This window comes from Exiguobacterium sp. E4787 (assembly GCF_018618375.1).
GTDB lineage: Bacteria > Bacillota > Bacilli > Exiguobacteriales > Exiguobacteriaceae > Exiguobacterium > Exiguobacterium chiriqhucha.
In genome coordinates this window covers 1-56,510 of sequence record NZ_JACSLY010000013.1, presented here as the reverse complement: position 1 = coordinate 56,510, position 56,510 = coordinate 1, and the positions used below count along the sequence as shown (strand labels likewise).

Sequence of the window (56,510 nt, the reverse complement as noted above, 5' to 3'; positions counted from 1 at the left end):
TCGTGTTGATTGTCGGCGGGGTGCTGTTGTTCCAGTTGAGTGGGAAAAAAGAGACGGTCCACCAAAAAGCAAAGCAAGTCGTCTAAAACCATTTCCGACAAGTTGAACAAGTTTGCCCGTGTTCCTGCCGTTTGACGACGGTTTGGCAATGCGGGCATTTTGTTGTGAGCGAGGCGCGTGGTTGGACGGATGAACGGTCTCCGAACGATGACGGATAGATGGTATAGGAACGAGTCACAATGAAGCCGACGATGCCGAGCAGGATGGCTAAAATGAGAATATCCATCGAAATACCTCCTAATTATTGGTATGCTACTTGTATATACGGTAAATGGTCCGAATTGGTTTCAAGGAGGAACAAATGATGATGACGCGAGAAGAACGAATCGAGCAGTTACAGATACGACCGAAAAAAGGGGTCTTTAAATTATTATGGGCTGCCGCGGCTGGACTAGGGCTAGGGTGGTGGATTTACGCCAATGCGTCGTTGCCACTACTAGCCATACTCTCCTTTTTGATGATGACGGCTGTCCCGCTCAGTCATGTAGCTTGGAAGAAGACACGCGTATCTGTGACGTTCAATGAAAGTCGATCCTACAAACGGTTGATTCGGGCGAAAGGCGTCATCGCGATTGCGATGTTATGGGTCATGCTCGGTCTGATGGGCGGGTATGTATCAGGATACTTCGGATTGCCGGTATTCAGTGGACTGTCGGCGGTGTTGATTGCAGGCATGTTAGTGGTTGAGACGTGGCTCGATACCCGCTTGCTTCGGATCGATCACGAGCATGTCGTGGATAGCTTGCTTGGCTTTACGAAACGGGAGCGGTTGAAGCGGAGTTGGGATAAGAAATATAGCGATTGAAGAAAGCAGGGGACTAATGATCATTTGGAATGATATACCGGACGACCCGAATAGGTTGCCCACATTAACGGAAGAAGTGTTGAAGGAAGTGGAGACGCGACTCGGGGTGAAGCTGCCGGACGATTATCTTGAGTCAATCCGGATACAAAACGGGGGATACGTCGAACAGCGCGACTTGCCTATAAAATGGAATGGTCAAGATGACATCGCTCTCGTCGACTCGATTTCGGGGGTCGGGTTACATAATGGGTTAATTGAATCGAAGGCCTTGTTAACCGAATGGGGTGTCGAGGACGAGCGCTTGATTGCCTTCGCCGGTGACGGACACTTTTTCCTCGCGTTTGATTACCGGGAAGGAACGACGCCAAAGATTGCCTATATCGATACGGATACGGAAGAGATTGATGTCTTGTTCGATTCGTTCAGTCAATTTAGTGAAGCGATCACGACCGTTGACATGGGAATGTTTGCAGAAATGATTCCAGAATCGATCACTGAAATGAACCAGGGTAAAACACTCTTGGACGATGCACGACGCCTGCTCTATAGCAATCATCCGGAAGAAAAAATCGATGGCGCGATTATTTGGTTCAACGGGTTGGATTCACTCGAAGCGGACGAACTCGTTCGAGAACTGTTTACTTGGGTGAATGATAAGGTGCTACGAGATACCGCAATCAGCGTTATCCAAGAAGTCATCATTCGCCGGAAGCCGCTTCATCGAGAATTGTACGAAGCGTTTTTCGAGATGCTACGCCAACAAGACGATCGTGACAGTAAACAACGCTACGAAGAGACAATGTACATTCTCGATAACGATATTCGAGTCGAGTGAAACGTTTTGCCGTTTCCTTTCGTAAAAGAAGGTAATGAGGTTTGATGAGGGGGATTGGATGGTTGATCATAACACAAGACTTGAGCGCATGATGGAGAACGATCGAAAGCGACAAAAACAAATGTTGTACCCGACGATAGGAATCATCGCACTGTTCATGATCTATTTTTGGGTGACAGACGTCCTCTTGCTGTTGCCGATCATCTTGGTTGGACAGCTGCCCGTACTGTATAAAGGGTGGCATCGGATGAAGTTGCTTCTCACTTTCAACGACGATGCTCGCTACCAACAGAAAGTACGGTCCGAGTTCGGGTTGGCCGTCGGGAACCTCGTGTTTCTCTTGCTGTTGATCGCGAGCTCGATGCTCGGATGGATCACGCTACTCACGCTCGTCATCGTCGTTATCGTGGGTCTGATCACGTTCCTAGCGCTTGGGATTCGCATCGACCGTGAGTTGAAAACGATTGACCCGGAGCACGTGACCGCGACAGAGCTTGGCAAAGCGCAACTCGAGCGCGAAAAACGAAAGACATCATGATGGGAGTACTAACTATGATTGAAAAGAACGAACGATTAAAACAAATGGTCGAGAATGAGCGGAAAGTGAACCGGACAGCACTTCTGCTCACATTCGCGATTTTAGGAATCGCCTTTTACTTCATCTTCACGCAAGAAATCTCGTTATTGACGTTTGCCGTCATCATTATGGCGACCCAATTGCCGAGCCTCTATCGGGCGTGGCACCGGATGAAGTTGCTGCTCACGTTCAATGACGAGGCACGCTATCAGAAGTTCGTGCGTCTCGAGTTCGGTATCGTGCTCGCGAACGTCATTTTGCTTGGTATCTTCATCGCCATCGCCTGGGCGATTGAAGGCTCGCTCGTCATCTTCGCGGTCATGCTGCTCGCTTTGTTCATCCCGTTCATCTTCTTGTCGGTATGGGTGAACCGAAAAATCGAGTTGATTGATCCGGAACACGTGACGAACCATGAGCTGCGGACAGCGCATCGGGATGCGTCTAAAAATCAGTTTAAGTAAACCAAAGGGACGTGCAGATGGATGAGACGAAGACTAGTCTTCTTTCTAATTGTGGGATTACTATTTTTGAACGCATGTAATGAGAATGGTCGTGAACTCGTCGTCGGGACGTATACAGATGAGAGCAACATCGTCTATTCTGGCGATACGCTCACGGACGAAGCGGAAATTGGACGATTTCTTGAGTTGATTGAGACGAGTCCTTTGTCCGCGGCGGAGGTCGAGGGTATGCCCGACTACGTCATTACAGTGAACAATCCATCTGAGTTCACGATGGAGGCGACGGTGAACGTCTGGGTTTTAGAAGATGACAAGATGCTCTTCACTCGTGGGATGGAAGGGACCGATGTATTTGAAGTCGACTCGATGTACATTGAAGATGTGAACGAGATCTTGAGTCTAAATAACTTTTGAATGGAGTGCGTAGATTAAAATGGATATGCGAGTGGTTGACATGCTCTTTTTGCTTGGTACCTATGCTATCGTGTTAGGCGGAATCATTTTCGTGCTAAAGCTAATGATTGGAACAGCGAACAAGCAGAACTGAATAGAACCAAAAAGCCATAAAATTCGAGAGCCTTGACTTTTATGGCTTTTTAAATTGATTGGCGTTTCACTGCTTCTCCACTACCTGTATTTTAAACACACCTGTGCCCGAACGGTTCGTCAACAAGGTGATTAAAATCAAATCACCTTTGGATAAATCTGATAGAGAGAGCGTCTCCTCTTGTTTATAAATGGATACTTGTTCCTCAAAAACTTCATATTCCATAAGTGTTTGATTCGTTTCATCGTTAAATGAATTACCTTTAACCGTTATCTGATTGTCTTCGATTCCTTGAATTTCAGCATAAAATGTCTGAATATCAGACGGAGCGAGAACCCAGATATCTTCCTCATATGCTTTGTACGCATTGGTGTATCCCGCAAAATAACTAATCAACACACTGATTACTAAGAGAACAATTGACAGGATGACAGTGATTTTATAAGGCGGCATCATCGGGGAACGTGTTTTTAAGTTGCCAATTAGCGCTTGATTGATGTGTCGCTTGTAGGCCTGAAAATAAAGCGTGATAGTCACAATAAAGGTGAATAGAACGATGCATGTCGCGATGATGTAAATAGGGATGCTCATAAAGTTGTCTCCTTCAGATATGAAAATGATCTTTAAAGATATAGTAATAGCTCCTTGTCACATCAACGCGTTTTCCGTTCGTTAGAGTAAGGATAAATTTTGTGGAAAGAGTGGGTTTGATTTGTTTGATTTGATTTGTTGCAATGACAACAGAGTTACTGATTCGTAAAAAAGACGTCGGATCGAGCAAACTGACGAGCCGGTATAATCGATCAGTAGCGACATAAACGGATGCTTGCGTTTCAATTTCCACTGTATGGCCAAAGGATTCGATACAAATAATATCCGCTACTGGTAACACGATCCGTTCATTCGTGTCCTTCTCTTTAACAGTCAAATGCTGAACAAAAGGAGTAGATGTACTCAGTACCAGGTCGGCCGTATCATCTATTTCAATTCCTTTTTCCTCGAGCATAGACTTAATCTTGTCATAGCGCTCGTTACTAATATCGAGCTTGATTTTCATGCACGAACCGCCTTCCTCTGTACCAATCCATATATTTGAAATCAGTGTAGCAACTACCTCCTTGTTCATCAATACAAGATGAACACTTTACAGAAATATCCACATAAGTTGCATCATAGAGATTGAGTCTAATAAACAAAATGGATCATCGTATCTCGTCACGATAAAAACCCTATGGATGAATACAGATTGGTGAGTCCATCTGCTTCTCCATAGGGTGTTTTAAATTAAGATATAATTTGGCTTCGTTAGGCGAACATGCCCACCAAAATCCCGCAGATGACCATGCCAATCGTATAGAACTTGAAGCGGTGTCGTTCCCAAAACGAGTCGGTCATTGATTTGTGACTCCGTCACGCTTCGCAATCTTATCGCTCACTTGCTGGCCGCTCAATGTCACCATCGGCATGCCGCCGCCGGGATTGACCGTACCTCCGACGAAGTAGAGGTTGTCGTACAGCTCGCTCTGTTTCTTATGCTTGAAGCCGCCGTTCCGTTTTTTATCGGCGACGGTCCCATAAATCGCGCCCCGGTCCGAACCGTACGTGCGCTCGATGTCATGCGGCGTCCAGACGTCGCGTGTCACCGTATGTTCGCGCAATCCGTCCAAGCCCATCCCCTCGAGCTTATCGAGGACACGCTCTTCGAATGCGGCGTAGTCCTCTGGCGTGAACGGGTTGTCTTGAATGTACGGGATATGCGGCAAGATTTTAATGTTCTCATGCCCGGGCGGTGCCTGTGTCGGGTCGGTCTTATTGACGTTCACCAAATAAATGGTCGGGTCGTCCGGCAGTTCGTGCTGCTCGAAAATCTTGTCCATTTGCTCATGCAAGTTCTCCGAGAAGAAGAAGTTGTGGTGGCCGAGCGCCGGATACTCTTTGTTCACACCGAGATGAAGCACGAAGCCGGAACTGGCCGGTTCATACTTCTCGACGAGCTTGTCGACGAACTGTTCGTCGGCCTCGACCATCTTCTGATAGAACGGAATGACTTCCATATTGGAGACGAAATAGTCAGCAGAGCGTAGCCGTCCATCCTCGAGTTCAATGGCCGTCAGTTGGCCGTTCAGCGTGTGCGCGCGGACGACGCCTTGACCGGTATGGAGCTGAACGCCAATCTCTTCCGCGAGTTTCGTCAGCCCTTCCGCCAGTTTATGTGTCCCGCCTTCGACGTACCAGCAGCCTTGGGCGTGCTGCATGTAAATCATCATGTTCAGAACGGCCGGTGCGCTGTACGGGGACGACCCGACATACTTCACGTAATACGACAACATCGTCCGTAAATGCGGGTTGCTGATCCGCTTGGCGATGCCGTCGTACATCGTCGACGTCAAATCGAAGCCGAACAACGTCGAAAACAGACCGTTCTTCGCGACCGCTTCGCGCGGTGATTCAAAGCCTTCTTTCAAGTACGCTTTCTCCGTCGTGTTGTAAATCCGCTCGGCATATTTCAACAGCTCGCGGTACTCGTACATGTCTTTGCGGGACAACGTCGGGTTGGCGCGCTCCATCACGTCCAAATCATGGTAGAGATCGAGCACGGTGCCGTCCGGGAAGAACGAGCGCCACTCGAGGTCGAGCCGTTTGATTGGCACGTAGTCTTCCATCCGCTTGCTGCTACCTTCGAACAGCTTCTCGAAAATTTGTGGCATCGTTAAAATCGACGGGCCGAGGTCAAAGCCGAAGCCGTCTTGTTCGAGCCGGTTCACTTTCCCGCCGATATGGTCGTTCTTTTCGTATAAGGAGACGTCGTATCCTTTTTGTGCGAGTGAGATCGCCGCGGAAATCCCGCCGAGTCCGCCACCGATCACAATCACCGATTTGTTCACGTTTTGCATATGTGTTTCGCCCTTCTTCCACCATGTATTTTTTATTGTTAAGTAGGAACGCGTGATGTCTACTCTAACAGTTTGCCATCACGTCTCTTATTCCCTGCTTCGCGTAGAATGAACATGCATATCGGGCTCGAATGTACAAAATGATCAAAGTGGATGTTGGGAAAAAACTTACGGCTTCAGACCGCCGGCTGTCACCGGTCCTTCGAACGTGATTGTATAGATGATGCGGGCGATGTCCTCTGCGGTTTCGGGACGGTCGTTATACAGCCATTCGTAGATGACCCCCATATGGGCCGCGGAAATATAAGACACGAGATAGTCGGCCGGCACAAGTGCTTTCGTCGCATCGAACAACACCGTCGGGGAGCGTTGGAAGAGCGCCGCGTGCATGTACGACCGGAGCCGGGCTTGAAACTGGGGGTCACCGTTCGGGCCTAGGAGCGGTTTCATCAAGATTTTATCGTCTTCGATGAAGCGGATGAACGGGACGAGCAGTTCATGAGCGCCCGGTCCGCGCTGGTCACCAAAGACACGCGGAATCTGTTTGACCAGTTTCCGTTCGGCCTCGTGAAAAATGACTTCAATCAGCTTCTCCATCAAGTCGAACTTATCCGCATAATGACTGTAAAACGTCCCGCGATTGATGCCGGCCCGTTCGGTGACAGCTTTCACCGTGACCGCCTCGAACCCGTGCTCGTCAATCAAGTCTAAAAAGGCATTCTTAATCAATTGTTTCGTTCGCGTGATGCGTAAATCTTCATGTCCCATCTGTTTTTTCTCCTTTATCCAACACTTGGGTGTGAACTGTCTGATAACCGACACGATGGCCGATATTGCCGATTGTTGGGCTGTCGGACGAGGTCTATACTGAACGTATAAACCAACACGGTGTCTATTAATCAAGTGTACATGAATCGGGCATCGAAAAGGAGAATCGCTATGGACATCCAACTGAACGGCGTCAGTAAATCGTTCGGTGACCAATTGGCCATCGACCACGTCGACTTTACCATCAACTCAGGGGATATCTGTTGCCTGCTCGGCCCATCCGGTTCAGGGAAGACGACGCTCATCCGACTGATGATCGGTGCCTTGGCCACAGACAACGGTTCGATTCAAATAGGGGAGACGGTCATGCCAAACATGCATATGCTGCACAACATCGGCTTCATGCCTCAGAACGATGGATTGTATGACGACTTGTCGACCGAGGCGAACCTTGAGTTTTTTGGCTCCATCTATAAGCTCAGCAAGACGACACTGCAGCAACGCATCACGGAAGTGCTCACGCTCGTCGATTTGACGGCCGACCGCAAGAAACTCGTCCGAAACTTCTCGGGCGGGATGAAAAAACGGCTGTCACTCGCGATCGCTATCCTGCATCAACCGGACGTCTTGTTTTTAGACGAGCCGACGGTCGGAATCGATCCAATCTTACGCCGTCAGATTTGGGATCAGTTTCAAGCGATTCGGGCGAACGGGACGACGATCATCGTCTCGACGCACGTCATGGACGAGGTGCTCAAGTGTGACCGGGCCGCGCTCATCTATAACGGCCGTTTGATCGCTTACGACACCGTGCCGCATCTGTTAGATCAGACGGAGAACGGTCGCGTCGAGGAACTGTTCCTCATCGCCGGTCGGGAAGGTGGGACGGATCATGCGTAACTTGGCGAAACGCGTCATCTTTCAGACGCTCAACGATAAGCGGAGTGTCGCCTTGATTTTGATTGCACCGCTCCTTATCTTGACGCTCGTCTACTTCCTGCTCGGGGACTCGGATTATGTGCCGGTCGTCGTGCTCGATGAGAACGCACAAACGCAACTCGTCGAAGCGTTCGAAGCCGAGACGCTCGAAGTCCGGTTGGACACGGTCGACAATCCGTCCGGGTATTTAGAGGACAATAAAGACGTCGATGCGATTTTTAAAGCGACGCCGGAAGGAACGACGATCACGCTCCGAGAACCGTCGACAAAGTCTTCGAAGGCGGTACGAGAGATTCAAGCGGCACTGTCGGAGTTGAATCCGGCGGCCGATATCGAGATGAACTACGTATATGGAGAGGAAGGCCAATCGACGTTCGATTCGTTCGGCTACGTGTTCTTGTCGCTGTTCTCCTTCTTCTTCGTCTTCATCCTGTCGGCGATGGCGCTCGTCAAAGAGCGGAGCGGTGGCACGCTCGAACGGCTCTTGATGACACCCATCAAACGAGGTCAGGTCATCTTAGGGTATACGCTAGGCTATGGCGTGTTCGCGGTCGTCCAGTCCGTCTTCATCGTCCTCTATACGATTTACGTGCTTGGGCTGACGTCACTTGGGAATATCGGCTGGGTCATGTTGGTCATGTTGCTCATGGCCGGGACGGCCGTCTTGTTCGGTGCAACGATTTCGGTGTTCGCTCGTTCGGAGCTTCAAGTCGTCCAAATGATTCCGTTCACGATTATTCCGCAAGTGTTCTTCTCCGGATTGATTCCGCTCGACTTGATTCCGTACGGGCTCGGCAATTTGAGCTACATCATGCCGATTTTTTACGGGGCGACCGCGATTAAAGAAGTCATGGTGTACGGCAGCGGGTTCTCTGGCATCTGGGTCTACGTGCTCGGTTTGATCGTCTATGCTGGGGTACTTTACTTGCTCAACATGCGAGCGCTCGGGAAATATCGAGGGCATTAATCTCAAATGACAAAACCGACTCGTCTAACGACGAGTCGGTTTAACTTGTTTACGAGGTACTTACTTTTTGGCCGATATATTGCAAGACAGCCGATTCACCGTTGTGGAGTGAGCCTTCGTGTCGCTCCACGGTCCCGTCGAAAAAGTGGATCGTTTTGAATGAATCCATGAGTGTTGCGAAATCAGAGCGCGTGTAGAGCAACTCTTTTTGCTTCGGACCGCCCGTTCCGTAAGTGAGTTGCGCCTCGCTGTAGACTTCCGTCACGAAATAACCGCCGGGCTTTAGGGCACGCCCGACTCCTGCAATGACGGATTTTTTTACGTGATCTGGAAAATGTCCGTAAATACAGACGATAGCGTCATAGACATTTTCCGGCCGATCGGCCTCGGCCAAATCGACGAGACGGGTGTGAAGGGTGACCCCGCGACGTTCTGCTAACCGGTTTGCTTTGTCAAGACCGACTCGCGAGTAGTCCCACATGTCCACGGCGACTCCTTGTTCCGCGAGCCAAACCGCATTTCGTCCTTCCCCTTCTGCGATTGCGAGCACACGCATCCCCTGTTTGAACAGGTGTGCCTGTTGGTTCGCAAAGGCGTTCGGGTTTTCCCCGTACACATACTCATCCGTATTGAACCGTTTATCCCAAGTCGACATGCTTTATTCCTCCCTAACGGGCGTAGCGCGTACACGTCCTCAAGTTTGTTCTTTCAGTTTACATGAAAAAAGCATCCGGGCAGGTGCCCGAATGCCTGTTAACGTTTGAGTAGTAAAGCGACGCCGGTCACGAGAAGTGCGAGTCCGCTAAACAATCGTACTTGGTTGCAAGTCACTATCTTTCACCCCTGTAAGTCATTGTAGGTCATTCATTTTTTGGCGACGCGAAGTTTTGTCCGTTCTATCTCTTTGTAGATTGCAAGGACGTCGTTGCCATAGTTGCCTCTCGGTTGCATCGCCCACTTGCCTTGGAGGGCGGGCCATGTTGGTGCGGATGCTCGTTTCACGTAACGGAAGCGAGGGTCCACGAGCTTCATGTTCAGTTTGTCTTTCGAAGCGTATGCTTTCAGGTGCTGAATATGGGCCGTGACGCCTTGGAAAGGCGAGCGGAACGTATGGCCTTTTACCCCGTTACCGACCGTTCCGATGCCCGCATAATTATGTTGCCTCGGGAGCACGTCACCTTTGTAACTGAAGTAACCGGTCTCCTTCAATGCTTGCGCGAACGCGACATCGCCACGGACACCTTCTTTTGCACCGATGACGATGAACAGTTTGGCGAGCTCTTCGACGGTCACAGCTTGAAGCCGGACGTTTTTTGGATTTTTCTTTTTGACAAAGTCCGCCATCTGTTGAGGTGTTAATGCTGATGTTCCCATAATAGCACGATTTTCTTTTTTTGACGCAGCTGAAACGGACGGTGTCGAACTAATCAATGAAAATAGTATTAAAGTAACTCCTACCCAATAAACGACTACACGCTTCATCCTTATTCCTCCCATAATCAACGAATAAACTATGAAAATAATACCATATATTAGGTTTATTAATTATTTCATTTCGATTAAACGGGAGGAATCATCCAAATTTATGAAGGTGAATCATGAAGCATTTCTTTTAACGAAACTAAAACCAGTTTGCTCACGTAACTAAAGACGAGGTGATGGGAATGAAGAAACAAGCACGCATGCGTTCGATTCAATCGTATCAAAAACGATGGATGCCATTGCACGTATCAGTCGTCATCGCGGTCGGGATGTCATTTGTGTTATTAGTTATAAACGAGTTTCAAACGGGTAATGGAATCGTCTTCTTAGCGGCGCTCGTCGTGTTGATTTACCTGGAATGGCGCGAGAGCCGATTCATGCAACGGTTGACAGCCGAACCGTCCGTCCAGAAGTTCATTCGTCGCACGTATCTTGGGCGCAACGCTGTCTCGCTGTTCGGAGCCATCGGGTTCTGCCTGTTATTTAAACATGGATTCCAGTCAAATCTGTTCTTATGGATGATGATTTTCTTCGGGGCGGTTGCGGGCCAAGCGGCGACGACGATGTATTACGAACGCAAGATTCGCCAGTTCGACCCGGAACATCCGAGTCGGCATGACTTGAGTTTTACAAAGAGATAAACAGAAAACAAGCCGTCCTAATCGAACAGGACGGCTTGTTTTGTTAATTCGCTTTTTTGAGTTCTTCTGCGTCTTCTTTGAAATTGAGTTTTTTAACATCGACTCGTTTCACGAAGAAGGCGAGGACGAGCGCCAAAATGTTCATGCCGAGCGCGACATAGAACGAATACTGAATCCCTGAAAGTAACGCTTGCTGCGTCAACGCACCCATCGAACTCTCGGTGAGTGTCGCTGGGTCGACGCCGGTCATAAGTGACTCGGCTTCTGTTTTCGTCACCGAGTTCATGATGGTGACGAGGACTGCCGTCCCGATCGCACCGGATACTTGTTGGGCCGTGTTGTTAATGGCCGTTCCGTGCGGGTTGAGGCTCGTCGGTAGCTGGTTGAGACCATTGGTCATGATCGGCATCATCACCATCGACATCCCGAACATGCGGAGCGTGTACGTCGTGACGATATACGTGTACGTCGAATCGAGTTGGACGTGGGCGAGCATATACGTCGAGATGGCCGTAATCGTGAGACCCGTGATAGAGAGCAACTTCGGTCCGAATTTATCAAACAGCTTGCCGGTGATCGGTGACATGATTCCCATGATGATGGCACCTGGCAACAGCATGAGCCCCGAGTCGAGCGGTGAGATGCCGCGGACGCTCTGGACGTAAGCCGGTGTCAAAATCATCCCCGAGAACATGGCGACGGCGTTGACGACCGCGATGATTGAGGCGAGCGCGAACATTGGATATTTATATGCCCGTAGGTCGAGCAGTGGTTTCTCCATGTTGAGCTGACGGATGACGAAGGCGATCAGTGCGACGAATCCGACAATCATCGTCGTCAAGACGATTGGGTTATCCCAACCATCCGAACTCGCTGAGCTGACACCATACAAGACGCCACCGAAACCGATCGTCGATAGGACGAGCGATAGATAGTCGAGCGATTGCTCTTTATTTTGCACCATGACGTTCTCGGCTTTCCAAATGGCAAGCCCGAGCCCGATGATGGCGAGCGGGAGAATCATCTCGAACAAGACGCGCCAGTCGTAGTATTCGACGATGTAGCCCGAGAGTGTCGGACCGATGGCTGGTGCTGAAATCATGACGAGACCGAAAATCCCCATCGCCGTTCCACGTTTTTCACGCGGGAAACTGACGAGCATGACGTTCATCAAGAGCGGTCCCATCGTCGACGCCCCGACCGCTTGAATCATCCGACCGGCTAGTAAGACACCGAAGTTCGGAGAGAAAGCGGCGATGGCCGTCCCGAGAGCGAAAATCGCCATCGACGTGATGAAGAGGCTCCGGTTTGAGAACCGGGTGATCAAGTAGGCCGATGCCGGGACGAGTACGCCCGTCACGAGCATAAAGCCGGTCGCGAGCCATTGGACCGTCGAGTAGTCGGCGATTTCTAAGTCGACCATGATCGATGGGAGCGCGACGTTCAATAATGAGTTGTTCAGGAAGGCGATGAACGCCCCTGCAAAGAGAACCGCGAGCATGAGGTACGGCGGTTTCTTTTGGAATTCTGGTTTCATACGAGTTGCTCCTTTATGTTCTGAATAGTTATATACTAGTAAGTGTCGATGTGATGATTTTATACCCGTTGTACAAATAAATCAACCATTTTGTACTGCCAGTTCAAAATGATATACTTAAGGTACAAAACAAGCAGAACGGAGCCATGATTCTATGAAAGATAAGAAACGAAAAGTCGCTGATGTCGCCATGAACCTGTTCATCGAGAACGGGGTGCAGCAGACGTCGGTTCAAGAAATTATCGAGCGGGCCAATATCTCGAAAGGGACGTTCTACAACTATTTCGCCTCGAAGACGGACTGTGTCGCCAACATTCTCGAAAACTTGCGCTATGACGCCGGCCAACGCCGAATCGAGATGCAGATGGGACGGGACAAACGGGACAAGGACGTCTTCATTGAACAGATCTCGATTTTGATTCAATTGAATGAAGAGCGGAACTTGCACGCCTTGTTCGAGTCGATCATGTCGGCGAACGAGCCCGAGTTGAAGAAGCTAGTCTTGCAACATCGCGTCTATGAGATTGAGTGGCTCGCGATGCGTTTGACTGAGATTATTGGCGAACCGATTCGTCCGTATTCGGTCGAATTGACTGTACTTTTCAATGGGATGTTACAGCATGTCATGTTCACGCTCCGCATCACGAATACGGCGTACTCGATTCAAAAGTTGGTGCGAAACTTATACGCTTACGTGGAACTGATGGCAAACCGTATGATCGAGACAGGGGAGCACATTCTAAACCCGGTCACAGTTGATCAAATGCGTGGGACGACCGATAAAAATCTCGTCACGAAAGACGAATTGATTGAGATGGCGGAACGGATTCACGCGCATGTCAAGATGACTGAAGAACAAGAGGATTTGTTTGAGGCGATTACGTATGAGTTGCACCAAGACCGGCTCCGGAAAATCGTCATCGAGCAATTGCTCAAACCGTTCCAACGTCTGTTTAAAGGCGTGACCGGGGAGACGGAAGTGCAGAAATTTACGAATCTCGTTTGGTTGTATACACGAACACACTGACGACAAAAAGCAAGTCGATGCAGTAATATTGAAGAAACACGGCACGAAAATAAATCTCAAAATATTCCACGAAAAAGAATTGATTCCTACAAATTCGTGCGCTACAATCAAATTACCGAAAGCGCTTTCGGGAAGAGGAGACTGACATGGGTACGATTTATGATTTAGCAAAAAAAACGGGCTTTTCGATTACGACCGTCTCTAAAGCGTTGAATAACTATAAAGACGTCAGCGAAAAGACGAGAGCCAAAATATTAAAAGCCGCGGCTGAGATGGACTATCTGCCGAACGCGCACGCGCAGTCGTTATCGACGAAAAAGTCGTGGGCGATCGGGGTCATGTTCTCAGAAGCGAACGAAGTCGGAATGAAGCATCCGTTCTTCAATGGCATCATTGAAAGTTTCCGTCACGCCACCGAGGAACACGGATATGATTTAATCTTCGCCTCGCGTAACCTCCGCAACCGCGACATGAGTTACCTCGAGCACTTCAAACACCGAGCGGTCGACGGCATTGTCGTCATTTGCTCGGACCGGATGGATGAACAAGTACAAGAACTCATGCAAAGCGACATCCCGATTGTCGTGGTCGATATGGACAGCGCCAACTGTAGCGTCGTCTATTCGGACAACGCGGAAGGGGCCCGCATGGCTGTGAACTACTTGTATGAGTTAGGCCATCGCGCCATCGCACATATCGCCGGCGATTCGTCGATTGACGCTGGGGCGGCCCGGGTCAAAGGGTATGAGCTTGCCATGCACGCGCTCGATTTACCGATTCAACCAGGATACTTGGTGAACGCCGGGTTCTTCTCGGTCGAGGAAGGCAAACAAGCGATGGAGCAGCTATTGCAACTCCCATCTCCGCCGACTGCCGTCTTCGTCGCAGGTGACCAAATGGCCATCGGCGCGATTGAAGCCGTTCATGAACATGGCCTCCGGGTGCCAGAAGACATCTCTATCATCGGTTACGATGATATCGAGATGATCAAGTACATCACTCCAAAGCTGACAACGATTCGTCAAGATACGGACGAAATCGGGGAAGCGGCGGCCGAGCTGTTGATTGAACAGATGACGGCCAAAGAACGACGCACGGAACGACGCGTCATCCCAGTCCGCTTGATTGAACGGGCGTCATGCGCACCGATTAAAAAGTAAAGAAGTCACGATGATGTTTCGAAGTCGCTCTGTTCGCTTCAGCGGATTGGAGAGAAGAGAGCGATTTCGAAAATCATTTACCTCGAATCGAAACCGCTTTCGATATTTTATTTAGTTATTTTCGAAAGCGCTTTCGATAAATTATTACCTCTCCTTGAAAACGCTTTCTAAAAACTACTTATAAAGGATGGTTCACTCATGCGTAAAAAATTAGTTAGCTTACTCTCTATCGGAGCACTATCAGTCGGCGTCTTAGGCGCGTGCTCAAACGACGAAGGATCTTCAGAAGCGACAGGCGGCAAAGACGACGTACTTAAAGTTTGGTCGTTCACGGACGAGCTTAAAGAGCCAATCAAAACATACGAAGAGAAGAACGGCGTCAAGGTCGAATTGACAATCGTTCCAATCGCGGACTATCCGACAAAACTTAAGCCGGCACTTGAAAGCGGCGTTGGGGCACCGGACGTCTTCACAGGCGAAATCGCGTTCCTCAAACAATGGGTTGACGCAGGCTACTGGGAAAACCTTTCAGATGAGCCTTACAACGTCAATGAAATCTCAGACGACTACATTCCTTACGTCTTCGACCTCGGGAAAGACAAAGATGGCAACGTGCGCGCTCTCTCATGGCAAACGACACCAGGTGGCGTCTACTACAAACGTAGCTTAGCAAAAGAAGTGCTCGGTACGGATGACCCGACTGAAATCGGCAACATGATGAGTTCGATGGACGGCGTCTTCGAAGTTGCTGAGAAAATGAAGCAAAAAGGCTACAAAATGTTCCCAGACGAAGGCGCGATCCGTTGGTTCTCACAAGGCGCGAACCCAGAAGCATGGGTAAACGACAAGAACGAACTCGTGTTGACAGAAGACAAAATCAACTACATGGACTACGCGAAAGAACTTCGTGAGAAACAATACACGGCACTTGCTCCAGAATGGTCACCATCTTGGTTCGAAGGTATGTCGAAGCCAATCAAAGTTAAAGAAGGCGGCAAAGAGACAGAGACACAAGTCTTCTCTTACGTCCTCCCGACATGGGGTCTTCACAGCGTCTTGAAAGACAGTGCGAAAGACACAGCTGGTGACTGGGCAGTCACGAACGGTCCAAGCCCGTACTTCTGGGGTGGCACATGGCTCGGTGTATATGAAGGATCGAAAAATAAAGAAGCTGCATACGATTTCGTTAAGCTCATGACACAAGACGAAGAGTTCTTGACTGGCTGGGCTGAAGAGACAGGCGACGTCCTCGCTTACAAACCAGTTACCGACAAAATCAAAGATGACTTCAGCGACGAGTTCCTCGGCGGACAGAACAACTATGACTTCTTCCTCGAGCAAGCGGATGAAATCACACCAGGGATTGTCACGAAATACGACCAACAACTCGACACGCTCTACGGCGCTTCAGTCCTTCAGTACGTAGAAGGTAAGAAGTCGAAAGAAGAAGCAATCGAAGAGTTCAAAAAACAAGCGAAGAACGCTTACCCAGACATTACAGTTGACTGAAGCAAGCTAACCCGTGGGGGATTTCCCCCCTGAAGGGTTGCTATGGAAGGAGTAACACGACGTGAAAAAACTAGACCGTTACGGCTATGCGTTTATTGCCCCATTTTGGGTCGTCTTTTTGACATTCAGTATCTACCCGGTCTTCTTGACCCTGTACTACAGTTTCACCAACTATACCGGCAGCCAAGGAGAAGAGGTCGTCGGCTTTGCGAACTACGCGCGCCTGTTGACAGACACATACTTCATCGAGGCGTTCGTCAATACGATCAAGATTTGGGGAATAAACTTTGTCTTGCAAATCGGTCTCGCGCTGGCACTCGCGCTCTTGTTCTCAGATTTACGTTTGAAGTTGAAGGGCCTCGCGTTCTTCCGTTCATTCTTCTATCTTCCTAACTTGATCACAATCAGTTCGGTCGCGCTCTTGTTCGGAATCTTGCTCGACTGGCAGCATGGATCACTCAACATGATGCTCTTAAAACTTGGTATCATCTCTGACCCGATCAATTGGTTATCGCAACCGGTGACGGCACAACTGTCCGTCTCACTCATTTTGACATGGATGTGGTTCGGTCACTCGTTCATCATCGTCATGGCCGGTGTATCGGGGATTTCACAAGACTTCTTCGAAGCCGCCCATATCGATGGCGCGAACCGTTGGCAGATGTTCACGAACGTCACGGTCCCATTACTCAAACCGATTCTTTTGTACATCATGATCACGTCGCTCATCGGTGGTCTCCAACTGTTCGATCTTCCACTCTTATTGACGGATGGAATCGGTGCACCAGACGGCTCACTGAACACGATGGTTCTCTACTTGTACAACCAAGCATTCAAGTATAACAACTATGGCTATGCGGCAGCGGTCGCTTACGGCTTGTTCTTGATTACACTCGTCTTCTCGGCGATCGTCTTCAAAGGTATGTTCCGTAAAGAACGCGCTGCGCAGAAGGGAGCATAAGCAATGGAACAAAATGCAGAATCACGGCGTATGCTCGCCGACAGCGAAGTTCAGCCGCCGCGCGAGGAGAAACCGCTCCGTGTGCTACCGCCCAGTAAGAAACCGAAAAAGAAATGGTTTAGCCGTGGCTTGATTTACACGGGCTTGATTATCTTGACGATTGTCTGTTTCATCCCGTTCTTGATGATGCTCGTCAACGCGACTAGGACGAACGGTGAAATCATGTCTGGTTTCTCGCTCATCCCGGGATCGGCGCTCGTCGAAAACTATGCGATTTTGAGTGACTATATCAACATCTGGACCGGCTTTAAAAACAGTTTGATCGTCGCGGTGCTCGTGACGTTGCTCTCTGGTTACTTCTCAGCGATGACCGCGTTTGGATTCGCGTTCTATAACTTCAAAGGCAAAAACGTGATGTTCATCTTCATGCTCGTCATGATGATGGTCCCAGGGCAACTTGGACTCATCGGGTTCTACGAGATTTCGAAGACGCTCGGGATTCTCGATTCGTTCATCCCGCTCATCATCCCGTCAATCGCCAGTCCGTTCGTCGTCTTCTTCATCCGCCAGTACACACAAGCGACGCTGCACGTCAGTATGATTGAAGCGGCGCGCATCGATGGAGCGAGCGAACTGCGCATCTTCCATACGATTGCGCTCCCGATGATGATGCCGGCCGTCGCGACGATGTCAATCTTTACGTTCATCGGCTCATGGAACAACTACTTGATGCCGCTCGTGCTCTTGTTCTCACCTGAGAAGTACACGTTGCCGGTCCTCATGGGCTTCTTGAAAGGTTCGCAAGTCGCCGAGAACCTCGGTGCCCTTTACCTCGGTATCGCCATTTCGGTCGTGCCGATCATGATCGCCTTCTTGTTCTTGTCGAAATACATCGTCAGCAGTATCTCGGCTGGTGCGGTCAAAGAATAACTAGAGAGAAAAGAGGAATTGACTATGCAGTTTAACAAAGACTTCGTCTTCGGGACCGCGACTTCGTCGTATCAGATTGAAGGCGCGCATAACGAGGACGGGCGCACTCCGTCGATTTGGGACATGTTCTGCGACATCGACGGACGTGTGTTCGAGAAGCATAACGGTGACGTCGCGTGTGACCACTACCATCGCTTCGAAGAAGACATCCAGCATATCAAACAGCTCGGTGTCGACACGTATCGCTTCTCGATCGCATGGCCTCGTATTTTCCCGGCGAAAGGTGAGTTCAACCCGGCTGGGATGGCGTTCTACAAGACGCTTGCGACACGCCTCCGTGAGGAAGGCATCAAGCCGGCCGTCACGCTCTACCACTGGGATCTCCCGATGTGGGCCCACAATGAAGGTGGCTGGGTGAACCGCGACTCGGTCGACTGGTTCCTTGACTACGCCAAAGTGTGTTTCGATGAACTCGACGGCATCGTCGACTCGTGGATCACGCACAACGAGCCATGGTGTGCTGGATTCCTCGGCTATCACGTCGGTGTCCACGCACCGGGACATCGCGACATGAACGAAGCGGTCCGCGCTGTGCACCATATGCTGCTCTCGCACGGAAAAGCGGTCGAACTGTTGAAGAACGAGTTGAAGTCGACGACGCCAATCGGCATCACGCTCAACTTGTCACCGGTCTATGCGAAGACGGACTCGGTCAACGACCGTCTCGCCCAAAACAACTCAGACGGTTACTCGAATCGCTGGTTCCTCGATCCAGTATTCAAAGGTCAATATCCGGTAGACATGATGAACTTGTTTGCGAAATACGTTCACACGTACGATTTCATCAAACCAGGTGACATGGAGACGATCTCGACAGAGTGCGACTTCTTCGGTATCAACTTCTACAGCCGCGGACTCGTTGAGTTCAGCGCTGCGAACGACTTCATGACGGTGGCTGCGTACTCCGATTACGACAAGACGGGCATGGGCTGGGATATCGCCCCGAACGAATTCAAAGACCTGATCCGTCGCTTACGTAACGAGTACACAGACCTTCCAATCATCATCACAGAGAACGGCGCGGCTTACGACGACGTGCTTGAGAACGGTGAAGTCCATGACGTGAAACGCATCGACTACGTTAAAAAGCACCTCACAGCCGTATCCGACTTGAACGATGAAGGCATGAACATCGCTGGCTACTATCTTTGGTCCTTGATGGACAACTTCGAATGGAGCTTCGGTTATGAGAAGCGTTTCGGCATTCTCTACATCGACTTCGACACGCAAGAGCGCGTCTGGAAAGACAGCGCAAAATGGTACGCCGATGTCATCGCGGACCATAAAGCCAAACACGCGGATAGCGTCGAGGCGTAAGATAGATCCATCCCTGCCGCTACAGGGATGGATTTTTTGTGTGGAACGTATTCGGTCAGGGAACGTATAGAAGAGGACAACAAATGAAAGGGGCCGTTCAAATGAAACGCGAGTATGCGACGTACGAAGTGACAGGGTATGACGACAAAGGGAAAATCAAGTTCATCCATTTGAAGGAAGGCGAGTTTATCCTGCCGGTCGAGATTAAAGGGGACGACTTGACGAAAATCAAGAAGATGATGGAGCTCAACCCAGGAGTGACGGTCATCGTCCATGCGGCCGTCGATCAGAAACGGATGCGTCTGCAGGAGATTGACGGTTATTCGCTCAGGAAGGACGGATAACGATGCCAATCGCCAAACTGATGTCACGAGACGAGTCGTGTGATGTGACAATCGAGAGCTATGCGTACGCCTATCCTGACGCCGACAACATCCATGACGCGGCCTGGCATCGTAATTGGGTCGGGCTCCATACGCCGGACCATCGCATCACGTTCGATGACGTCATGCTCGACAGTCTGCTCGTGGCTCACTACATACCAATGTTCGAGTCATTCGTAGCGGGCGACGTATCCGAAGTCGATTTTGAGCCGACCGAACCATTCGTCAGCTTGACGGTGACGAGAAGAGACGGAGATGGGGATGAGGTCACGGTAAAGGGGTATCTCGAGCATCCGCTTGAAGGTGAGTCTGAGGAGCTTGCGTTCACGTTTGAGACGTCTGTGAGCAATGTGACGCGTTTTTTGGAAGGGTTACAGGCAATCGCCGACGCATATCCGATTCGAGATCTGTAATCGAAAGCAGCCAGCACTACGAATAGGCTGGCTGCTTGTTAATGAATGATTTCTTTTCTAGCTTGAAAGCCAGCTGCGAACAGAAAGATGACTCCAAGAACGAACGGGATGACAGACTCTAGGGCGATGCCGGCAAGGAACGAGGCGCTCATTAATAAGCAGAACGCGACCGTATAATTTCGTTTCATCTATATACCAACTCTCATACTCATTTTCCTAAATACAACAGCCCTTCTCATCGCTGAGAAGGGCTGTCTTGGGCTTAGGCTGACGCTTTGTCTGCGTCTTCTTGTGCTTTCAACTCTTCACCGTACGAGACGCGGTCTTGCATGCGGACGAACGGGAGGTAGACGGCTACGGCCATAGCAATCGTTGCAATCTGCAAGAGCGCTGCACGCCATCCGCCGATTAAGAAACCGGAGATTACTGGTGGTGTCGTCCAAGGCACTTGAAGCGCGTTGAACGGATCGACCCAGCCCCAAAGGATTGAGAAGTACACCATGAACGATGCAATCGCAGGCACGATAACGAACGGTACGAACATGATCGGGTTGAATACGATCGGCATCCCGAAGATGACTGGCTCGTTTATGTTGAAGAGACTTGGTGCAAGCGAGAGCTTGCCGAGTTGCTTCAAGTGAGCCGAGCGGGCGACGATGAGTGTTGCGATAATGAACCCGATTGTGATTCCTGATCCACCGAGCTTCGTGAAGACGTCGAGGAACTGGATGGTAACGATTTTCGCGTTCTCACCGGCAACGAGTGTTTCACCCGCATCGAGAAGTGCTTGGTTTTGAAGCGCGTTTGCTGTAAGAAGTGGTCCCATAATCCCCATGAGGATGGCAGCACCGTGAATTCCACACCACCACATGACTGACATGAGCACCATGATGATAACGGCTCCGGCAAGTGTGTCTGTCAAGTTTTGAAGTGGTGCTTGAAGCACGTCATAGACGACTTCTGTGAACGTACGATCGGCAACCGCTTGGAAAATCGCAAATGTCGCGACCGCAAGTGTGATAATCGCAAGACCAGGAACGAGTGCTGAGAATGAGTTCGATACGCCTGGTGGAACACCGTCAGGCATTTTGATGCTGATGCCGCGTTTGATGAACTGCGAATAAATGAATCCAACGACCAATCCGACGACGATGGCAGCGAGGACACCTTGTCCGCCTGTCCATACTTTCGGGATGACTCCGCCGACTGTTTCTCCACCTTCAGAGAGGACAGACGCTTGCGTGATGATCAAGAACGAGATGATTCCGAGGATACCAGCTGGTACACCTTCGATTTTTTCGTTTTTAACATACGAGTAAGCGATTCCGAATACACCGATTAAAGCGAGAATGTCGAACGTCGCACCGACGACTTGCGTGAGTGGGAGCGTCCAATCGGCTCCGAACAATCCTGACATGAAGTCAGCCCAACCTGGAATTGGGAGCGCAAGGATGAGCAAGAACAATGATCCGATGATCGTCATCGGCATCGTCAGGATGAACCCGTCCTTAATAGCAAGGACGGGCTTGGCGTTCGCGAAACGAACGAACCCTGGCGTGAATTTTTCAAATACGGTTTCTAAGCGGCTCATGGGGAACCTCCTTATAGGTTTTCAGCGCGAGTAGCGATAATGTCTTTGTACCAGTAGAACGATTTTTTCTTCTTACGAGCAAGCCCGTTGGCGTGGTCAACATAGATGAAGCCATATTGCTTCTTATATCCGTTGAGCCAGCTGAGAAGATCGATGGCCGACCAAGCGTAGTAACCTGCGACGTTGACACCTTGTTCGACAGCGTGTTTCACGGCGCGGATATGACCTTCGATGTATTCGATGCGAGCGTCGTCGACGATTTCTCCGTCCACGATCGGGTCGACATCACCGAGACCGTTCTCTGTGATGTAGATTTTCACATCGCCGTAACGATCTTTGAGCATGTGCATGCCGTCAAGGAACGCTTCCGGTGAGATTTCCCAAGCCCATTTCGTGTAGACCTTGTCATCCATCATGACCGTCTTATAGACGCCATCGAATGATGGGTTACCCGGGCGGCCTGTCGAGTTCTCACGGCCACCGGCCATGACGAGCGCCGAGTCATTTTTCATAACGCGTTGCGGGCTGTAGTAGTTGAGGCCGATAAAGTCGTTCATCGAAGCCGTGCGCTTCAAGAGGTCGAGCTCTTCGTCTGTCATTTCAGGGAGAAGGCCTTGCTCTTCGAGTCCTTTCACGACGTATGCTGGGTATTCACCTTTCAAGATTGGGTCATAGAACCAATGCGTCGAGTAAGCGTTCGCGTGCATTTCGGCGAACTTGTTCTCTTCGGCGTCATCGATGCTGAACGCTGGGTTGAACACGTGTGTGATTCCGATTTCGCCTTCATAACCGTTTTGTTTGAACAACTCGACGGCACGAGCGTGAGCGACGAAGACGTGGTGTGTCGTTTGGAAGTAACTTTTGACGTCGCCTTCGATGCCGGGCGGGTGTGCCCCAGTCAAGTAGCCGAGCGAGCAGAAGATGACCGCTTCGTTGAACGTGATCCAGTGACGGACACGGTCGCCGAACGATTGGAAGCAAGTATCGGCGAAACGGACGAATGCGTCAACCGTCTCTGGATTTTTCCAGCCGCCTTTTTCTTCAAGCGCTTGCGGGAGGTCCCAGTGGTAGAGTGTCACGAATGGGACGATGTTGTGCTTCAAGCACTCGTCAATCAAGTTGTTGTAAAACTCGAGTCCTTTTTCGTTCACCTCACCTGTGCCGTTCGGGAAGACGCGCGGCCATGAGATCGAGAAACGGTATGATTCGAGTCCCATCTCCGCCATGAGTGCGATGTCTTCTTTATAACGGTGGTAATGGTCGACTGCGACGTCGCCGTTCGTATCTTCAAATGTTTTTCCAGGAATTTTCGAGAAGACGTCCCAGTTTGAGAGTCCTTTCCCGTCCTCGTTCCATGCACCTTCGACTTGGTAAGAAGCCGATGCGGCGCCGAACAAGAAATTGTTTGGCATTTTCAAAGTGGTCACCTCAGTTTATTTATTTGCGAGTTTTAACGCGTGGTCTAATACTTTCGTTCCGTTCATCATGCCATAGTCGACAGTGTTGATGACGTCGATTGGAACACCTTTAGGCTCACAGATTTGTTTGCCTTTCGCGAGCAAGTATTTGACTTGTGGTCCGAGAAGCGCGACGTCGAGGTTGTCCACGTACGTTTCCATTTCTGACTCTGGGTAAGCTGCGATTTCAGCATCGATTCCTCGCTCAGCGGCAACCGCTTTCATTTTTTCTACTAACATACTTGTTGACATACCTGCTGCACAGAAAAGTCCGATTTTCATCATTTTTGATCCATTCCTTTCAATTGGTTGATTTCGTTTTGCATGTTCATCATATAGCCGAGCATCTCTTTGACGAGGATTGTGTTCATTAAGTGGTCTTGCGCGTGCACCATGAGGACGCCGACTGTAGCCGTTTTCCCTTGTGCTTCGAGTGTGACGAATTTCGTCTGGATGGCGTGTGCTTCTTTCAATGTCGCGTCACCAGCTTTGACCGCTTCAGCCGCTTCCTCTGCTTTGCCTTCTTGCATCAAGAGCATCGCGTGATGGTAGCTCGCTTTGGCGTCGCCTGAAAGAGCGATTAAACCGAAAATATCTTCGGGTGTAATTTCGATTGTTTCAGAAACCATAGTATCTCTCCTTTTTGTATGGATAACCAAAATTCATAGGTACAAATTATACAAATTGATAGTAGCACGAGACCGCTTACATGTAAACCCTTTCTTTTCGTCCGGAATGTGAACATAAAAAAACGCACACGAGAACAATCTCTCGAATGCGTTTAGGACTTGATGTTAGAGACTTTGAGCATCTTCACATGGCGGAAATGATGTGTCGAGCGCGATACGTCGAAGATTTGACCGTTCGTCAAATAGACGGTGTTGTCGACGAGGAGGGCCGGGTCGTTCTCTTTCAGTCCGAGCAGTGTCGCGTCTTCTGCGTTCAAAAAATCGGCGTAAATGACACGGTCGGCAAAACCGATGGCGAGTTTTTGGTCGTTGCGGAAGTAGTTGTAGATCGACTTCTCGGTGATGTTCCGGTCGAGATAGACGACGAGATCTTTCCGGAAATACGAATCCTCGACCGAGAACGGATGGTCATCGACGAGCCGGAGACGTTTGACGTAGTAGACGGGTGTCCCGACGTTGCACTTCATCCGTTCGGCGACTTCGTCGTTCGCTGTCGTCAATTCGAAATCAAGGACTTGCGTTTCGACTTTCCGTCCACTGAAGTCGCTCGTAAGACCTTGCAACTTCTCGAGGTTCACGTAATCGCTCATATAATGGTCACGGACGAAGACGCCGCTCCCTTGCACTTGATAGACGTAGCCTTTGTTGACGAGAATCTCGATTGCTTTTCGGACCGTGTTGCGGCTGACGCCGTACTTGGTGGCGTATTCGTCCTCGGTGAGGAGCTTGTTCGTATGTTGATAGACGTGATTCATAATATCCGTCTCAATCTGTTCGGCGACTTGTTTATACTTTGGGGACATCAGGGTCTGCACCTTTCACATGAAAATTTGTAGGTATGAATACGCTATCAGTATATCAGAAATTATATATGGGTGGAGGACAATCCTTCGGCAATTGTTGAAAAACGTCGAACGATTGTAAAGAGAATCCTAAAAATAGGCGAAACAAATTGGAAAGGTATTTCGTATAGAAAAGGAGAAGAGTGAGGGGGAGAGGGAATGGCACAATCAGTTCGAATGGAACGGGAACGAGAATGGAAGCAACGACACACACGCATCGGCTACGCTTTATTGGCGGTAGTCATTCTAGCGTTCGCTTTCATGTTCTTTGGACAGGCGACGTGGATTGCCGTACCGCTCGGGCTTGTTGGCATCGCGCTGTTCGTTTCAGACGTGGCGAAATATCGGATGAGGCGTTCGTTTTTGGTCGAGTCAGCCGCCCAAAAGCTACTCCGTTGGCAGTTGGTGTACGACATCGTCAATACGAGTGTGCTTGTCATCATGGTCGGTGGTCTATTGATTTTTAGTCGCGACAACATCTATTGGGCGTTCGCGGTCGTCATCTGGGGAATCATGAGCGAGGTCGTATCGCGCCGCTTGAACCGGGCTTTAAAAGCGCATGACCCGATGTTACGCGCCCTCGAGCTGGAGGAAGCACGATGAAGGAACGGATCGAACAGGAACGGGCGTGGTTTCGTTCATTCCAACAACTCATCTTTGGGATCATCGGTGTCTTGTTGACTGTCGTCTTTCCAGTTATATCATGGACGGGTCATCTGTTTTGGGGAATTGTCTATATCGGACTAGCGCTCGTCCCCGTCAATGTTATGTACATGCGAAGGTCCCGGATGCGGCAAGCATTGAATCCACCATTGGCGCATCGCTATCGCCAGCAACTATGGAGTGACTGTTTCAATACGATCGCCTTCTTTATCGCTTTGAATGGTCGTGAGTTGTTTGAGTCGAACGAATGGTACATCGTTGGGGTTGTTGTCATTGGAGTGGCTGGATGGATGACGATACGAATCGAAAAGCGGATGAAAGAAGAGGATGTGTGGCTTCCTACATATGAACAGCTTAAGGGGTGAGCGGATGAAGTATTCTATTCAAAAAGAAGTCCAATCGATTAAACGAATTCAACGCTTTGGGGGCGCGGTCCTGGGCACCTACATTCTATTGATGATTATTGCGCTTCTATTCGAAAAGATGTTATTGATTCCTCTAATGTGGACCGTCGCTGTGTTCCTTACTTTCATGGGGCATAAACAATACCGTCTCCTTCGCCATGTCTCGACGCACCCAAAAAGCTTACAGTGGCTAAAGGTCGAATATGCGGATACGTGGATTAGCGCGCTGTTGATGGGCACGTTTATGACGGCGTTATTAACAATGGAGTCGCTTGGAATTGTGATTGGATTTCTATTTGGGATTTGGGGGTTAACTGCAAATCATCGGAAACGATTCATTGAACGTCAGTTGAAAAGGCATGATCCTCATGCACCGACGTATGAAGAATTGATCGAAAGGATGAGTTGAATGGAACTATCACCACAATCAAAGCAACAGATTGATACGATTCTTCGATTTGAGAAGTGGACGAGTTGGGGCTTCGGCATCCTGGTCGTTTCTGCGGTCGTTGGGATGTTAATTTACGCATCGTACTGGGACATGCCCGAGTCATTTATCCTTGTGCTCTTAGTGTCGGTTTTCGCTCTGATGATTAGCATCGAAACGACTCGATTTCTCATGTGGCGTCGGTTCGTGAAAAATGGGCAGGCACGGAAACTGCTTACGCTCCGGTATACGATTTATTTGATTGGGGTTAGCGCAATCGGATACTACGGGATTGTCGTATTCTATGAGACGCCACAACCGCAATCATTTCAGGCGTTCTTGTTGTCGCAAGCCTTTTTCTGGGGAGCTGCCTTTTTCGGGAAGTGGCTCGATCGCATCATCCAAAAGCATGACGGCCATTATTTGACGGGGGAGGATTTAAAACTGATTCGGGAAGCGCGCGACATCGAGAAGGAGCAAGGTCATGGATAAACGAAGCCAAATGCGTGAATTGACGGCGTTCGACCAGAGAAAGCATTCCACACAAGTGTTTTTGTCAGCGGTGTTGGCCGCACTTCTATTTTTCTCATTAGAGTATAATTGGCTCTCACCAATGACAGTCATATTTCTCAGCATCGCAGCGGGTCTTCCCGATTTTCGCAAGATGTGGCAACGCGAGAATATTAAAAAACAATTTTTGAAGTCGGATGCAGCAAAGCGGCTCATCCATCTTAACTCCATCTTCGGGCTCGTGACACTACCATTCTTCCTATTATGGGTTTATGCATTGCTCACGGATTTGATTACACTCCAAACGTTCGCTTTGATTGGGCTAGGAGCATACGTGCTCGCCATTCTTGAGCATCGTCTTTATGAGCGTCATATGACTCAACTCGACGAGCACTACGTCACGGAAGCCGAATTGCGAGAAGAACAAAAGTGGGGGAGCGCTTAGGCGCTTCCTCTTATATGTTAAGGAGGATAATGATGAATCGGAAAGTATGGATCATTTCAGGTCCGGCTGGTGTCGGGAAGTCGACGACGGCGAGATGGCTCGCTCAAAGCATGGAGAAGAGTGCATACGTGTCGGGGGATGACATCAGTCATATGGCAGTCTCTAGTCGTGAAAGGCCATGGGAATCGGAGCGGGCAAACGATTTGGTTTGGAAGAGTATCGTCGCGTTGACCGAAAATTTTCTTGAGGCAGGGTATGACGTCGTCGTGGACTGGGTCGCCTTTTGGCAAGACGTGAAGCGTTACACGGCTCACTGGATTGAACAAGGTGTCGAAGTGCGCTACGTCATCTTATGGGCGGAGCAAGACGTTCACGTCCAACGTGATCAACACCGGCCGAGCGATGCGCAGATGGGGGAGCGGGTCATCATATTGCGGAACGAGTTTCTAAGCTCGGGTGCACCGGACCGTTACTATTTAGACAACACGGTCGGTGAGTTGAGAGAGATGATTCAACAGCTTCAAGAAAGCGAACAATTCGTGCTGACAGATTTGCAACAAAGTGGAGCCAGTACATGAGGATTGCGACGTTCAACCTCTGGAACAATCCGACATTATGGTCGAAGCGAATCGAGTCCATCTGTACCACAGTGAAGATGATTGGCGCCGATGTGCTGGCGCTTCAAGAAGTCAAAACGCATGTGGAAGGGGAGCAAGGCATCAGTGTAGCCGAGCAGATCGCCAACGAAACGGGCTATCCGTTTTGCGTGTTTCTCGCCTATCCGGATTCACCCGATGAAGGGCTCGCTGTCTTAAGTCATATTCCGCTCGAGACGAATGATGCTATTTGGCACCACGAGGTAGAAGAAGCGAACTACTGTGCGATGCGGGTGACGTTTCAAGCAGGAGGTCACGCGTTCGGATTGACGAACGTCCATCTGAATTGGCGGTCGCCGGTCATTCGGGAAGCGCAAGTGCGAGCGATTCGCGAGTGGATCGGTGGGGGAGAACGTTACGAGTTGCTATGTGGTGACTTCAATGACAATCCGCAGTCGGAAATCTATCGTGATTTGACCGCACATCGTTGGATCGATGTCGCCACATGTCATCGTGGTGGGGATGAGCCGACGCTGGATTATGGACACAATCCGTATTTGAAGCAGGATTCTTTGCAGAAACAACCAGCACGCTACGATTGGATGTTATTGCGTCACGACGAAGGGAACGTCCCGCTCATCTCGAGCGTGGACGTGTTTGGGAAGACGTCTGATTCAATCACCGACATGCTGCCGAGTGATCACTATGGAGTCTTACTCGATCTCGACATCTCTTAAAAAAGGGGGAACGCTTAGTCGCTTCCCCCTTTTTCATTTGAACGTGCGGATGACGAAGTAGAGACAAATGAGGAACGGGATCAAGAACGTACTTCCGATCCACTCGCCTTGACCGAATAGGAGCCAGGCGAAGAGCTGGAATGACAAGACGCCGCCGGCAGCAAGTCCAGCAAAACGATACGCTTTCGGGCGAAGCGACGGGTCATCCCACCATTCTTTAAAGAACGGGAAGCTGAACAAGAGTGCGAGCGCCAAGAAAAAGGCGGCTGGAAACACGAGAAAATCGCCAAGTTCACTCTGTCCTTCAATTTGCAGCCATTTGGATGCGGTTGATAAGATGATGCCGATGACGAGAAAGACGATATTCATGGCCATTCCTCCACTTCATCTAATAGATACCTTTATCATGCCCGAACGAGGTCGATGGGACAAGCCTGTAAAAGAAGTGGCTTTTTAGTGAAAGTGGTGACTTTTGCATGAACAGTAAAAAAGTATTGAAGCGCGTTGTGACAAAATCGCTATTCGTTTACATCTAGAACCGCTAGCATGAAAGGGTATCTGGAGAAACGGCCAGCTATGAAGGAAAAGCGCCAGAACTCTGCGGAGTTGACGAGGTGGGGGTAATCGATTTTTCGGCGGATGCCTCCTAGTCGCCTGTCACGACTACAAGTGTTCTTTTAAAACGTTCGGGTGACCGGACGGACAACGATGAACACGTTGACAGCACTCTAAAAAGTCCGTTTCCTTTTTCGAGAAATCGAAGATAAAGGGAGATTTTTGTATGTGTGGAATTGTAGGGATGATTGGTCAAGTCGGAACGAAAGAGATTTTATTGAAAGGGTTGGAGAAGCTCGAGTATCGAGGCTATGACTCAGCTGGAATCGCGCTCGTCGGTGATGATGTCCATGTGTTCAAAGAAGTCGGTCGCATCGCCGCACTTCGTGACATCGTACCGGTCGAAGCGGAAGGCGCCATCGGCATCGGTCACACACGATGGGCAACACACGGCGTGCCGAGCGTCCCGAACGCCCACCCGCACCAGAGCACAACGGGCCGCTTCACGCTCGTCCACAACGGTGTCATCGAGAACGACGAACAGATCAAGGCGACACTCGACGTGCCGTTCCTCTCGGAGACGGACACGGAAGTCATCGTCCAGCTCATGGATAAGAACTTCGTCGTGCTAAATGACGTCGAGGCGGCGTTCCGCAAGACGTTGTCTGAGCTCCACGGCTCGTACGCGATCGCGATGATCGACTCGGAAGATAAAGAACGCCTCTATATCGGCAAGAACAAGTCGCCACTTCTCGTCGGACTCGGCGACGGCACGTTCAACGTCGTGGCGTCTGACGCGATGGCGATGCTCCAAGTGACGGACCAGTACCTCGAGCTCCACGACGGCGAGATCGTCATCTTGACGCGCGAATCGGCGACGATCAAGACACTCGACGGCGACGTCCTCGAACGTGCCCCGTACACGGCCGAGATCGATGCGTCAGACATCGAGAAAGGCACGTACGCGCACTACATGTTGAAAGAGATGGACGAGCAACCGGCCGTCATCCGCAACATCATCCAGCACTACCAGAACGACGCCGGTGACATCGAGCTCACGGAAGGCGTGCGCTCGCTCGTCTCGGAAGCGGACCGCATCTATATCGTCGCCTGTGGCACGAGTTATAACGCTGGGCTCGTCGGAAAAGACATCCTTGAGCGAATTGCCGGCATCCCGACCGAGGTCCACGTCTCGTCAGAGTTTGGCTACAATATGCCGCTCTTAAGTTCACGTCCGCTCTTCGTCTTCTTGTCACAGTCTGGAGAGACGGCCGACAGCCGGGCCGTCCTCGTCGAAGTGAAGAAGCGCGGCTACAAGGCACTCACGATGACGAACGTGCCAGGATCGACGCTCTCGCGTGAAGCGAACGAAACGATGCTCCTCCACGCCGGCCCGGAAATTGCGGTCGCGTCGACGAAAGCGTACACGGCCCAAATCGCCGTGCTCGCGATTCTCGCCTACGACATCGCTCGCGCGAACGGGAAAGAGTTGCCGTTCGAGTTGATGCCGGAACTCGCGCGTGTCGCGACGATCATGGACTCGATCATGTCGCAAAAAGAACTGTTTGAAGATTTGTCGGACCGTTACTTGAAGACGACGCCGAACACGTTCTTCATCGGGCGCGGACTCGATGCATCGGTCTGTCTCGAAGGCGCGCTCAAAGTAAAAGAGATCTCGTATATCCAAGCGGAAGGGTATCCGGGTGGCGAACTCAAGCACGGTTCGATCGCCTTGATTGAAGATGGCACACCGGTCATCGCACTCATCTCGCAACCGAAGACGAACTTGAACATCCGCGGCAACGTCAAAGAAGTCGTCGCCCGTGGTGCGAACGCGTGTATCATCTCGATGCAAGGCGTCGAGCACGAGAACGATGAGTTCATCTTGCCGCACGTCGAACCAATCCTCGCCCCGCTCATCACGGTGTTACCGGTTCAACTCATGGCGTATTACGCCGCGCTCGCACGTGGCTGTGACGTCGATAAGCCGCGCAACTTGGCGAAATCGGTGACGGTAGAATAACACTGCGATTGTCAAAGCACTTCTCTAAAGAGAGAGGTGCTTTTTACTGCTTGCCGATATCTTTGCCAACAAGCAAAATAGTAGGTGGAGTAAGCGGTTGCATCGTATGGTTAGATAAAGATAAGCGATGAAAGAAGGTCTGACATGAACGTATATATTGCCTGTCCATGCGGGTTCGTCACGAGCGCGATGGCGGCGAAGCTGTTTGCCGAAGCGTGTTCGGGAAAATTATCGTGTGTGATTCAACACGGCACGTATCGGGACATCCCCAAAGACGTGGATTGGATTATCTATCAAGCCGGGACGGAGACGGTCGATCATCCGACCGCGCACGTTCGCTCGGTCAGACACATGTTATCGCTCACGGAATATCGACAACTCGTCGAGGAATGGGTGAATGGATATGAAACATGAGTGGAGCGCCCGGGAGCGCTCGATTTTACTACATCTATTGGCAACGGAGACATCGACACCGCTCGCGGAGATCGCGCAAGCGGTCAATTTGTCTGAGCGGACGATTCAACGGGAGCGTCAACTGCTCGAAGGCATCTTGCGCGAGTTCGAATTGGAGCTCGCTTGGCAGCGCGGGCACGGCCTCAGTCTCATCGGTCGTTCCGATGCGAAGCAACAGTTGCGCGAAGACTTGATTTTGTCGGCCGAGGCGATTCCAACGGCGGAGGACCGCATCTTCGAACTCGCCTGGCGACTTCTGTTTGAAAAAGACACGCTCAAGCTGCAGGCGGTCGCGAAACAGATGCACGTCTCACCGAGCACGCTCACACAAGACTTGGAGAAACTCGATCGTTGGTTCGACGAGTATCACCTCGAAGTCGAACGGAAGAAAGGGGTCGGGGCCAGAGTGCTCGGCCTCGAAGCCGAGAAGCGGAAGCTGATGATCAATGCGCTGCTCGCTCATTGGGACACGCTCGCGTTCTATCGCTTCGTCCGCGGGGAAGATGACTACATCCCGACCTTTTTGAAGACCGTCCCATGTGACGTCATGCTCGAGGCGCTTCGTGACGGTTATGACTATCTAAAGGAACATCCGTATGAGCGGATGGACGACCGGACCATCATGCGGGTGACGTTCGCCTATGGCGTACAACAAGCCCGTCTGGATGCCGGCTTCTTCCTAGAGATGTATACGAAAGGACGCTCCGACGACTATTTGAAAGTCGCGTCTGATATGGAGACGGCCCTCGGGACGCCGTTCTCGATGGCGGAGCGGGTCTGGTTCGCTGAAGAAGCGAACCGGCTCCGGTCATTGAAGGAACAGATGAAAGAAGATGAGGAAGAGCGTTGGGTCATGCAGATCCGTGTCCATAAGCTCATCCATCACGTTTCACTGATCCACGGATTCGCCTTCACGGACGACGCCGCGCTCGAGAAGGGGCTACTCGCCCATATCTTATCGAGTATGAACACCCACGCCCTTCCGGATACGGATACGGTCCGTCCGCACATCGACCGTGACTATCCACATTTACGGTCGGCGATTCAACAGGCGGCCGATATCGTCTTCGGGACGAACACGTTCACGGAAGAAGAGACGGTGTTTTGGGCGATGCATTTCGCTGCCGCGCTCGTTAAACCGGTTCGGCGTCGGGAATATCGAGCCCTTGTCGTCTGTTCGGCGGGTCTCGGCTCTTCGAAGATGCTCGTCAACCGGGTCAAACAAGAGTTTCCAGAGATGCAGGACGTCGTCAACTCGTCGTTGTTCGGGCTCGAACAGCATCGACTCGACGACTATGACGTTATCTTGTCGACCGTGCCGTTGCCGCCGTTATCAGTGCCGACGCTCATCGTCAACCCGCTGTTGACGAACGAAGAAGTGCAACGCGTCCGCCACTTGCTGTTATCGCTCCCACAGTCGTTCCAAACGAAAGAGAAGAGCCATTCGACGATGCTCGACTTCAATGAACTCGGTGCCCTCGTCGAGACGTTCGAACGGATGGACCGACAGTTCGATCTCGTCACGCTCGATAATAGCGACCGACTGGAAGACATTTTGCTCGATATCGGGACGCATCTAGAAGAACGTGGACTCGTCCAAAGCGGTATCCAGTTATCGGCCCAACTGCTCCGGCGTCACGAAGTGGCCGGGCTCGGGATTCCGGGCACGAAACTGGCCTTGTTCCATGGACGTCACGCCTCGATCGAACGGGCGAGCGTGTTCGCCTTCGATTTGAACCATTCGATCCCGCTCCTCATGATGGACCAATCGACCGAGTCGGTGTCACGTCTGCTCGTCCTGCTCGCGCCAGAAGAGGCAGAGGACGTCGAACTCCAGTTTTTGAGCGCCGTCAGCGGTTCGCTCATCGAGAGCGAGCAACATATGAACTTATACAGTAACGGTTCAAAGAAAGAACTGCGTCTCTTGCTTCATGAATGTATGAAGAAAATGATTCAAGACACGCTGCACGAGAAATGACCCGCCGTGGTCATTTTTTTATTTGGCACAGAATGTTGCCAAAGTATGAACTGGATTGAATTGAGAAAGCGCTTACGCTGAGACTACAATACGAGTGTAGAGCACAAACCGGTTAGCTACACTACAACAATCTACCTTTCACAATAATCGACTGGAGGTTTTATACATGGCGAATGCGCAAGCTGGCTCGGGCGGGGTTCGAGTCAAAGTACAACGGTTCGGGAGTTTCCTGAGCGGGATGGTCATGCCAAACATCGGCGCCTTCATCGCCTGGGGGATTATCACCGCCCTCTTCATTCCAACGGGCTGGTGGCCGAATGAAAAATTAGCAGAACTCGTCGGTCCGACGATCACGTATCTGTTACCGCTCTTAATCGGGTTCACCGGCGGTAAGTTGATTCATGATGTACGAGGCGGAGTCGTCGGGGTACTCGCCACGATGGGGGTCATCGTCGGGACGGACATTCCGATGTTCCTCGGTGCGATGATCATGGGTCCACTCGGTGGATATGTCATTAAACAATTTGACCGCCTCATCGAAGGCAAAGTCAAAGCTGGATTTGAAATGCTCGTCAACAACTTCTCGGTCGGTATCATCGGTGGTCTTCTCATGATCGGTGGCTTCGAGGTGTTCGGTCCAATCATGAGCGGCCTTGATAAAGTCATGGCAGCCGGTGTCGACTGGATCGTCGGTGCGAAACTGTTACCAATCGCCAGTCTATTCATCGAGCCAGCGAAAATCTTGTTCTTGAACAATGCCATCAACCACGGGATTTTGAGCCCGCTCGGTGTCGATCAAGTGGCGGACGCCGGGAAATCGGTCTTGTTCTTACTTGAAGCAAACCCGGGACCAGGTCTTGGTTTACTGCTCGCTTACATGGTGTTCGCTAAAGGTGCGGCCAAACGCACGGCACCAGGGGCGGCAATCATTCACTTCCTCGGTGGGATTCACGAAATTTACTTCCCATACGTCTTGATGAAACCAATCTTGATCCTTGCGATGATCGCAGGGGGGGCAACTGGGGTCTTCACATTCGTCTTGTTCGATGTCGGTCTCGTCGCACCAGCGTCACCAGGTAGTATCTTCGCCATTCTCGCGATGGCGTCACGCGGTTCGTACCTCGGGCTCGTGACAGGGATTCTCTTGTCGGCGGCGGTCACGTTCGCCGTGGCAAGTGTCATCTTGAAATCAAGTGCGGCCGAAGAAGTGTCACTTGAAGAAGCGACACAAAACGTCAGCGCGATGAAAGGCAAACAGTCGTATGCGTCAGCACTCGTACACGACCGTCTCGATAAAGTCGATCACATCATCTTTGCTTGTGACGCCGGTATGGGTTCGAGCGCGATGGGCGCGTCGGTGCTTCGCAATAAAGTGAATAAAGCGAACTTGCCGATTCGAGTCACGAACACATCGATCAGCCAATTGCCGAAAGACGCCCAATTCATCATCACCCATGAGGATTTGACGGACCGGGCCGAGGCACAAGTGCCAGATGCGATTCACCGTTCGGTCACGAACTTCTTGAACGCCGACTATTACGATCAATTGATCGAAGAAATTAAAGCAGAACGCAGCAAAATCTCATAACACAAGTAGACAGAGACAAGGTTTAAGGTATAGGAGGAACTAAAATGCCATTCATTCAGACAGAGATGATTCGACTTAACCAATCGTTCAACACGTCGGCCGAAGCAATCGACGCAGCAGGTGAAGTGTTAGAAGCAGCCGGATGCGTGTCTCCGGCTTACGTCCAAGCGATGCATGCACGTCAAGCGCTATCAAGCGTTTATATCGGGAACCAAGTCGCGATTCCGCACGGGACTGAGGAAGCGAAATCCGCCGTTCAAAAGACGGGGATTTCCATCCTTCAAGTGCCGGCCGGCGTCGATTTCGGTGGCCAGACGGCGAAACTTGTCATCGGGATTGCCGGTGTGGATGATGAACATTTGGAACTCCTGTCCCAAATCGCAGTCATCTGTTCAGATGAGGATAATGTCGAGCGTCTTGTACAGGCGAAGACGAAGGAAGAGATTTTGTCGTTATTCATGGAAGAGGTGGCGTAATGAAAGCCGTACATTTCGGAGCAGGGAATATCGGACGTGGGTTTATCGGATTGTTGCTTAATCAGAGCGGCTACGAGGTCACGTTCGTCGATATCAATGATACCGTCATCCAGGCGTTAGAAGACAAACGGTTCTATGAAGTCGGATTTGCCGAAGAAGGTGTCGACAACGTCGTCGTCGATCGGGTCCGCGGCGTCAACAGTTTGACCGACCCGGAACGCGTCATCGCCCTCATCGCCGAGGCCGATCTCGTCACGACCGCGGTCGGACCGACGCTGCTACCGAGAGTCGCGCCCCTCATCAGCGAAGGGCTCCGTGAACGAGAGACATCGGCACCCGTTTATGTGATTGCTTGCGAGAACATGATCGGTGGTAGCGCGTCACTTCATCAAGCGATCGAAGCGTCAGGTGGTATCGGGACGGCCAATGCCTCGTTCCCGAATGCGGCCGTCGACCGGATCGTTCCGCTGCAGCAACACGCGGACCCGCTATTCGTCGAGGTCGAGACGTTTTACGAGTGGGTCATCGAGACGAAAGGATTGGCCGAGCGGCCCCCGCTTCAAGGTGTGACGTGGGTCGACGAGATTGGGCCATACATCGAGCGGAAGCTGTTCACGGTCAACACCGGCCACGCCATCGCATCGTACATCGGTTCCTTGTTCGGGAAAGCGACGATCGACGAGGCGCTGAAAGACCGCCGTGTCCGCCAAGTCGTGCAAGGTGCCTTGTATGAGACTGGTTGGCTCCTTCTCGAGAAGTACGGGTTCGAGGCGAAAGAACACAGTCAATACATTCAAAAGATTATCAAACGATTCGAGAATCCGAAGTTGAAAGATGAAGTCTCACGTGTCGCCCGCTCACCGATCCGCAAGCTCGGACCGAGTGACCGGCTCGTCAAACCGGCCCGCGAACTGATCGACAACGGCATCGAACCGAATGAACTGGCCTACGGGATCGCGGCTGCCTTGACCTATTACAACCCTGAGGATTCAGAATCTTCTGAACTTTATGTGTCCATCGAAGAAGATGGCATCGTCTCGACGGTGGAAAAATATCTTCAATTGCATGAGGACGATACGCTGACGAAGTTGATCCTCGAACAATATCACTTGATTCGCGAACAAGAAAAAGCGCAAGTCTCGTAAATCGAATCTCCTGTGCCCGAGTGGCATGGGAGATTTTTGGCATACAAAAAGACTGCAGCGCAGGGGCTGCAGTCTTCTCAAGCTCGGGTCTTTCCAAACTCGATGTACGTCGTGACCGATTTGACGTGCTTCACGACGTCCTTCTCACGAAGGGGACGACTGAAGTAATAGCCTTGAACGTAATCACACTGTTCGTTCAGCAACCATTCGAGTTGATCCGACGTCTCGACGCCTTCCATGAGCACTTTCATATTAAGGTTATGGCCGAGCTGGATCATCGAACGGACGATGGCTTCCTGGTTCCGGTCCGTGAACAAGTTGACGATGAACGACCGGTCGATTTTCAACACTTGGACCGGGAGCTCCCGCAATTGACGGAACGATGAGTAGCCGGTCCCGAAATCGTCGAGCGAGATCAAGATGCCGAACTGATGGAGCTGGGCAAGTTTCTCCCGTGTCGACGCCTCGTATGACAGCATCGACGACTCCGTCACCTCGAGCTCGAGGAACATTGGGTCCATCCCGGTCTCATCCAAGATGGCCTGGAGCGACTCGACAAAATCCTCACGCGCGAACTGGAGCGGGGAGACATTGACCGAAAGGGTGAATGGTTTCACACCAGACTTCTTCCAGCGCACCCAGGCTCGGCATGATTCACGCATGACCCAACTGCCGATTGAGTGAATCAGGCCGGTGTTCTCCGCGATTGGAATGAAGTCTGTCGGTGACACGTGACCGAGCTCGCGGTTGTTCCAACGCAGGAGCGCCTCAACGCCTTCGAGTCGATTTTGCGTAAGTGACACTTTCGGCTGGTACACGAGTGAAAACTCATTTCGGTCGAGCGCCTGCGCGAGCGCCTTTTCGATTTCGACGGTACGAAGGATTTGATGCTTCGACTCGTCTTCGAATTCTTTAATTTGATTCTTACCGGTCCGTTTCGACTCGTGGACGGCGAGGCGTGCGTATTGCACGAGCTCCTCGGCCGACTTCGTATCTTTCGGATAATGACTGATGCCGGCGCTCATCGTCAGTTCGACGGTCGTCCCGTCGATATCGAACGGTTGCGAGATCGCCTTGATACACTTCTCGGCTTTCTGTTTGGCGAGCGTGCTCCGCTTATCAAACAGCAAGATGATGAATTCGGATGAACCGACGCGAGTCAAAATGTCATCCGGGTGAATGGTCACTTGCAGACGCTCAGCGATTTGCATCGTCAGTTCGTCCGAGCCGTGATGCCCGAGCATGTCACTCAAGAAACGCCACCGGTCGATGTCGATGTAGAGACAAGCGACCGGGTCCTCGATTTGAATATGTTCGGCGAGAATACGTTCGAGCTTGTGCCGGTTCGGCAAATCCGTGAGCGTGTCGTGGTACGCCATATGTTCGACGAGACGCTGTGAGGCGATCGTTTCTGAGACGTCACGGAGGAACCAAAGCATCTGGTCCATCGTTTCGCCTTTGAGTGGGTAACTCGTCACTTCGATCGTTCGGTCATCGATGTCAATGCGCCGTGGTTCATAAAACGGTTGATTGATCGTGAGCGACGGATGATAGTCTTGGAAAAAAGCATCTTCTTCGATTTCGTCAAACAAGCGATAGAACGCCATGTTCGCATATTGGATCATTCCATCTTTCGTCGTCGTGACGACGGCATCCGTCGTCGACTCAAGAATCGTCGCTTGAATGAACTCTCGTTTACGAAGGTGACGATCGAGCGTGAGCGACAGGAAGAAAATCGCGAACAAGAGAATCGTGATCGCCGTGACGAGCCATGCGAGTAACGATGGCTCGATCGCATTGGCGAACGGACGATCCGTCTCGATGAACGTGAACGAAGCGGCTAGCATCCCGACGAAGTGCATGCCGAAGATGGCGATGCCCATCAGCAACGAGAAGAATACTTTCAATTCGAGATCAATCTTTTGCTTGGCGTACTTCGAGAAGAAACCAATCCAGAGGGCGACGAGCGAGGCGCCAATCGCAATCAGAATCGATAACGCCGCAAGCCATGGATTATACGAAGTCACTACACCTTGCAGGGCGGCCATGCCGACATAATGCATGCTCGCGATACTGCCGCCCATCACAACCCCGGCACCGATCAAAGCGGGGCGGGTCGTGCGACGCGAGACGATCAAGAAGCCGAAAATACAGCCGGCCATGGCGATGATAACTGAAAATAGGACGAGCGGGATCGAATACGTGACCGGTCGCAACGCCTCATGCGCGAGCATGGCGATAAAATGCATCGACCATATCCCGAGACCGAGCGTCGCACCTCCAGCTAAGATCCACACGTTCTGGACGGAACGGTTCGCTGAATTGACACGCCGTGCCAGCTCGATGGCGGCGTATGCAGAAACGGCGGCGATAATATAAGACAGAATCACAAGAAAAACATTATGACTCATCGAGTGTTCGACTACTGGTTCCATGTGTACCTCGCTAAGGAATGTATTTTTTATAGTAATTCTAATTATACCCCGCAAAACAAAAGCCCACCTATCATTTTGCTTCACTTGTTGAAAATATTTTTTGCGTGAAATAGGGAAGCCAGGCAGAAAGCGGGTAAACTACGTGTAGAAGGAGGGGGACGCGTTGATTCCGACCAAAAAAGAAATCATTCTGTTTCTCCTCATCGCGTTCGGGTTCTCATGGCTGGCGTGGTGGGGGCTGTATATGTGGACCGGATTACCGATCCAGGTGATTGTCGTGATTGGGGCATTCGGTCCAAGTCTTGCCGGGAGTTACATGGCGTTCCGGGAGAACGGTTGGGAAGGTGTCACGACGTTATGGAAGCGGGGATTCGAGTGGCGGATGGCAGGCAGATACTATGCGTTCGGCCTGTTGTTCCTTCCCTCCGTTTTCCTCATTGCCTATTGGTGGTCCGATGCGGAAGGGGCGTTGCTGTTTGAGCGTCTGTGGCTCGTCGTGCCGACGTTCTTCTACATGCTGTTCCTTGGCGGCACGATGCAAGAAGAGTACGGCTGGCGCGGTTATTTGCTCAACGCGTGTCAATTGAAGACGACCCCGATCAAAGCGAGTTTGTTCGTAGGGGGCATTTGGACCGTCTGGCATACACCACTCTTTTTGATGGAGGGGACCGGGCAATCGCTCATCCCGTTTTGGGCATACGCCATGGCGATTCTCGCGTTCACGTTCATCATATCGTGGCTCTACAACGTCACGACGATGAATTTATGGTCCGTTTTCTTGCTTCATACGATGTTCAACGTCTCATTTGCATTTATTCCGTTAATGGAGCCAGGCGTGTTCCCAATCGGCTTTCTCCATTTGACGTTATTACTTGTCACGACTGCAATCGTCCTCATCTGGCTAACGCATGGACATCTCGGTTACGATCATCTCGAGCAGCTCGAGGCGGTGGAAGGGTCGCATCAACCGAACGTTACGCCAGAAGCAGACGCGGGTAAAGACTAGCACGTATCATTCAGGAACAGAGGGAAGTGGACAGATTGAACTTTCGCCAGCTCGAACGTGAAGATGTAAAGCCGCTCCAACGGCTGTTTATGGAGAGTCTGAGTGATTTGATTCGCCGAGAACAGTTTGAGGATGCCGACTTGCTGGATGAAGAAGTCGAACGGTTGAATACGACCGTTCAAGACAGTTTCGAGGACGAGACCGTTCAAATTTTTGTGGTGCTCCAAGGCGACGTCATCGTAGGGACGGCCGCGATTTTGCCTCCGAATGACATCATTACCGCACACGTCGACATCGAGCCAAACGTTCCTGAAATCGGATGCATGTACGTCGCACCTGGTGCCCAACTCCAAGGTGTCGGTCGTTTCTTGATTCACAACATGAGACGTCAACTCGTGGCGAATCAACAAACGGCATTTTATTTGGATGCCGGTTTTCCAACGTCACAAGCCTATTGGGAGGAACGGCTCGGCCCGCCGCTCGTGACGATTGAGCACTATTGGGGTCCGGGGGCGCATCATAAAATTTGGCGTTGCCCCGCCGATGAAAAAGAGACCTGATCGCATCGCGATCAGGTCTCTTGCTTATTTATAAGTGCTCATGAATTGATGAATCCCAGAAGCGGTGGCATCTGCCATCCGTTGCCGGTATGTGGTGCTCGTCAAGTGCGAGCGGTCGTTCGAGTTGCTGATGAAACCATATTCGACAAGGGTCGATGGGACGCTGTTCTTGCCGACGACATAAACGTTTTGATATTTCACACCACGGTTACGAATTGTTGGGATTCGGACACCGAGTTCACGGTTGATGGCTGCCCCTAAACTGCGGCTAGCCGAGATGTATGGGTTCGTCGTATAACTTTCACCGGTCGGGACGAGGACTTCGTGACCGTGGTAAGACGTATTCGTTGACGAGTTGTTATGAATGCTGACGAAGGCGCTACCTTTATACGATTTTGTCAATTCGACGCGTTGTGCGAGCGACAAGTACACGTCGTTCGAGCGCGTCATCCGTGCGTTATAGCCATATGTATTCGAGAGCGTACTCGCGAGACGTGCGGCGATATCGAAAGCGATGACTTTTTCGTACACTGATCCGTACACAGCCCCTGGGTCATTCCCGCCGTGTCCAGCATCGATCACGATTGTCCGACCTGAACCGGTTGATGTCGTTGGTGTCGTCGTTGTTGAAACCTTAACATATTGGGAAGAAACATATCCTGTCTTGCCACCGTAGCTGACCTTGAACCACGAACCATACGTGCCAAGATAAGTTACAGCCTTACCGCTTGGGATTGTGACCAGGACATTAGCGGTAGTAGAAGCGCTTTGCCGTAAGTTCAAATTGACCGTGGTCGTATAAGTTTTTGTAGAAGTTGTTGTAGTATTTGATGTCGAGACTTTAACATATTGGGAAGAAACATATCCTGTCTTGCCACCATAGCTGACCTTGAACCACGAACCATACGTGCCAAGATAAGTGACCCTTTTGCCGCTTGGAATTGTTAAGAGGACCGTGGCTGACGTAGAAGCGCTTTGCCGTAAGTTCAAATTGACCGTGGTCGTATAGGTTTTTGTAGAAGTTGTTGTAGTACTTGATGTCGAGACTTTAACATATTGGGAAGAAACATATCCTGTCTTACCACCGTAGCTGACCTTGAACCACGAACCATACGTGCCAAGGTAAGTGACTGTTTTGCCACTTGGAATTGTTAAAAGCACTGTAGCCGATGTAGACGCACTTTGTCGAAGGTTCAAGTTAGCCGTTGTAGTGTATGTAGATGCGGCTTCGACTCGACTTGATTCGAAACCGGTCGGCGTCATGTCAAATGGGATGACAGCCGTACCCCCGAGAACGAGAGAAGAAGTTAGCAACAGTTTAAGACTCCAAGAGGGTTTTGTTGTGTTCAATTTAGTTTCTCTCCTTTGATTGGAAAAGCTGGGTTGAAAAATCATGTCCCCGTTATTATATAAGGAAACAAGAAAAAAATGGAGGTTAATATGTAAATTGTTTTACTTTTTTTAAATAAGTTCATTTTTATAGTTTCGGAAATGAAAAAAGAGATGCGCGAGGGCATCTCTTTTAACGGATTATGCAAGTGGTGAAGCATCTTTAGAAGCAACTTGGTTGGTTGGGAAGCTCCAGAGGCGTGGGAAATCCTCAGCTGCTACCTGGTTGGTTGGGAAGCTCCAGAGGCGTGGGAAATCCTCAGCTGCTACCTGGTTGGTTGGGAAGCTCCAGAGGCGTGGGAAATCCTCAGCTGCTACCTGGTTGGTTGGGAAGCTCCAGAGGCGTGGGAAATCCTCAGCTGCTACCTCGTTGACCGGTAAGCTCCAGAGACGTGGAAAGTCTTCAGCTGCTAATTCTTCTGAAGGGAACGTATTTTCTGAAATAAGCGGCTTGGAAATTCCGAAAAAAAGAAGTAAAGCTAATGAAACAATTAGGGCATTTTTGAATTTTTTCATAAATAGCACCTCTTTTCTAGGTTTTATGCTGTGTATTTTCCGTATATAAACAATATATGACGTAAAGGTACTATGTGGCAATCATTCCAGATGCGATTGATTCAATTTTAGGGCTGTTAAAACTTGGCGAGACTGAAGGATAGCTGATTCAAATATAGAACCTTTGTAATCACTTGAGTACACGGGATTGTGAATTTCAATCATTTCGTCAATTTCAGAATTTGAAATTGGTAATACTGGGCATTTAGACTTTTGACTTAAGATTGCACTGCATAAAGGTTGTTCTTCTTGAGTGCTGTAGTCTTCTTCGACTCCGGGTTTCCAGCCAAATGAAACCTCTGGTAAAACGTATAACAAATCGCCATCGTCCAATTTTTCTACACATGTTTCAATCAAGTCGTTTTCGCATTGATCTACATTCAAATATCCAACAGACGATTTAAATGGATAAATATTCTTCATACTTCGTTTTAAAATAGTTAGTGAAAGTTCTGGTCCGATAACCCAAATTTTTTTTGAAGAATAGGTCTCGTTTAATACACGTGCGATCAAAGTAGGTAAGGTTTGATAATAATCGATATGAAACGCATTAATAATAACACCTTTAGAATCTTGTAAAAGAGTTGTAAGGTTTTCAAGGCCTCTAAACTGATTTCGATCTGAGGTAGTAAATAATGCATCAATAGTAGGTGAGTTTTTTGTTGTAAAATAAATATGTGGCTTAACATAGTCTCTAGCCAGAAGATTGCTAAGTTTACTCATTTAGATGACCTCCTTTAGTTTATGCCCTATATCTTGCTTTTTATCATGAATGGAATAAACTTTAGATGAGACAGTCTGTTAAAACAAACAGATTTCTCTTTTTGGGATTAGTTCAATTCTATCATGGATAAAAGGACTAGTGATTTCGTACCGTTTGGGAAAATAGACGCGTAAAACCTTCAAAAATCGGGGGTATTCAAGTTAGATTTTCCTAATTGTGATAAAAAACGACGATAAGAGGGTCTAAAGTATTAAAAATAGAATCCAGGAGATGCTACTGCATGCAAAATAATTATGGGAATTTAATTAAAGTAGAGCGTCTGCGTCGAAATATGAAACAGTCTGTTTTAGCCCGTGGAATATGCTCCGTCTCATATTTAAGTAAAATTGAAAATAACCAGACTATCCCTAGTGAAGAAGTACTAGATCTTCTTTTTAGGAAATTAGACTTAGATATTCCTCTTTACGTAACAGTGACTGATAATGAAATTGAAAAAATTAAAGTAGAGATTTTAAGACTAATAAAAGAAGCTGTTTTATCAAGGAACTTAAATGAAACAGCAGAAAATTTGAAAAAAATAGAACGATATAAAAAGGACCATAGGATTTATAAACATAAACCTTTATATATATTGATGCTATTAGTGTTAGCAAGGTTTGATTTCATGCCTGGTGGAAAACAAGGTTACTTAACTGAATTAGAATGGTTACAAGATCAATTTACATCAGAGGATCGTATAAGATTCAACATTCTCAAAGCTTTAAAATCTTTTTCATTAAATGATAAAGATACAGCATTAGATTTAATGCAACAAGTGAGGGAGGAGTTAGATACAACGTACTTGGAAGAATGGGAAATAGCCGACATCAATTATATTATTGGTGGTATGTATTATAAATATACGGATTATTTACAAGCGATTGAACATGTGAATAGAGCGCTATCGTATTTTAAAGATAATTTTTATGTAGAACGAATAATAGAATGCCATTTAATTATCGGATTAGCTTTTAAACGAAGAAAACGATTTAACGAAGCATTAGCTAATTACAAAAAGGCAATTAAAGCTGCCGGGGCAACGGACTTAAAAGGATATTATGGCATGCTTTACAACAACACGGGTGAAATATATTCTCTACAAGGTAATAGAGAGCTTGCATTAGAATATTTCTTAAAAGGGCTAGAATATAAAGTTGAAAGCAAAAGTAAACTACTAAGTATTCTTTCATTAATTGAAGAATATTCTATTAGAGGAAGTTCCCAAGAAGTATTAGACTGGGTAGAGAAGGGGGAAGAAATTATTCAAGAAGAGGACAATGATAACCTATCCGAATTTATATATCATTTTGGAGTTTTTCGAAATAAGTATACTAATGGGAACAGTAAAGAATTGATTGAGAGCTTAAAAAAGGCAGTGCAGTATTTTGAATCTTCCGATGACTATCATTACACAAACAAATATGCCCTTTGGTTAGCACGTGAGCTACGAGAAAATGGGAAGTACAAACTATCTACTGAATACTATGAAAAATCCATTGCGATTATGTCTCGATGGGATTAACGCCTCCTCAGGCGTTCTTTTTTTGCACAAAAAAAGAGACGCCCGAATCGTCTCTTGTCGTTTATGGAGTGGTGAAATAATGAATCGTCCAAATCGGTTCGTTCATCAATGCTTCATCTCCCACATGGCCCGTTTGAACTTGTTGGAGTAGGTGAATGATATGTTTTTGTAAATTGGCGTCGTGTGAGCCGCTTCGCAAAATTCCATCTTCACTCGCGATGATATAAAACCCACCCAACCGCAAAGGAATATGATGTCTAACAATCGATACGGCAGCTTGCAGTTCGGCTTGCCCGCCTTGAAGTGGCACGTTTATATCAAAACGTCCCCATTGTTTAAAGTCGCCTAGTTCTGAAAACGGTGGGTCGCGGTGATCCAACTTCATGACCTCCAATCTTGTCTGTCTCTTCCTTACTAGTATAGCTCTTTTTCTAGAATAAGCCTGCGAGAAAAATGGGAAGGGTAAATCGATGTTGCCTTCGTTTCTCGATGTTACTCTTTTTCTAGATTATCCCAAAACATTCCTGCTAAAAATAGAAGCTACGGCGTAAAAAACACGACCGGAACGACTCCGGTCGTGTTCATTGATGAATCGCTTCTTTTGACGTCGGCAATTCACAAATAAATGTACTGCCTTCCCCGTAAATCGATTCAACGTGTAAATGTCCGTCGTGCGCTTTCGCAATTTCTTTACAGATGGCGAGACCGAGTCCTGTCCCTCCGATTTTACGACGGTCTGAGTTATCGACCCGGTAAAACTTGCCGAACAAGTTCGGTAATGCAGATGAAGGAATCCCCATCCCGTTGTCTCGAACTTTCATGACGACTTGACCTTCTAGTCGTTCTAATGAAACGAGGACGTTCCCACCTTCTGGCGAATATTTGATGGCGTTACTGAGCAAGTTACCGAGCAACTGCCGCATGCCTTCCAAGTCGGCCTCGATTTTAAAGTCCTGTCCGACATCGGCATCTAAGTGTAGATGATGCAAGTCGGTCGTCTCTTGATAAAAGCTGATACTGTCGCGAGCGAGCTCGAGCAAATCAACTGTCTCCCACTCGAACGTCTGTTTTCCGGCCTCCATTTTTTGAAGGTCGAGGAAGTCGTTGACCAAGTAAGAGAGACGTTTTGCTTCATCATGAATCGTCTTCAAGTACAATTCACGGCGGCTTTCTTTCAAATCACGCTCGAGCATCAACTCTGTAAATCCATAAATGGATGACAGCGGCGTTCTTAATTCGTGAGAGACCGTCGAAACAAGCTCTGATTTCATTCGGTCAATTTCAGTTTCGGCCGTCACATCGCGCAAGACGAGCATCGTGCCGTGAATCTTCCCATCTCGATAAATGCTTTCCGCATAGACCTGTAGGAAGTAATCTCCTTGATCCAATGAAATCGATAAGCCGTCTTCCGGCGGCTCTTGGTCGAAGACACGTTCGATATAACTGATGAAAAGGTCTTGTTGATCGACACGTTCGGCAAACTGTTCGATATCAATCGATAACGTTGTCAGTTCCTCATAACCGGCGTATTCGAATTGAAGTTCATCGAACATGCGGATAAAGGCGCGGTTGCCGACGATCGTGTCTTCCTCATAGTTGAAATACAGTATGGCTTCACGGACCGAGTTGATTAATTGTGCCGTCTCTTTACGATCCTGTTGCATCTGGCGATAAAGCCGCGTCCGTAAGAGCGAAATGGCCAACTGGTTCGCAAACGCGTTCAACTCTGATGTTTCACTCGCATCGAATGGCTCATCATAACAGGCCAAATATAAGCAACCGATCATCGTTCCGTCTGATGGATCCTTTACCGGGATGACCGTCTCATGGATATAGTACGGGTAGCCGTGAAGCTGGTCGGCCACTTTTTTTGAACTCGCTTCTAGCGATTTAGAAATCATGACACGCTTTAACAGAAGGGACTTTACCTTCAAGTCCTCCTGTTGCTCTTTTGTCATCCCTTTCGGTACGACGGACGTGATTTCATTGTCTTTGACGAGCAACACGGCCCCGAACTCCGCCTCGGTCAACCAGACGATTTTTTCGATGACAGCCGAATAGTCGAGTAACGATTCCTTCGAAGCGAGTACTTCAATCAATTCGTTACGATACTGCAGTTTAGTCTCATTTTGTTTCGACGCCTCGAGCACGGACTGCATCTCTTTTTGTTTTGCGCGCATTTTTTCGTTTTGTCCGACCATGCGTGTGATTAGAGGACGTCCAATTAATAAAATAGCAGTGATAAACATGACTAGCCCGGTCATCCAGATCCAACGCAACGTCAGAAGTTCGGTCGGTGAGACGGTATCGTCCCGAACGAACCAAGCACCGATTGCTGTTAAAACGAGGCTGGTGATACAAACACCATAAAGGATGCCGAGAATTTGACGACTGTTCAATTGTTCAATCCACTTGCCCATAATACACTCTACTTCCTTCCTTAACTAAAAACCAACTCCAATTCCATCGTCGTATGACGGAAATATACAAAAAGAAAAATTAGATGAACACCGAATTGCTCAAACAATGTGCCATCAAACATTCTCTGTTTAAATATCATATCTAGACGGATATACCCCGGATTTCAGCATCTTACACATTCGAATGTGCTTCCGATTGACACATACGAAGGGAACAGGATAGCTTGAAAGAGAAGAAATGACTATGGAAGAGGTGCTCTTATGCTATCGATTGAACCTTCAGCGTTAACCGAGCGAGACACGTACAAATTTTTAATCGGGAGTATCGTTCCGCGGCCGATCGCTTTCGTGACGACTCGAAACGGCGACACAATCAATGCTGCGCCGTTTAGTTACTTTAACATCGTGGCGTCCGAGCCGCCGCTACTATCGGTATCGGTTCAACGGAAGAACGGTGTCATGAAAGATACGGCCCGCAATGCGGTCGCGACAGAAGAACTCGTCATCCACATCGTCGATGAGACGAACGTGGCTCTCGTCAACGAGACCGCGGCCAATTTAGGGCCAGCGGAGAGTGAGCTCGATCGGACGACGTTCACGACCGCACCGAGTGATGTCATCGAGACGCCAGGCGTGAAAGAAGCCAAAATCCGGATGGAATGTAAACTGCACCATCACGTTCCGATTGAGCATGACGGGAAAGTGACGGCTGACTTATTGATCGCGCGAGTCGTGCGGTTCCATATTGACCCGGCGCTTTATGAAGCCGGACGTATCGACGCCGAACGATTGGCACCGGTCAGTCGACTCGCAGGAAACTTCTATGCCACGCTCGGCGAAACGTTCGAAATCGAACGACCGAAATAAATGCCATGGCGCTTGCTCGAATCGGAGACAAGGCGCTTTTTTTTGGGTAAAGAATGGAGAGCCCATTGGCATGATGGTTTTCTTTCACACGAGCGCTCGAATGTGTCACAATAAAGTCAGAACATTCTAATTTCTAACGCGTCAGCGATCAGAGAAAAAAGGGGAGTCGGCTATGTCATATCGTCCAGACATTCAATCGATCATCAATGCCATTGAGACGGTGATCGTCGGAAAAGAAGATGTCATCGCAAAGAGTTTGACTGCTTTACTTGCCGGAGGGCACGTGTTGTTAGAAGATGTCCCGGGCGTCGGGAAAACGATGCTCGTCCGGACGTTCAGTCGAGCTATCGATTTGGATTTCAAACGTGTCCAATTCACTCCGGACATGTTGCCTTCTGATTTGACCGGAATCTCGATGTATAACCAAAAGACGAAAGAGTTCGAATATCGGCCGGGTCCATTGATGGGTAATATCGTTTTGGCTGATGAAATTAACCGGACCTCTCCTAAAACACAATCGGCCTTGCTCGAGGCGATGGCGGAGCGCAGCGTGACGGTCGACGGTGAAGTCAAAATTTTACCGTCTCCGTTCTTCGTCATGGCGACGCAAAACCCGATTGAACATGAAGGGACGTATCCGCTCCCGGAAGCTCAATTGGATCGATTCCTCCTTAAAATCGAGATGGGCTATCCATCTTTCAATGAAGAGATTGCACTGCTGACGCAGTTTGAGAAAGCAGAACCGCTTGAGGCGCTACAGAGTGTCATTACGAAACATGAAGTCGAACAGATGCAACACGAAGTGCGCGATGTACACGTTTCGAGTGCCGTCAAACAGTATATCGTCCGTTTGATTCACGAGTCGCGCAACGACCCGAACACGTATCTTGGGGGCAGTCCACGGGCGACGCTCGCTTTGATGAAGGCGGCACAGGCGTGGGCGTATATTCACAACCGTGACTTCGTGCTACCGGATGACGTGAAGGCGCTCGCCGGTAGTGTGCTCGGTCATCGCATCTTACTGACGGCAGAAGCGCGTTATAAAGGGAAGACGGCCAAACAGCTTGTCAAAGGCTGGCTCGACACACTTCCGGTCCCGATGGATCGTGAGGTCAAAGAAGTATGAAAAATTGGATGAAGCTGTTCCTTGTGTGGGCGGCGGCATTCGGACTTTACGCATTCGCCCGAATTGAAGGGAGTATCGTCGCGTCGACGCTCTGGTGGTCATTTTTCGTCCTGGCCGCCTATTGGACGATTTTCATGATTTATCCGGTCACAGCCGCTAACGTGTCGCGCCGTGTGACGACGAAACGACTCGTCTCGGGCCAAACGATGGACGTGGAACTGCAAGTGGAGCGGAAATACCCGTTTCTTGTTGGGGTCGTCACGTTAGAAGAGACACCGCCGCCGCGACTCGCGACATCCACTGATGTCATCATTACCACGGTCGATCGTTTCTTTCGACGGACAGAGACGGTCCATTACGAAATCGAACAGATTCGACGCGGCATCCACGTGTTCGATCGGACCGTCCTTCACGTGCGAGACGTGTTCGGACTGTTCGACCGCAAACGGACGTTGCGACTCGAGACGGTCGTTGAAGTCTCACCTGCTGAACTTCCGTTCGACTTACCGCGTGACGAGCAAGTCGGTGGGCGAGGCGAACAGTATCGCCGCACGCGCACATATACCGAGGTTGCCAATACGACGAGTGGTGTCCGTGAGTATGCGGCCGGGGACCGCATCGGTCGAATCGATTGGAAAGCCTCGGCTCGACGCGGAAACTTAATGACGAAAACGTTCGACCAAGAGCAGGAGAAGAAATTGTCGCTTGTCTTTGTCCCGTCGACAACGGCCGGGCATGAAGAAGCGTTCGAACGCTCCTTGTCGCTTCTCGTCGGTGCAATCCGACAACTCGAGCGGAAAAATCTGCCGTTCGAACTGTATGTCATCGAAGAGCAGGTCCGTCTGTTCCATTTGCCGGACCAAAGCGCAGAGGTCGGCCATTACTTGCTGACAGCGACACCGGAGCCGGAAGGGCGCCTTGTCGAACGAGTGAAGCGCAACCTGCCGCAAGAAGTGGGGAACTTGATTATGATTAGCCCACTCGAGACGAAATGGGTGCGTGAGATCATGAATGAGACACAAGGCAGCTATCACTTGTACACGGCGAACGAGGTGACGACATGACGGCATGGTTGAAACGAATCGTCTATACGGCGCTTGCCGCCTACTTGTTGTCATTTTGGGTCGAGCCGATTGTGGGCAGTACGACATTTGATGTCAACTGGCCGTTCTTGTTCCTGCTTCTCGTTCCGATGTTTGCGAGCTTGTTGCCTTGGTATGGTTTCATTGGTGTGGTCGTCTTCAACTTCTTTATCGTCTTGTACGTGTACCACGGGAGTATCCTGGATTGGTTCGGTCTATGGTTAGAGGATTTGAGCGGGGTACTGAGCGGAGCTTTGCCGGAAGAGGCGATTTTCTTCTCGGCGATGGCACTCATCGGGGTACTGTTCGCCATCTTGGTCGGACGCACGTATCCGAGCTATGGCTTCGTTCTCGGGATGATCGTTTCGACGCTCGGACTGATGGCTTACTTTGACACGTGGACGCTTTATGACGGGGAAGGGAAGATTTTACTCGCAATTTTAGCGTCGCTCGTATTGCTCTTCGTCACCGACCTGGCGAAACGACCGAGCAAATCGCTCGTCCGCTATGTCAGTATCGCGCTCCTCGCTTCGGTCGTGTTGGCACTCGCAAGCGTGTCCCCGACGCTCGAAGGGGATTGGTCCGACCGTTTGACGACGAGTTTCCAAAACGCGGTGAACGATGAGGGCTCTGGTAGCGGTCGAGTCGGCTATGGGGTGAACGATGAACAACTCGGCGGACCGTTTGAGCAAGATGACGGCATCGTCTTCATCGCCCGTGGTGTGCCGGCGCGCTATTGGCGCATCGAGTCAAAAGAGATTTATACGGGGAAGGGCTGGGTCGAGTCCCCGGTCCTCGATTCCGAATATAACCGCGGACAACTCGTCGACCAAGCTGTCGATACGACACCGGAACAGGCGTTGCTCCGATTTGACCGGCGCCAAACGTTCGTCCCGTATGGTGGAGAATATCCACAGGCCACGGAGACGGACAATGGCACTGAGTTCCGAGTTGGAAATATCGAAGAACCGTTTCCGAACGAGACGATTCACATCCGACCATCCGGGAAAATCGTGTTCGACAATGATGGACAGACGACGCCTCAGACGATTCAACTCCGCTACAGTGTCCCTTCCTTTACAGAAGAGCAACTGGCATTGAATGAACCGGTGACGACGTTGACGGAAGAAGAGCGGCAGGCGTACTTGCAATTGCCGGACTCGCTTCCGGATCGGGTCCGCGACTTGTCGGCCGATATCACGGGCGACAGTGAGACACCTTATGACCAAGCCCAAGCGGTTCAAGCCTACTTCCAATCTGGAGATTTCCAATACAATACGGAAGATGTGGCCGTCCCGGAAGGTAATACGGATTACGTCGATCAATTTTTGTTCGATACGTTAATCGGGTACTGTGACAACTTCTCGACCTCGGCTGCCGTCCTTCTCCGGGCGAGCGGAGTGCCGACACGTTGGGTAAAAGGTTTCACGATGGGTGATGCGCGCGGGATTATCCAAGGGGAAGAAGAATACACCGTCCGGAACCGTCACGCCCACTCATGGGTAGAATATTTCGTGGAAGGCGCAGGCTGGGTCCCGCTCGAGGCGACTATCAGTTTCTCGGATGCCAACTTACTTCAAGTCGAGACGGAGGACGAAGCGAATGCAGACGATCCAGCGGCCAATGATCCACAAGCGTCGCAAGACGACGAGCCGACGAATCGTCCGCAAGAAGATTTGGCACTCGATGATGTGACGTCGGGAGAAGTGGCAACGGAGAACTGGAATATGCCGGTGTGGGGTTGGATTGTGATTGTCTTTACGGTCGCCGTTCTCGTATGGAACCGAAAATCGATTGAACGCCTCGTCATGATGCTTTGGTGGACACGGCGTCCATTGAATGAAAATCGACTCGTCGCCATGCATCGCTATCTAGTTAAACGACTCCGTGGAGCAGGTTTTAAAGTCGACGGGCGCACGCCGTCCGAACTCGCCGCAGAGGTCGATGCTTATTATGAATCGACCGAAATGACGAGATTGACCCGTTTGTTTGAACAAAGTGTCTATGCCGAAAAAACGCCGAATTCAAAATATAAAGAATATTGGAAAATCATGATTCGTCGAATTATGAGTTGAAGTAGGTGGATGCATACAGTAAGATAGACGCATTAGTTAGATAATTGAACAGCATTCCTTCGTATATACTCGCGAATTGGCGCGAGAGTCTCTACCGGACCACCGTAAATGGACCGACTATGAAGGAGCACGTTTCGTATACACAGAAAAGGGCGTGCTTCTTCTTCGGTTTAGTGAATCCGTGGGAGAAGCTCGCTCTTTTTTTGAGAAGAAGGCAGAAAGGTGGAGGTTTTGTGAAAATAGAACAAGAGATGATTTTGGTGCTCGACTTTGGAGGCCAGTACAACCAGTTGATTACACGTCGTGTGCGTGACCTTGGCGTATATAGTGAGCTTCATTCCCACAAGATGACCGCTGCTGAGATTCGTGAACTGGCTCCTGTCGGGATTATTTTCTCGGGTGGCCCGAACAGTGTGTACGCGGAAGGCGCATATCGCTGTGACCCGGAAATTTTCGAACTTGGCATTCCGATTTTCGGAATCTGCTACGGCATGCAACTCATGACGCATCACTTCGGTGGACGTGTCGAACGAGCGGCACATCGCGAATACGGAAAAGCGACGCTCTTCTCGACACCGGAAGCGTCGGCGCTCTACAAGGGTCTCCCAGTGGAACATACGGTTTGGATGAGCCACGGCGACCTCGTCATGGAAGCACCGCCAGGATTTATCGTCGATGGGACGAACCCATCATGCCCGGTCGCTTCAATCAAGAGCGATGAACTCAAAATGTACGGCGTACAGTATCACCCGGAAGTCCGGCACTCTGAGTACGGTAACGACATCTTGAAAAACTTCATCTATGAAGTGTGTGGCGCCAAAGGTGAGTGGTCGATGGAGAACTTCATCGACATCGAAGTCGAGAAGATTCGCGAGATTGTCGGCGACAAGCAAGTTCTTTGCGCGTTGTCAGGTGGCGTCGACTCATCGGTTGTCGCAGCGCTCGTTCATCGTGCCATCGGTGACCAATTGACATGTATGTTCGTCGACCATGGTTTGCTTCGCAAAAACGAAGCGGACAGCGTCATGAAGACGTTCGCGGACGGTTTCAATATGAAAGTCATCAAGATTGACGCGCAGGAGCGTTTCATGGCGAAACTTGCCGGCGTTTCAGATCCAGAACAAAAACGAAAAATCATCGGCAATGAGTTCATATACGTGTTTGACGAAGAAGCGTCTAAACTTGTGGACATGGACTTCCTTGCCCAAGGTACGCTTTATACGGATATCATCGAGAGTGGAACGGACACGGCACAAACAATCAAGTCACACCATAACGTCGGTGGACTACCGGAAGACATGAACTTCACGTTGATTGAGCCACTTAACACGCTCTTTAAAGACGAAGTACGTGAACTCGGGACTGAACTCGGGTTACCGGACTATATCGTTTGGCGTCAACCGTTCCCGGGACCAGGTCTTGGCATTCGTGTTCTCGGTGAAATCACAGAAGAGAAACTTGAAATCGTGCGTGAGTCAGATGCGATTCTGCGCGAAGAAGTGAAGAAAGCCGGTCTCGAACGTGATATTTGGCAATATTTCACGGTCCTTACACCAATTCGTTCAGTTGGTGTCATGGGCGACGAGCGGACGTATGACTATGCGGTCGGCGTACGTGCCGTCACCTCGATTGATGGAATGACTTCAGATTGGGCCCGCATTCCATGGGATGTACTCGAGAAAATCTCGGTTCGTATCGTCAATGAAGTCAGTCACGTCAACCGTGTCCTGTACGACATCACATCGAAGCCACCAGCAACAATCGAGTGGGAATAATAGGCGTGACGATGTTAGGTTAAGGGTGTTTGAACGCTTCTGTATCAACGGTTTCTAGTTGTAGATGAATGATAAATCCAATCACCTGCAACAATTCTATTTCAAAATCAGCTCTCTTTTACTCACGTTATTTGTGAATGAAAGGGAGCTGATTTTTATGAATGAAATTTTAGTGTTGATGGATGACTTTAAACTTAATCAACAAATTCAAGGAAGACAATCAAAGTATATTGAGATGTGTGTATGGAGATTAACCAAATGGCAAGAATTTATGAAACTTCATATGGCGGTAGAGTATGTTGAAGAGGTTAAAGCTATTCATGTAAAAAAGTATATCCAACATCACCAGCAATTAGGGTGTGAACGAGCGTCGACAATCAATAACAATATTGCCACTTTGAAAGTGTTCTTTAACTACTTGATTGATGAGGAATTCATAGATGAGTCAGAAAATCCGATGAGAAAAATTAAAAATCTCAAAGAGGAAAAGCGAGTTATAACAACTTTTAATGACGATGAAGTTAAAAGGATTATTAATGATGTGCAAGAAGTAACGTATTCGAACATTCGCGACAAACTCATGTTAATAACACTCTTCGATACAGGAATTCGTGTTTCAGAGTTAATATCAATTACAACGAATGATATTTCTTCAAAGAGTATTTTGATTCACGGGAAGGGGTCGAAACAGCGTTTAGTATATATTAGTAAAACGATGCGGAGATATATGAGGAAATATGAACTAGAAAGAAAGAAGCGTTTTAAGCATAAAAATAATGAAGAAATAGAGAATTATTACTTTTTAGATCAATCTGCTGTCCAACTGCACCGTTCTACCATAAATAAGATTTTAAGAAGACATTGTAAGAATGCCGGGGTAAGAGCCGAAGTAAGATGTTCTCCTCACGACTGTCGTCATTATTTTGCTCAGAAGCAATTACGGAACGGGATCGATGTATACAGCTTAAGTCGCTTACTAGGACATTATGATACACAAATGACGGTCAAATACTTAAGAGGGCTTGAACAAGAAAGTATTCTAGAGATAGGGAAACTGTACAGTCCCTTAAATGACTTTAGTATAAAGTAAGCGAAAATGAATACGAATATTCCGAGCGAGTAAATGATACTGGTATCTAGTTGCTCTTTTTTGTAATTACAAATGCAGATCCCGTCAATCCTTAAAGCAATGGACTCAAAAAGTCTTTATAAGCTGCCAAAGCTACACATGAAGGGATCCAAAAAATTATCGAGACGAGACAAGTAAACTAGGTTCAAGTTTAATAAACGTCATTAATTTACTAACTCTTTTAAACCTGGATTTAGAAGATATAAAGACAAAAATAAAAAAAGTTAAGATTTCCGAAAAAAGTTCTAGGTTGTGCATTTTGCACGTTTCCTTAATATTTTGCTGCTGTTACTTAAAAAAATAGCCGATTTTGCATTTAGTATAATGTGATTTGAGAGGTATTAATCGTTTTCAACATCCAGACGATTTGTATTTGAAAAATAAAAATTAGATAAGAAAGTGAGGGTAGGTAGTAGAAGTGGGAGTGAGTGAGAGTAATTGACTACCACTAATAATGAGAAAAAAATGTACGAAATGTTTTATGGGAAAAGATGAAATGGAATTTTCTAAAGACAAAAGTAAAAAGGATGGCTTAACATCTGCTTGTCGAGAATGTAACAACAGTCGAGAAAAAATACGCAGAGAAAATGGTGGGGAGTTTAGTAATGAACAAAAGCAAAAAGCATTTTTACTTTATGGGACCGCTTGCCAAATATGTGGTAGTGAGTTCAATTTGCAAGTTGATCACAAACTTCCCCAAAATATATGTAATCCTAACAAAGCTAGTGTTTCTGAGAATGCGTGGATATTATGTAAATCATGTAATGTCTCTAAAGGTACCAAAATTATTCGAGAAATAATTAAAGATGTTTCAAAGAAGACTCTAGGTGTCAACAGCGGTTTAAAATTCCCTCTTAATAACGGATTAAAAATCCCTTTTTTACACATTACTCTTGGAAACTATCGACACGCGCCGGTTGGATGCCGGCCCGTTTCTTTTCTCTCATTCGATAT

Annotated in this window: 61 protein-coding genes, 1 pseudogene and 1 riboswitch (1 of these 63 running past the window's edge); of the genes and pseudogenes, 40 read left to right on the top strand and 22 right to left on the bottom strand. The window is 49.3% G+C overall.

Features of this window, described 5'->3' with window-relative positions; genetic code table 11:
• On the top strand, positions 1-86 hold the end of the coding sequence (locus KNP80_RS13305; protein ID WP_214834923.1) for a DMT family transporter. 388 nt of this gene lie to the left of the window's left edge; 86 of the gene's 474 nt are visible here — the last part of the coding sequence; its start codon lies beyond the left edge, outside the window; the stop codon is at positions 84-86.
• On the opposite strand, the gene KNP80_RS13300 is transcribed toward KNP80_RS13305, so the two are convergent.
• Entirely contained in the window at positions 83-286 is a 204-nt protein-coding gene (locus tag KNP80_RS13300) for a hypothetical protein (RefSeq protein ID WP_214834922.1), read from the bottom strand. The two genes, KNP80_RS13305 and KNP80_RS13300, sit on opposite strands and share 4 nt — an antisense overlap.
• Positions 287-364: 78 nt before the next feature.
• On the opposite strand from KNP80_RS13300, the gene KNP80_RS13295 reads away from it, so the two are divergent.
• The 5 genes from KNP80_RS13295 to KNP80_RS13275 are packed head-to-tail and all read left to right on the top strand — an operon-like array spanning position 365 to position 3,152.
• On the top strand, positions 365-865 hold the full coding sequence (locus tag KNP80_RS13295) for a hypothetical protein (RefSeq protein WP_214833974.1): 501 nt from the start codon (positions 365-367) through the stop codon (positions 863-865).
• 16 nt (positions 866-881) lie between these two features.
• Complete coding sequence (locus KNP80_RS13290; RefSeq protein ID WP_214833976.1) at positions 882-1,700, top strand: SMI1/KNR4 family protein; 819 nt, start codon at positions 882-884, stop codon at positions 1,698-1,700.
• A 58-nt stretch (positions 1,701-1,758) separates the two neighbouring features.
• Positions 1,759-2,238 carry a hypothetical protein gene (locus tag KNP80_RS13285; protein ID WP_214833979.1) on the top strand — a complete coding sequence of 160 codons (480 nt, stop codon included), beginning with the start codon at positions 1,759-1,761 and terminating at the stop codon, positions 2,236-2,238.
• 14 nt (positions 2,239-2,252) lie between these two features.
• Positions 2,253-2,738: a hypothetical protein gene (locus KNP80_RS13280; RefSeq protein WP_214833982.1), complete on the top strand. Its 486-nt coding sequence runs from the start codon at positions 2,253-2,255 to the stop codon at positions 2,736-2,738.
• A 51-nt stretch (positions 2,739-2,789) separates the two neighbouring features.
• Positions 2,790-3,152, top strand: a complete 363-nt coding sequence (locus KNP80_RS13275) for a hypothetical protein (protein ID WP_214834921.1) — start codon at positions 2,790-2,792, stop codon at positions 3,150-3,152.
• Between the two features lie 199 nt (positions 3,153-3,351).
• On the opposite strand, the gene KNP80_RS13270 is transcribed toward KNP80_RS13275, so the two are convergent.
• The 4 genes from KNP80_RS13270 to KNP80_RS13255 all read right to left on the bottom strand — a co-directional run bounded on the left by KNP80_RS13270 (position 3,352) and on the right by KNP80_RS13255 (position 6,947).
• On the bottom strand, positions 3,352-3,876 hold the full coding sequence (locus tag KNP80_RS13270; RefSeq protein WP_251129026.1) for a hypothetical protein: 525 nt from the start codon (positions 3,874-3,876) through the stop codon (positions 3,352-3,354).
• 13 nt (positions 3,877-3,889) lie between these two features.
• Complete coding sequence (locus KNP80_RS13265) at positions 3,890-4,342, bottom strand: LytTR family DNA-binding domain-containing protein (RefSeq protein ID WP_214833987.1); 453 nt, start codon at positions 4,340-4,342, stop codon at positions 3,890-3,892.
• 334 nt (positions 4,343-4,676) lie between these two features.
• A complete protein-coding gene (locus KNP80_RS13260) occupies positions 4,677-6,179 on the bottom strand; it encodes a phytoene desaturase family protein (protein ID WP_214834920.1) in 1,503 nt (500 codons plus the stop codon).
• A 168-nt stretch (positions 6,180-6,347) separates the two neighbouring features.
• On the bottom strand, positions 6,348-6,947 hold the full coding sequence (locus tag KNP80_RS13255; protein WP_214834919.1) for a TetR/AcrR family transcriptional regulator: 600 nt from the start codon (positions 6,945-6,947) through the stop codon (positions 6,348-6,350).
• Between the two features lie 171 nt (positions 6,948-7,118).
• Here KNP80_RS13255 and KNP80_RS13250 point away from each other — a divergent pair, with 171 nt between their 5' ends.
• Complete coding sequence (locus tag KNP80_RS13250; RefSeq protein WP_214834918.1) at positions 7,119-7,847, top strand: ABC transporter ATP-binding protein; 729 nt, start codon at positions 7,119-7,121, stop codon at positions 7,845-7,847.
• On the top strand, positions 7,840-8,853 hold the full coding sequence (locus tag KNP80_RS13245) for an ABC transporter permease (RefSeq protein ID WP_214833998.1): 1,014 nt from the start codon (positions 7,840-7,842) through the stop codon (positions 8,851-8,853). The genes KNP80_RS13250 and KNP80_RS13245 overlap by 8 nt, the downstream gene beginning before the upstream one ends.
• Positions 8,854-8,902: 49 nt before the next feature.
• Here KNP80_RS13245 and KNP80_RS13240 read toward each other — a convergent pair whose 3' ends face one another.
• A complete protein-coding gene (locus tag KNP80_RS13240; protein ID WP_214834001.1) occupies positions 8,903-9,508 on the bottom strand; it encodes a class I SAM-dependent methyltransferase in 606 nt (201 codons plus the stop codon).
• A gap of 209 nt (positions 9,509-9,717) precedes the next feature.
• Positions 9,718-10,227: a glucosaminidase domain-containing protein gene (locus tag KNP80_RS13235; RefSeq protein WP_251129027.1), complete on the bottom strand. Its 510-nt coding sequence runs from the start codon at positions 10,225-10,227 to the stop codon at positions 9,718-9,720.
• 290 nt (positions 10,228-10,517) lie between these two features.
• Between KNP80_RS13235 and KNP80_RS13230 the strand changes: the two genes are divergently transcribed.
• Complete coding sequence (locus tag KNP80_RS13230; protein ID WP_214834007.1) at positions 10,518-10,976, top strand: hypothetical protein; 459 nt, start codon at positions 10,518-10,520, stop codon at positions 10,974-10,976.
• 43 nt (positions 10,977-11,019) lie between these two features.
• Here KNP80_RS13230 and KNP80_RS13225 read toward each other — a convergent pair whose 3' ends face one another.
• Complete coding sequence (locus tag KNP80_RS13225; RefSeq protein WP_214834917.1) at positions 11,020-12,513, bottom strand: MDR family MFS transporter; 1,494 nt, start codon at positions 12,511-12,513, stop codon at positions 11,020-11,022.
• Positions 12,514-12,667: 154 nt separating this feature from the next.
• Between KNP80_RS13225 and KNP80_RS13220 the strand changes: the two genes are divergently transcribed.
• The 8 genes from KNP80_RS13220 (at position 12,668) to KNP80_RS13185 (ending at position 20,273) form a co-directional block, all read left to right on the top strand.
• A complete protein-coding gene (locus KNP80_RS13220) occupies positions 12,668-13,540 on the top strand; it encodes a TetR/AcrR family transcriptional regulator (protein ID WP_214720130.1) in 873 nt (290 codons plus the stop codon).
• A 146-nt stretch (positions 13,541-13,686) separates the two neighbouring features.
• On the top strand, positions 13,687-14,700 hold the full coding sequence (locus KNP80_RS13215; protein WP_214834916.1) for a LacI family DNA-binding transcriptional regulator: 1,014 nt from the start codon (positions 13,687-13,689) through the stop codon (positions 14,698-14,700).
• A 198-nt stretch (positions 14,701-14,898) separates the two neighbouring features.
• Complete coding sequence (locus tag KNP80_RS13210) at positions 14,899-16,209, top strand: ABC transporter substrate-binding protein (RefSeq protein WP_214834915.1); 1,311 nt, start codon at positions 14,899-14,901, stop codon at positions 16,207-16,209.
• Between the two features lie 61 nt (positions 16,210-16,270).
• Complete coding sequence (locus KNP80_RS13205; RefSeq protein WP_021065310.1) at positions 16,271-17,170, top strand: carbohydrate ABC transporter permease; 900 nt, start codon at positions 16,271-16,273, stop codon at positions 17,168-17,170.
• A 3-nt stretch (positions 17,171-17,173) separates the two neighbouring features.
• The gene (locus KNP80_RS13200; RefSeq protein WP_214716118.1) at positions 17,174-18,100 is read left to right on the top strand and encodes a carbohydrate ABC transporter permease; all 927 of its coding nucleotides are present in this window, start codon (positions 17,174-17,176) and stop codon (positions 18,098-18,100) included.
• Between the two features lie 24 nt (positions 18,101-18,124).
• A complete protein-coding gene (locus tag KNP80_RS13195; RefSeq protein ID WP_214834914.1) occupies positions 18,125-19,477 on the top strand; it encodes a GH1 family beta-glucosidase in 1,353 nt (450 codons plus the stop codon).
• Between the two features lie 101 nt (positions 19,478-19,578).
• Positions 19,579-19,821: a hypothetical protein gene (locus KNP80_RS13190; RefSeq protein WP_144060641.1), complete on the top strand. Its 243-nt coding sequence runs from the start codon at positions 19,579-19,581 to the stop codon at positions 19,819-19,821.
• A gap of 2 nt (positions 19,822-19,823) precedes the next feature.
• Positions 19,824-20,273 carry a WapI family immunity protein gene (locus KNP80_RS13185; RefSeq protein WP_214716126.1) on the top strand — a complete coding sequence of 150 codons (450 nt, stop codon included), beginning with the start codon at positions 19,824-19,826 and terminating at the stop codon, positions 20,271-20,273.
• 38 nt (positions 20,274-20,311) lie between these two features.
• On the opposite strand, the gene KNP80_RS13180 is transcribed toward KNP80_RS13185, so the two are convergent.
• The 6 genes from KNP80_RS13180 to KNP80_RS13155 all read right to left on the bottom strand — a co-directional run bounded on the left by KNP80_RS13180 (position 20,312) and on the right by KNP80_RS13155 (position 24,813).
• Entirely contained in the window at positions 20,312-20,461 is a 150-nt protein-coding gene (locus KNP80_RS13180; protein ID WP_214834025.1) for a hypothetical protein, read from the bottom strand.
• A gap of 74 nt (positions 20,462-20,535) precedes the next feature.
• Positions 20,536-21,864 carry a PTS sugar transporter subunit IIC gene (locus KNP80_RS13175; RefSeq protein ID WP_214834913.1) on the bottom strand — a complete coding sequence of 443 codons (1,329 nt, stop codon included), beginning with the start codon at positions 21,862-21,864 and terminating at the stop codon, positions 20,536-20,538.
• Between the two features lie 11 nt (positions 21,865-21,875).
• The gene (locus KNP80_RS13170; protein ID WP_214754572.1) at positions 21,876-23,282 is read right to left on the bottom strand and encodes a GH1 family beta-glucosidase; all 1,407 of its coding nucleotides are present in this window, start codon (positions 23,280-23,282) and stop codon (positions 21,876-21,878) included.
• Between the two features lie 15 nt (positions 23,283-23,297).
• A complete protein-coding gene (locus KNP80_RS13165) occupies positions 23,298-23,606 on the bottom strand; it encodes a PTS sugar transporter subunit IIB (RefSeq protein WP_285801051.1) in 309 nt (102 codons plus the stop codon).
• A complete protein-coding gene (locus KNP80_RS13160) occupies positions 23,603-23,950 on the bottom strand; it encodes a PTS lactose/cellobiose transporter subunit IIA (RefSeq protein ID WP_021065301.1) in 348 nt (115 codons plus the stop codon). The genes KNP80_RS13165 and KNP80_RS13160 overlap by 4 nt, the downstream gene beginning before the upstream one ends.
• A 152-nt stretch (positions 23,951-24,102) precedes the next feature.
• The gene (locus KNP80_RS13155) at positions 24,103-24,813 is read right to left on the bottom strand and encodes a GntR family transcriptional regulator (protein ID WP_214834031.1); all 711 of its coding nucleotides are present in this window, start codon (positions 24,811-24,813) and stop codon (positions 24,103-24,105) included.
• 198 nt (positions 24,814-25,011) lie between these two features.
• Here KNP80_RS13155 and KNP80_RS13150 point away from each other — a divergent pair, with 198 nt between their 5' ends.
• Genes KNP80_RS13150 through KNP80_RS13120 form a run of 7 tightly spaced genes read left to right on the top strand, consistent with a single transcriptional unit; the run spans position 25,012 to position 28,634 of the window.
• Positions 25,012-25,455, top strand: a complete 444-nt coding sequence (locus tag KNP80_RS13150) for a hypothetical protein (protein ID WP_214834912.1) — start codon at positions 25,012-25,014, stop codon at positions 25,453-25,455.
• On the top strand, positions 25,452-25,880 hold the full coding sequence (locus tag KNP80_RS13145; RefSeq protein ID WP_214803474.1) for a hypothetical protein: 429 nt from the start codon (positions 25,452-25,454) through the stop codon (positions 25,878-25,880). Before KNP80_RS13150 ends, KNP80_RS13145 begins: the two co-directional genes overlap by 4 nt.
• Positions 25,881-25,884: 4 nt before the next feature.
• Complete coding sequence (locus KNP80_RS13140; protein WP_214834911.1) at positions 25,885-26,328, top strand: hypothetical protein; 444 nt, start codon at positions 25,885-25,887, stop codon at positions 26,326-26,328.
• Positions 26,329-26,838, top strand: coding sequence for a hypothetical protein (locus tag KNP80_RS13135; protein ID WP_214803468.1), 510 nt, complete (start codon positions 26,329-26,331; stop codon positions 26,836-26,838).
• On the top strand, positions 26,831-27,301 hold the full coding sequence (locus KNP80_RS13130; RefSeq protein WP_214834910.1) for a hypothetical protein: 471 nt from the start codon (positions 26,831-26,833) through the stop codon (positions 27,299-27,301). The genes KNP80_RS13135 and KNP80_RS13130 overlap by 8 nt, the downstream gene beginning before the upstream one ends.
• A 32-nt stretch (positions 27,302-27,333) precedes the next feature.
• A complete protein-coding gene (locus tag KNP80_RS13125) occupies positions 27,334-27,879 on the top strand; it encodes a P-loop nucleotide/nucleoside kinase family protein (RefSeq protein WP_251132399.1) in 546 nt (181 codons plus the stop codon).
• Positions 27,876-28,634, top strand: a complete 759-nt coding sequence (locus KNP80_RS13120) for an endonuclease/exonuclease/phosphatase family protein (protein ID WP_214834908.1) — start codon at positions 27,876-27,878, stop codon at positions 28,632-28,634. Before KNP80_RS13125 ends, KNP80_RS13120 begins: the two co-directional genes overlap by 4 nt.
• A gap of 33 nt (positions 28,635-28,667) precedes the next feature.
• On the opposite strand, the gene KNP80_RS13115 is transcribed toward KNP80_RS13120, so the two are convergent.
• Positions 28,668-29,003, bottom strand: a complete 336-nt coding sequence (locus KNP80_RS13115; protein WP_214834907.1) for a hypothetical protein — start codon at positions 29,001-29,003, stop codon at positions 28,668-28,670.
• 412 nt (positions 29,004-29,415) lie between these two features.
• On the opposite strand from KNP80_RS13115, the gene glmS reads away from it, so the two are divergent.
• The 6 genes from glmS (at position 29,416) to KNP80_RS13085 (ending at position 36,852) form a co-directional block, all read left to right on the top strand.
• Positions 29,416-31,212 (top strand): glutamine--fructose-6-phosphate transaminase (isomerizing), encoded by a 1,797-nt coding sequence (glmS, locus tag KNP80_RS13110; protein WP_034781580.1) that lies wholly within the window; start codon positions 29,416-29,418, stop codon positions 31,210-31,212.
• Positions 31,213-31,356: 144 nt separating this feature from the next.
• Entirely contained in the window at positions 31,357-31,626 is a 270-nt protein-coding gene (locus tag KNP80_RS13105) for a PTS sugar transporter subunit IIB (RefSeq protein WP_214754552.1), read from the top strand.
• Positions 31,616-33,643 (top strand): BglG family transcription antiterminator, encoded by a 2,028-nt coding sequence (locus KNP80_RS13100; protein WP_214834906.1) that lies wholly within the window; start codon positions 31,616-31,618, stop codon positions 33,641-33,643. The genes KNP80_RS13105 and KNP80_RS13100 overlap by 11 nt, the downstream gene beginning before the upstream one ends.
• A 166-nt stretch (positions 33,644-33,809) precedes the next feature.
• A complete protein-coding gene (locus tag KNP80_RS13095) occupies positions 33,810-35,231 on the top strand; it encodes a PTS mannitol transporter subunit IIBC (RefSeq protein ID WP_214716155.1) in 1,422 nt (473 codons plus the stop codon).
• 44 nt (positions 35,232-35,275) lie between these two features.
• On the top strand, positions 35,276-35,707 hold the full coding sequence (locus KNP80_RS13090) for a PTS mannitol transporter subunit IIA (protein WP_052090290.1): 432 nt from the start codon (positions 35,276-35,278) through the stop codon (positions 35,705-35,707).
• Positions 35,707-36,852, top strand: coding sequence for a mannitol-1-phosphate 5-dehydrogenase (locus KNP80_RS13085; protein ID WP_214720146.1), 1,146 nt, complete (start codon positions 35,707-35,709; stop codon positions 36,850-36,852). Before KNP80_RS13090 ends, KNP80_RS13085 begins: the two co-directional genes overlap by 1 nt.
• Before the next feature lie 77 nt (positions 36,853-36,929).
• On the opposite strand, the gene KNP80_RS13080 is transcribed toward KNP80_RS13085, so the two are convergent.
• A complete protein-coding gene (locus KNP80_RS13080; protein ID WP_251129054.1) occupies positions 36,930-39,287 on the bottom strand; it encodes a bifunctional diguanylate cyclase/phosphodiesterase in 2,358 nt (785 codons plus the stop codon).
• 163 nt (positions 39,288-39,450) lie between these two features.
• On the opposite strand from KNP80_RS13080, the gene KNP80_RS13075 reads away from it, so the two are divergent.
• Positions 39,451-40,293, top strand: a complete 843-nt coding sequence (locus KNP80_RS13075) for a CPBP family intramembrane glutamic endopeptidase (RefSeq protein ID WP_214720147.1) — start codon at positions 39,451-39,453, stop codon at positions 40,291-40,293.
• Positions 40,294-40,328: 35 nt separating this feature from the next.
• A complete protein-coding gene (locus KNP80_RS13070; RefSeq protein WP_214720148.1) occupies positions 40,329-40,853 on the top strand; it encodes a GNAT family N-acetyltransferase in 525 nt (174 codons plus the stop codon).
• A gap of 24 nt (positions 40,854-40,877) precedes the next feature.
• On the opposite strand, the gene KNP80_RS16035 is transcribed toward KNP80_RS13070, so the two are convergent.
• The 4 genes and pseudogenes from KNP80_RS16035 to KNP80_RS13055 all read right to left on the bottom strand — a co-directional run bounded on the left by KNP80_RS16035 (position 40,878) and on the right by KNP80_RS13055 (position 43,520).
• Entirely contained in the window at positions 40,878-41,435 is a 558-nt protein-coding gene (locus KNP80_RS16035) for an N-acetylmuramoyl-L-alanine amidase family protein (protein ID WP_286038605.1), read from the bottom strand.
• 63 nt (positions 41,436-41,498) lie between these two features.
• Positions 41,499-42,116: pseudogene (locus KNP80_RS16030) on the bottom strand (SH3 domain-containing protein); the annotation flags it as partial.
• Between the two features lie 267 nt (positions 42,117-42,383).
• Positions 42,384-42,758, bottom strand: coding sequence for a hypothetical protein (locus KNP80_RS13060; protein ID WP_214834905.1), 375 nt, complete (start codon positions 42,756-42,758; stop codon positions 42,384-42,386).
• 81 nt (positions 42,759-42,839) lie between these two features.
• Positions 42,840-43,520, bottom strand: coding sequence for a hypothetical protein (locus tag KNP80_RS13055; protein ID WP_214720150.1), 681 nt, complete (start codon positions 43,518-43,520; stop codon positions 42,840-42,842).
• Positions 43,521-43,801: 281 nt separating this feature from the next.
• Between KNP80_RS13055 and KNP80_RS13050 the strand changes: the two genes are divergently transcribed.
• Positions 43,802-45,082 carry a helix-turn-helix domain-containing protein gene (locus KNP80_RS13050; protein WP_214720151.1) on the top strand — a complete coding sequence of 427 codons (1,281 nt, stop codon included), beginning with the start codon at positions 43,802-43,804 and terminating at the stop codon, positions 45,080-45,082.
• 61 nt (positions 45,083-45,143) lie between these two features.
• Here KNP80_RS13050 and KNP80_RS13045 read toward each other — a convergent pair whose 3' ends face one another.
• Positions 45,144-45,461 carry a hypothetical protein gene (locus KNP80_RS13045; RefSeq protein WP_214720152.1) on the bottom strand — a complete coding sequence of 106 codons (318 nt, stop codon included), beginning with the start codon at positions 45,459-45,461 and terminating at the stop codon, positions 45,144-45,146.
• Positions 45,462-45,663: 202 nt separating this feature from the next.
• Positions 45,664-47,502, bottom strand: coding sequence for an ATP-binding protein (locus KNP80_RS13040; RefSeq protein WP_251132398.1), 1,839 nt, complete (start codon positions 47,500-47,502; stop codon positions 45,664-45,666).
• A 261-nt stretch (positions 47,503-47,763) separates the two neighbouring features.
• Between KNP80_RS13040 and KNP80_RS13035 the strand changes: the two genes are divergently transcribed.
• The 7 genes from KNP80_RS13035 to KNP80_RS13005 form a co-directional block, all read left to right on the top strand.
• Complete coding sequence (locus tag KNP80_RS13035; protein ID WP_214720153.1) at positions 47,764-48,369, top strand: flavin reductase family protein; 606 nt, start codon at positions 47,764-47,766, stop codon at positions 48,367-48,369.
• Between the two features lie 172 nt (positions 48,370-48,541).
• Positions 48,542-49,495, top strand: coding sequence for an AAA family ATPase (locus KNP80_RS13030; protein ID WP_214834904.1), 954 nt, complete (start codon positions 48,542-48,544; stop codon positions 49,493-49,495).
• Positions 49,492-50,559 carry a DUF58 domain-containing protein gene (locus tag KNP80_RS13025; protein ID WP_214834260.1) on the top strand — a complete coding sequence of 356 codons (1,068 nt, stop codon included), beginning with the start codon at positions 49,492-49,494 and terminating at the stop codon, positions 50,557-50,559. The genes KNP80_RS13030 and KNP80_RS13025 overlap by 4 nt, the downstream gene beginning before the upstream one ends.
• On the top strand, positions 50,556-52,652 hold the full coding sequence (locus KNP80_RS13020) for a transglutaminase domain-containing protein (RefSeq protein WP_214834903.1): 2,097 nt from the start codon (positions 50,556-50,558) through the stop codon (positions 52,650-52,652). Before KNP80_RS13025 ends, KNP80_RS13020 begins: the two co-directional genes overlap by 4 nt.
• Positions 52,653-52,691: 39 nt before the next feature.
• Positions 52,692-52,792: riboswitch (purine riboswitch) on the top strand.
• A 111-nt stretch (positions 52,793-52,903) separates the two neighbouring features.
• Positions 52,904-54,427 (top strand): glutamine-hydrolyzing GMP synthase, encoded by a 1,524-nt coding sequence (gene guaA, locus KNP80_RS13015; protein ID WP_251129055.1) that lies wholly within the window; start codon positions 52,904-52,906, stop codon positions 54,425-54,427.
• Positions 54,428-54,584: 157 nt separating this feature from the next.
• Complete coding sequence (locus KNP80_RS13010; RefSeq protein ID WP_214834902.1) at positions 54,585-55,517, top strand: tyrosine-type recombinase/integrase; 933 nt, start codon at positions 54,585-54,587, stop codon at positions 55,515-55,517.
• A gap of 520 nt (positions 55,518-56,037) precedes the next feature.
• Positions 56,038-56,510 (top strand): HNH endonuclease (locus tag KNP80_RS13005; protein ID WP_214834901.1); only part of this gene is annotated, 473 nt, incomplete at its 3' end.

Excerpts from the sequence above, each read along its gene's own strand:
- KNP80_RS13300 (WP_214834922.1), bottom strand. The coding sequence starts at position 286 with ATGGATATTCTCATTTTAGCCATCCTGCTCGGCATCGTCGGCTTCATT.
- KNP80_RS13295 (WP_214833974.1), top strand. The coding sequence starts at position 365 with ATGATGACGCGAGAAGAACGAATCGAGCAGTTACAGATACGACCGAAA.
- KNP80_RS13290 (WP_214833976.1), top strand. The coding sequence starts at position 882 with ATGATCATTTGGAATGATATACCGGACGACCCGAATAGGTTGCCCACA.
- KNP80_RS13285 (WP_214833979.1), top strand. The coding sequence starts at position 1,759 with ATGGTTGATCATAACACAAGACTTGAGCGCATGATGGAGAACGATCGA.
- KNP80_RS13280 (WP_214833982.1), top strand. The coding sequence starts at position 2,253 with ATGATTGAAAAGAACGAACGATTAAAACAAATGGTCGAGAATGAGCGG.
- KNP80_RS13270 (WP_251129026.1), bottom strand. The coding sequence starts at position 3,876 with ATGAGCATCCCTATTTACATCATCGCGACATGCATCGTTCTATTCACC.
- KNP80_RS13265 (WP_214833987.1), bottom strand. The coding sequence starts at position 4,342 with ATGAAAATCAAGCTCGATATTAGTAACGAGCGCTATGACAAGATTAAG.
- KNP80_RS13260 (WP_214834920.1), bottom strand. The coding sequence starts at position 6,179 with ATGCAAAACGTGAACAAATCGGTGATTGTGATCGGTGGCGGACTCGGC.
- KNP80_RS13255 (WP_214834919.1), bottom strand. The coding sequence starts at position 6,947 with ATGGGACATGAAGATTTACGCATCACGCGAACGAAACAATTGATTAAG.
- KNP80_RS13250 (WP_214834918.1), top strand. The coding sequence starts at position 7,119 with ATGGACATCCAACTGAACGGCGTCAGTAAATCGTTCGGTGACCAATTG.
- KNP80_RS13245 (WP_214833998.1), top strand. The coding sequence starts at position 7,840 with ATGCGTAACTTGGCGAAACGCGTCATCTTTCAGACGCTCAACGATAAG.
- KNP80_RS13240 (WP_214834001.1), bottom strand. The coding sequence starts at position 9,508 with ATGTCGACTTGGGATAAACGGTTCAATACGGATGAGTATGTGTACGGG.
- KNP80_RS13235 (WP_251129027.1), bottom strand. The coding sequence starts at position 10,227 with ATGGGAACATCAGCATTAACACCTCAACAGATGGCGGACTTTGTCAAA.
- KNP80_RS13230 (WP_214834007.1), top strand. The coding sequence starts at position 10,518 with ATGAAGAAACAAGCACGCATGCGTTCGATTCAATCGTATCAAAAACGA.
- KNP80_RS13225 (WP_214834917.1), bottom strand. The coding sequence starts at position 12,513 with ATGAAACCAGAATTCCAAAAGAAACCGCCGTACCTCATGCTCGCGGTT.
- KNP80_RS13220 (WP_214720130.1), top strand. The coding sequence starts at position 12,668 with ATGAAAGATAAGAAACGAAAAGTCGCTGATGTCGCCATGAACCTGTTC.
- KNP80_RS13215 (WP_214834916.1), top strand. The coding sequence starts at position 13,687 with ATGGGTACGATTTATGATTTAGCAAAAAAAACGGGCTTTTCGATTACG.
- KNP80_RS13210 (WP_214834915.1), top strand. The coding sequence starts at position 14,899 with ATGCGTAAAAAATTAGTTAGCTTACTCTCTATCGGAGCACTATCAGTC.
- KNP80_RS13200 (WP_214716118.1), top strand. The coding sequence starts at position 17,174 with ATGGAACAAAATGCAGAATCACGGCGTATGCTCGCCGACAGCGAAGTT.
- KNP80_RS13195 (WP_214834914.1), top strand. The coding sequence starts at position 18,125 with ATGCAGTTTAACAAAGACTTCGTCTTCGGGACCGCGACTTCGTCGTAT.
- KNP80_RS13190 (WP_144060641.1), top strand. The coding sequence starts at position 19,579 with ATGAAACGCGAGTATGCGACGTACGAAGTGACAGGGTATGACGACAAA.
- KNP80_RS13185 (WP_214716126.1), top strand. The coding sequence starts at position 19,824 with ATGCCAATCGCCAAACTGATGTCACGAGACGAGTCGTGTGATGTGACA.
- KNP80_RS13180 (WP_214834025.1), bottom strand. The coding sequence starts at position 20,461 with ATGAAACGAAATTATACGGTCGCGTTCTGCTTATTAATGAGCGCCTCG.
- KNP80_RS13175 (WP_214834913.1), bottom strand. The coding sequence starts at position 21,864 with ATGAGCCGCTTAGAAACCGTATTTGAAAAATTCACGCCAGGGTTCGTT.
- KNP80_RS13165 (WP_285801051.1), bottom strand. The coding sequence starts at position 23,606 with ATGATGAAAATCGGACTTTTCTGTGCAGCAGGTATGTCAACAAGTATG.
- KNP80_RS13160 (WP_021065301.1), bottom strand. The coding sequence starts at position 23,950 with ATGGTTTCTGAAACAATCGAAATTACACCCGAAGATATTTTCGGTTTA.
- KNP80_RS13155 (WP_214834031.1), bottom strand. The coding sequence starts at position 24,813 with ATGTCCCCAAAGTATAAACAAGTCGCCGAACAGATTGAGACGGATATT.
- KNP80_RS13150 (WP_214834912.1), top strand. The coding sequence starts at position 25,012 with ATGGCACAATCAGTTCGAATGGAACGGGAACGAGAATGGAAGCAACGA.
- KNP80_RS13145 (WP_214803474.1), top strand. The coding sequence starts at position 25,452 with ATGAAGGAACGGATCGAACAGGAACGGGCGTGGTTTCGTTCATTCCAA.
- KNP80_RS13140 (WP_214834911.1), top strand. The coding sequence starts at position 25,885 with ATGAAGTATTCTATTCAAAAAGAAGTCCAATCGATTAAACGAATTCAA.
- KNP80_RS13135 (WP_214803468.1), top strand. The coding sequence starts at position 26,329 with ATGGAACTATCACCACAATCAAAGCAACAGATTGATACGATTCTTCGA.
- KNP80_RS13130 (WP_214834910.1), top strand. The coding sequence starts at position 26,831 with ATGGATAAACGAAGCCAAATGCGTGAATTGACGGCGTTCGACCAGAGA.
- KNP80_RS13125 (WP_251132399.1), top strand. The coding sequence starts at position 27,334 with ATGAATCGGAAAGTATGGATCATTTCAGGTCCGGCTGGTGTCGGGAAG.
- KNP80_RS13120 (WP_214834908.1), top strand. The coding sequence starts at position 27,876 with ATGAGGATTGCGACGTTCAACCTCTGGAACAATCCGACATTATGGTCG.
- KNP80_RS13115 (WP_214834907.1), bottom strand. The coding sequence starts at position 29,003 with ATGAATATCGTCTTTCTCGTCATCGGCATCATCTTATCAACCGCATCC.
- glmS (WP_034781580.1), top strand. The coding sequence starts at position 29,416 with ATGTGTGGAATTGTAGGGATGATTGGTCAAGTCGGAACGAAAGAGATT.
- KNP80_RS13105 (WP_214754552.1), top strand. The coding sequence starts at position 31,357 with ATGAACGTATATATTGCCTGTCCATGCGGGTTCGTCACGAGCGCGATG.
- KNP80_RS13100 (WP_214834906.1), top strand. The coding sequence starts at position 31,616 with ATGAAACATGAGTGGAGCGCCCGGGAGCGCTCGATTTTACTACATCTA.
- KNP80_RS13095 (WP_214716155.1), top strand. The coding sequence starts at position 33,810 with ATGGCGAATGCGCAAGCTGGCTCGGGCGGGGTTCGAGTCAAAGTACAA.
- KNP80_RS13090 (WP_052090290.1), top strand. The coding sequence starts at position 35,276 with ATGCCATTCATTCAGACAGAGATGATTCGACTTAACCAATCGTTCAAC.
- KNP80_RS13085 (WP_214720146.1), top strand. The coding sequence starts at position 35,707 with ATGAAAGCCGTACATTTCGGAGCAGGGAATATCGGACGTGGGTTTATC.
- KNP80_RS13080 (WP_251129054.1), bottom strand. The coding sequence starts at position 39,287 with ATGGAACCAGTAGTCGAACACTCGATGAGTCATAATGTTTTTCTTGTG.
- KNP80_RS13060 (WP_214834905.1), bottom strand. The coding sequence starts at position 42,758 with ATGAAAAAATTCAAAAATGCCCTAATTGTTTCATTAGCTTTACTTCTT.
- KNP80_RS13055 (WP_214720150.1), bottom strand. The coding sequence starts at position 43,520 with ATGAGTAAACTTAGCAATCTTCTGGCTAGAGACTATGTTAAGCCACAT.
- KNP80_RS13050 (WP_214720151.1), top strand. The coding sequence starts at position 43,802 with ATGCAAAATAATTATGGGAATTTAATTAAAGTAGAGCGTCTGCGTCGA.
- KNP80_RS13040 (WP_251132398.1), bottom strand. The coding sequence starts at position 47,502 with ATGGGCAAGTGGATTGAACAATTGAACAGTCGTCAAATTCTCGGCATC.
- KNP80_RS13035 (WP_214720153.1), top strand. The coding sequence starts at position 47,764 with ATGCTATCGATTGAACCTTCAGCGTTAACCGAGCGAGACACGTACAAA.
- KNP80_RS13030 (WP_214834904.1), top strand. The coding sequence starts at position 48,542 with ATGTCATATCGTCCAGACATTCAATCGATCATCAATGCCATTGAGACG.
- KNP80_RS13025 (WP_214834260.1), top strand. The coding sequence starts at position 49,492 with ATGAAAAATTGGATGAAGCTGTTCCTTGTGTGGGCGGCGGCATTCGGA.
- KNP80_RS13020 (WP_214834903.1), top strand. The coding sequence starts at position 50,556 with ATGACGGCATGGTTGAAACGAATCGTCTATACGGCGCTTGCCGCCTAC.
- guaA (WP_251129055.1), top strand. The coding sequence starts at position 52,904 with ATGATTTTGGTGCTCGACTTTGGAGGCCAGTACAACCAGTTGATTACA.
- KNP80_RS13010 (WP_214834902.1), top strand. The coding sequence starts at position 54,585 with ATGAATGAAATTTTAGTGTTGATGGATGACTTTAAACTTAATCAACAA.